The following is a 55,259-nucleotide window of genomic DNA, read 5'->3' on the forward strand; positions in this document are numbered from 1 at the left end:
GCGACGAGATCGGCATGGGCGACAACATCTGGCTCGGCGACCGCGACGCGGTGCGCACCCCGATGCAGTGGACCCCGGACCGCAACGCCGGCTTCTCCTCCTCCGACCCGGGCCGCCTCTACCTGCCCACCATCATGGACCCGGTCTACGGCTACCAGGTGACGAACGTCGAGGCGTCCATGGCCTCCCCGTCCTCCCTGCTGCACTGGACCCGCCGGATGATCGAGATCCGCAAGCAGAACCCGGCCTTCGGCCTCGGCTCCTACACCGAGCTCCCCTCCTCCAACCCGGCGGTCCTCGCCTTCCTCCGCGAGTACGAGGACGACCTGGTCCTCTGCGTCAACAACTTCTCACGCTTCTCCCAGCCGACCGAACTCGACCTGCGCGAGTTCGCCGGACGCCACCCCGTCGAACTCTTCGGCGGGGTGCGCTTCCCGGCCGTCGGCGAACTGCCCTATCTGCTGACCCTCGGGGGCCACGGCTTCTACTGGTTCCGGCTCACGCGAGTCGCATCCCGCATCGGCCGCCGACTGTGAGCGTGTGCCGGCGTAAGGAGGCGTCACCATGACGAAGACCGCATTCCTGCGCCCGCGGAGCGCGCCCCCGGAGCCCATGGAGTCGCTCACCGGGCTGCTGCGCGAGTGGCTGCCGCTGCAACGCTGGTTCGCCGGCAAGGACCGGCCCGTCACCGACCTCGGTGTGCTGTCGATGACGGAGCTGTTCCCGGGATGTCTGCACGTCCTGGTGCACGCCGCGCACGGCGGCGTACCCGCTCCCGGGGGCACCACCCCGGCCGGTGACTGCTACCAGCTGCTCCTCGGCGTACGGGAGCACCCCTCGCCCCGGCTCGGCAGGGCGATCATCGGCAGGGTGACGGACGGCAGGCTCGCCGGCGCGACCGTCCACGACGCCCTCCACGACCCGCGCGCCGCACAGCTGCTCCTGGAGCGGCTGCGCCGGCCCGGCGCGGCCGGCCCGCTGCGGTTCGAGTGCGACGCCTCCCAGCAGGTGCCCGCCGGACTGGTGCCCCGGCTGATGACCGCCGAACAGTCCAACTCCTCGCTGGTGTACGGCGACGAGTACATCCTCAAGGTGTTCCGCCGTATCCAGCCCGGCGTCAACCCCGACCTGGAGGTACCGGGGGCACTGGCCCGCCAGGGCTGCCACCGGGTCCCCGCACCGGTGGCCTGGCTGCACACCACGTACCCCTTCACGGCGACGCTCGGAGTGCTCCAGCCATACCTGCGCGACGCCTCCGACGGCTGGACGCTGGCCCTGGACGCGCTCGCCGCCGGTGACGACTTCACCGCGCAGGCGCACGCGCTGGGCCGGGCCACGGCGGACGTCCACCTGGCGCTGTCGTCGGCGTTCCCGGTCGGCGCTCCCGGGGAGAACCGGCGGACGGCGGCGGCGATGACGGAGCGGCTGACCGACGCGGCGCACGCCGTGCCCGCGCTCCAGCCCTTCGTCCCCGGGCTGCGGGCCGCCTTCGCCGCGCTGGCCACCTGCGACGCCGGGCCGCCCGCCCAGCGCATCCACGGGGACCTGCACCTGGGGCAGGTGCTGCGGGCCGGACGCGAGTGGTTCGTCATCGACTTCGAGGGCGAGCCGTCCCGGCCGCTCTCCGAACGGCGCAGCGCCCACTCCCCCGTGCGGGACATCGCCGGGATGCTGCGCTCCTTCGACTACGCCGCCCGCCAGCGCCGCCCGTGGCGCCCGGAGTGGGCGCGCCGCTGCCGCGAGGCCTACTGCGCGGGCTACGCGGCCCGCGCCGGCTGGGACCCGCGCAAGAAGCACGGTCTGCTCCGCGCCTACGAGACCGACCGTGCCGTGTACGAGGTGCTGTACGAGGCCCGGCACCGACCCGACTGGCTGCCCGTACCCATGGCGGCGATCGAGCGCCTCGCCGTGAGAGGAGACTGAAGCCGTGGCCCTGCACGACACCCCGCTTCCCGAATCGGCCGGGCCCGCCCCGTCCGCGCCCGCGGCCCCGGGGGCCGCACCGGCCCTCGATCCCACCGACCGGGGGCGCCTGCTGGCGGGCGCCCACCACGACCCGCACGCGCTCCTCGGCGCGCACCCGGTGCCCGGAGGCATCGCCATCCGGGCCCTGCGCCCCTTCGCCCGCGAGGTGGCGGTGATCGTCGACGGCGGGCGCACCCCGCTGGTCTCGGAGGGCGACGGCCTGTTCTCCGTCGTCCTGCCGCTGGACGAGATCCCCGCGTACACCCTGGCGGTGGCCTACGAGGACGACGAGCCGGCCGGGACGCACGACCCGTACCGGTTCCTGCCGTCGCTCGGCGAGCTCGACCTGCACCTGATCGGCGAGGGCCGCCACGAGGAGCTGTGGACGGCGCTCGGCGCGCACCCGATGACCCACCAGGGCGTCACCGGCACCCGCTTCACGGTGTGGGCGCCCAACGCGCAGGGGGTGCGGGTCGCCGCGGACTTCACCCACTGGGACGGCACGGCGTTCCCGATGCGCTCCCTGGGCTCGTCCGGGGTGTGGGAGCTGTTCCTGCCGGGCGTCGGCGAGGGCACCCGCTACAAGTTCGAGATCCACTCGCGCCACGGACACCGGTTCCTCAAGGCCGACCCGATGGCGCGCCGTACCGAGGAGCCGCCGAACACGGCGTCCGTCGTGACGGCCTCGCACTACGAGTGGGGCGACGCCGAGTGGTTCGCGCGGCGCGCCGGGAAGCCCGTGCACGAGGCGCCGTTCTCGGTGTACGAGGTGCACCTGCCGTCGTGGCGGCCGGGCCTGACCTACCGCGAACTCGCCGAGGTGCTGCCCGCATACGTCACGGACCTGGGCTTCACCCACGTGGAGCTGATGCCGGTCGCCGAGCACCCCTTCGGCCCGTCCTGGGGCTACCAGGTCACCGGGTTCTACGCGCCCACCGCCCGCCTCGGCACCCCGGACGACTTCAGGTACCTGGTCGACGCCCTGCACCGGGCCGGCATCGGCGTGATCATGGACTGGGTGCCGGCGCACTTCCCGAAGGACGACTGGGCGCTGGCCCGGTTCGACGGGGAACCGCTGTACGAGCCCGGTGACTCCCGGCGCGCGGAACACCCCGACTGGGGGACCTACACCTTCGACTTCGCCCGCACCGAAGTGCGCAACTTCCTGGTCGCGAACGCCGTGTACTGGTGCCAGGAGTTCCACATCGACGGGCTGCGCGTCGACGCGGTCGCCTCCATGCTGTACCTCGACTACTCGCGCGAGGACGGCGGCTGGGAGCCGAACGCGTACGGCGGCCGGGAGGACCTGGCGGCCATGGCGTTCCTCCAGGAGATGAACGCCACCGTCTACCGCCGCTGCCCGGGTGTCGTGACCATCGCGGAGGAGTCCACGGCGTGGGGCGGGGTGACCCGGCCCACCGACACCGGCGGCCTGGGATTCGGGCTGAAGTGGAACATGGGCTGGATGCACGACTCGCTGGAGTACGTCTCCCACGAGCCGGTGCACCGCAAGTACCACCACCACGAGATGACGTTCGCGATGGTGTACGCCTACAGCGAGAACTACTGCCTGCCCATCTCGCACGACGAGGTGGTGCACGGCAAGCAGGCCCTGGTGTCGAAGATGCCGGGCGACTGGTGGCAGCGCCGTGCGACCGTGCGCGCCTACCTGGCCTTCATGTGGGCCCACCCCGGCAAGCAACTGCTCTTCATGGGGCAGGAGTTCGCCCAGGGCGCCGAGTGGTCGGAGAAGGAGGGGCCGGAGTGGTGGCTGCTCGACGAGGGCTACCACTCGGCCGGCGACCACCGCGGGGTGCAGGACCTGGTGCGCGATCTCAACACCCGCTACCGCGCGACCCCGGCGCTGTGGCAGCGCGACACCGACCCGTCCGGCTTCCGGTGGGTGGCGGTCGACGCCGCCGACGACAACGTCTTCGCGTTCCTCCGGTACGACGCCCAGGGCTCTCCGCTGCTCGCGGTGTCCAACTTCTCACCCGTGGTCCGGCACGACTACCCCCTCGACACCGGCGACGCCGTGATCGCCTGGCAGGAGGTGCTCAACACCGACGCGGCACGCTACGGCGGCGGGGGCGTCACCGACCCCGGCCCGGTCAAACCCGAGGACGGCCGCCTCCGGCTCACCCTGCCGCCGCTCGCGACGGTGTGGCTGGCACCCGTCCCCCTGTGAGCGCCGGCGACGACGCCAGGTGTCCCGCGGCTCCGGCGGGGCATTCGGCATCGTACGGCCGAGGGCATCTCGGCGTCGTCGCGGCAGGTCACAGAAGGGCGGAGACACGTGCGGACCGTGGGAGTGGAGGAGGAACTCCTCCTGGTCGATCCTGATACCGGCGAACCCCGGGCGATGTCCGCGGCGGTCCTCGCCCGGGCCGAGCGGGAGGGCTCGGGCAAGGACGTCTTCGAGAAGGAACTCCACGAGCAGATGCTGGAGTTCGCCACGCATCCGCAGTCCTCGATGGAGAGCCTGCACGCGGAGATCGTCCGCTGCCGCAAGGAGGCCGCCGGTCACGCCGGGGAGATCGGCTGCGCCGTCGCCGCGCTCGCCACGTCCCCGCTGCCGGTCAGCCCGTCCATCGGCATGAACCGGCGCTACCGGTGGATGGAGGAGCAGTACGGCATCGCCACCCGGGAACAGCTCGTCATGGGCTGCCACGTCCACGTCTCCGTCGACTCCGACGAGGAGGGCACCGGGGTGGTCGACCGGCTGCGGCCGTGGCTGCCGGTGCTGGCCGCGCTGAGCGCGAACTCGCCGTTCTGGCAGGGCAGTGACACCGGGTACCACAGCTACCGCAGCCGGGTGTGGCAGCGCTGGCCCTCCGCGGGTCCCACGGAGTTGTTCGGCTCGCCCGACCGCTACCACCGGCGGGTCGCCGACATGGTGGCGACCGGCGTGATCCTCGACGAGGGGATGGTGTACTTCGACGCCCGGCTCTCCCAGCGGTACCCGACCGTGGAGATACGGGTCTCCGACGTCTGTCTGCACGCGGAGACCGCCGGACTGATCGCCACCCTCGCCCGGGGTCTGGTGGAGACCGCGGCCCGGGAGTGGCGGGCCGGTACGGAACCGCTCGACCCCGGTGTCAGCCTGCTGCGGCTGTCCGCCTGGCAGGCGGCCCGCTCGGGGCTGGCGGGCGAGCTGCTCGACCCCCGCACCATGCGGCGCACGCCCGCCGAGACGGTCGTGCACACCCTCCTCGACCACGTCGCCGACGCCCTGGAGGCGCACGGCGACCTGGAGCGCGCCCGTGAGGGGTGCGCCCGGCTGCTGCGTGACGGCAACGGGGCCCAGGTGCAACGGGACCTGATGCGGCGCACGGACAGCCTGCGGGACGTCGTCACGGAGTGCGTGCGGCACACCCAGGCGTAGGGCGGGGCGGGTTCAGAGCATCAGGATCAGGGCGTAGACCAGGAAGAAGGCGGCGACCAGGACCACCACGGTCATGATCGCGGTGAGCGGTCCCTTGGCCCAGCCCTTGGTCGGATTGTGCGTCTCCCGGGGGCCCGCCTCCGGCATGCTGCTCTCCGCGGGCGGGGTCTCGCCGGGGGGCACGCCTCCTCCCGGTTCGAGGCCGGTGGTGCGTTCCGGTTCGGGATCGGGGTTCACGTAGCTCATGGGCTCCGGGTCCCCCGAAACCGGCCGGATCATCAGTGCGGACACACTTGTCGCGATCCCGGCACGGGGCCGGGCCGGCTGGACTACATTCAGGCACCGCCGATGACTGTCCTCACCGGCCGAGTCACACCCCGTACATGTCAGGAGCAGCGCATGCGCGACCTCGCTCTCGCTCCCCCGTCCGCCGCGCCCCTGACCGGCGGTCTCGCCGACAGCCTCTTCGCGAGGGCGGACGAGAGCCCGGACCTGCCCGTGCTCGCGCACCGCGCCGGACCGGACTCCGCCACGTGGCAGGAGATCACCGCGGCGGAGTTCCGGGACGAGGTCGTCCGTCTGGCCAAGGGCCTGATCGCGTCCGGCATCTCCCCCGGCGCGCGGGTGGCGATCATGGCCCGCACCCGCCACGAGTGGACCCTGCTGTGCCACGCGCTGTGGACGGTCGGCGCGGAGGTCGTGCCGATCTATCCGACCTCCTCGCGCGACCAGGTGGAGTGGATCCTCAGGGACACCGGCTGTGTCGCCGTCCTGGTGGAGGACGAGCAGAGCGTGATGACCGTCGGGTCGGTGTGCGCGGCCCTGCCCCGGCTGCGGCACGTGTGGCAGTTGGACGGGGGTGCGCTGGAGCAGCTGGCGGCGCGCGGCGAGTTCATCCCGCCGGCCACGGTGGACTCGATGCGGCGCATCGTGCTGCCGGACGCCACCGCCGTGATCGCCTACACCTCCGGCACCTCCGGCCGGGCCATGGGCTGCGCGCTGAGCCACCGCGGTCTGGCGTTCATCTGCGACACCCTGCTGGCGGGATGGGGCCACACCGCGGCGCCGGCCGGGGAGCAGGGGGCCGTCCTCGCCTTCCTGCCGTTCTCCCACGTGTACGGCCTGATGATCCAGAGCCTGTGCATCCGGGGCGGTCTGCTGATGGGGCACGAGCCCGACCTGGGCGGGGAGTCGCTCTCCTCGGCCCTGCGCACCTTCCGGCCCACCTACCTGTACGCCGTGCCCTCGCTGCTGGAGAAGATCTACAAGAACTTCCTGCGCACGGCGCAGCAGCAGGGCCGCGGTGCCCTGTTCGAGCGGGCCGCCGGCACGGCCCGGGACTTCGCCGCCGCGGTGGAGCGGCAGCGGCTGGGCCGGGGCGGCGGGCCGGGCTTCGACCTGCGGCTCCAGCACGCCCTGTACGAGCGCACCGTCTACCGGCGGCTGCGGGCGGCCCTGGGTGGCCGGGTGCTGCGGGCCACCTCCGGCGGCTCACCGCTCAACCGCGGTCTCTCCCTCTTCTACGAGGGGATCGGCGTCTACGTGCACGACGGCTACGGGCTCACCGAGACCAGTGGCGGGGTGACGATGCAGCCGCTGGGGCGGGAGAAGTCGGGCACGGTCGGGCAGGCGCTGCCGGGCACCGGGATCCGGGTGGCCGACGACGGGGAGATCCTGGTGCGCGGGCCGTCGGTGTTCCAGGGCTACGTCGGGGACCGGGCCGCCACCCGGGCCGTGCTGCGGGGCGGCTGGCTCGCCACGGGAGACCTGGGCCGGCTGGACACCGAGGGCTATCTGACGATCACCGGCCGCAAGAAGGACATCATCATCACGAGCAGCGGCAAGAGCGTGGCGCCCGCGGCCCTGGAGCACCGGCTGCGGACCCATCCGCTGGTCCACCAGGCCGTCGTCGTGGGCGACGACCGTCCGTGCGTGGGCGCCCTGATCACGCTGGACCCTGAGTTCCTCGGCGACTGGCGCGCCGCGCTGTCCCTGCCGGGTGACGCGCCGGCCCGGGAGGCGCGGGAGGAGAACGCGCTGCGCGAGGAGATCGCGCGGGCGGTCGCCGCCGCCAACAGCAGTGTGTCGCGCGCGGAGTCGATCCGTGTCTTCCGGGTGCTGCCCGAGCCGTTCGACGTGACCAACGGCCTGCTCACGCCGTCGATGAAGCTGCGCCGGGACGAGATCGTGCGGCGCTACGCGCTGGAGATCGACGCGATGTACCAGTCGCGCACGCGGCCGGGGCGCACGCCCGCGGCGGAGGAGTCCGCGGGCTGGGACGACTCCGACAACGTCTTCCGCTGAACGCCCGGGGCCGTCCCGGTCCGCGAGGGGTTTGTCACCGACGAGGCACGGGCATGCGGGCGCGTAGGCTCCCCGCTCGCGGGAACCCACCAGATCGGAGGACGCACGAGTCAGCGACGACCGCCCCGCTGCGCCGGGGCCTGGAAGGCGAGATGGCACCCGAGCCGCGTAGGGACAGGACACTGGCCGGCGAGGAGATCACGAGCCGCATCGCCAGCTTCCCGGGGGAGCTGCACGATGTGACGGACGCACGCATGGTCGCGGAGGAGTTCCTCTTCGACCTGGCCCGCGTGTCGGCGCCGTCGGCTCCGGAGCACTGGGACGACATACTCCTGGTGGTCACGGAGCTGGCCGCCAACGCGGTCCAGTACGCACCCGGTCCGTTCGAGCTGCGCCTGCGCAGGACGTTCGACGGGGTGCACGTGGTGATGCGGGACAGCAGCACCACCGAGCCGGCCCCGCGGCCCTTCCATCCGAACAGCGGCGGCGGCGGGATCGGCTGGCACCTGATCCACACGCTCTGCGACCAGGTGAGTGTGGTCCGCGACGACCACGGCAAGGACATCCACGTGTTCCTGCCGTGGTGAGCCGCCGCGGAGGGGGGTGCGTGCGGCCGTGGTTCAGCCGGCGGGCTCCTCACGGGCCGGCAGCCCGTGGTAGTAGTCGCCGACCGCGGTGAGGTACTCCGGGTCCATGGTCTCGCTGTCGGTCCGGAAGCGGGGCGCCTCCTTCACCTCGGCCCTGGTGCAGGACACGGTCACTCTCTGCTCCCCCGGCTCCACCGTGCTGACGACGCCGACCGGCACCAGGACGCTGCGTCCGAAGACCCACACGCCGGTGTCGACGACGAGGTGCCGCATCCCGTGGTGGTCGGCCTGTCGGTCGACATGGCCGATGGTGCCGTCGCTCGCGACGACGGTGTAGCCCGTCAGGTCCCGCTCCGCGACGGGACTCAGGTCCGGCGTGTAGGACCAGATGCTGTGGATGGGCACTGCTCGTTTCCTCCCCGGTGGACGTCCGCTGGGCGGAGGGAGCGTCCTGCGTTCGCCCGCGCCCTCCTTCACAGGGGCCAATACCCGGCGGGGAGCCGTGCATTCGAGCGTCGGGGAGCCGGTGGAGCGATGTCGGCGGCCCGTGCGCGGCGCGTCCGGCGAAATCCGTCCGTGTACCCGCCCGGACGCGAGGTATGCACATCGCCTCCAGGTTTCCTTCACGGTTATCCGGGGCGGCCCCACACTTTGTTCCGCACCCGCAACGTGGGTTAGCCTGCGGCGTATTTCTCAACGCGCAGATCCGTGAACTGCGGAAACGTGCACTGACTCAGCCGGAACGAGGGTGCGCATGACCAGCAAGAGCGCCGAGGGGACCGACGCGGCTCCGGGGGACGAGGAGCTGAGGCGGCTCCTCGCGGGGCTGACGGCCGTCCGGGACGGGGACTTCGGCACTCGCCTGCCGGACGACGCGGACGGCCTCATGGGCGACATCGCCAGTGTCTTCAACGGCATGGTGGACCAGTTGTCGGTGTTCACCTCGGAGGTGACGCGCGTCGCCCGCGAGGTCGGCACCGAGGGGGCACTGGGCGGGCAGGCACAGGTGCCGGGGGTCTCGGGCACCTGGGCCGACCTGACGGACTCGGTGAACGCGATGGCGGGCAACCTCACCGCGCAGGTCCGCTCCATCGCCCAGGTGACGACGGCGGTCGCCGAGGGCGACCTGTCGCAGAAGATCACCGTGGACGCCCGGGGCGAGATCCTCGAGCTGAAGAACACCATCAACACGATGGTCGACCAGCTCTCCGCCTTCGCCGACGAGGTCACCCGCGTCGCCCGCGAGGTCGGCACCGAGGGCCGCCTCGGCGGCCAGGCCGACGTGCAGGGGGTGAAGGGCACCTGGCGCGACCTCACCCACTCGGTGAACTTCATGGCGGGCAACCTCACCGGCCAGGTCCGCAACATCGCGCTGGTGGCGACGGCGGTCGCCAAGGGCGACCTGTCGCAGAAGATCACCGTGGACGCCCGGGGCGAGATCCTCGAGCTGAAGAACACCATCAACACGATGGTCGACCAGCTCTCCGCCTTCGCCGACGAGGTCACCCGCGTCGCCCGCGAGGTCGGCACCGAGGGCCGCCTCGGCGGCCAGGCCCAGGTGCGGGGCGTCTCCGGCACCTGGAAGGACCTCACCGACAACGTCAACGTGATGGCGTCCAACCTGACCGGTCAGGTCCGCTCCATCGCCCAGGTCGCCTCCGCGGTCGGCCGGGGCGACCTGTCGCAGCGCATCAGGGTCGAGGCGGCCGGTGAGGTCGGGGCGCTGGCCGACGTCATCAACACGATGGTGGACACGCTGTCCGCCTTCGCCGACGAGGTCACCCGTGTCGCCCGCGAGGTCGGCACCGAGGGCCGGCTCGGCGGCCAGGCACACGTGCCCCACGTCGCGGGCACCTGGAAGGACCTCACCGACAACGTCAACTCCATGGCCAACAACCTCACCGGCCAGGTGCGCAACATCGCGCTGGTGACGACCGCCGTGGCCCGCGGTGACCTGTCGAAGAAGATCGACGTCGACGCGCGCGGTGAGATCCTGGAGCTCAAGACGACCATCAACACGATGGTCGACCAGCTCTCCGCCTTCGCCCAGGAGGTCACCCGCGTCGCCCGCGAGGTCGGCACCGAGGGCCGCCTCGGCGGCCAGGCCGAGGTCGAGGGGGTCTCCGGCACCTGGAAGCGGCTCACCGAGAACGTCAACGAGCTGGCCGGGAACCTCACCCGGCAGGTCCGCGCGATCGCGCAGGTCACCAGCGCGGTGGCCGAGGGCGACCTGACGCGCTCGATCTCCGTGGAGGCGTCCGGCGAGGTCGCCGAGCTCAAGGACAACATCAACGCGATGGTGGAGTCCCTGCGCGAGACCACCCGCGCCAACCAGGAGCAGGACTGGCTCAAGACCAACCTCGCCCGGGTCTCCGGCCTGATGCAGGGGCACCGCGACCTGCCCGTGGTCGCGGAGCTGATCATGGACGAGCTGGTGCCGCTGGTGTCCGCCCAGTACGGCGCCTTCTACCTCGTGGAGGACGGCGCGGGAGGGGCACCCGAACTGCGGCTCGTCGGCTCCTACGGCTACCCCGACGACGAGGGCCGGTCCAGCCGCATCGCCTTCGGCCGCACCCTGGTCGGCCAGGCCGCCCGCAGCCGCCGCACCATCACGGTGGACGAGCTGCCGCCGGACTACCTCGCCATCTCCTCCGGTCTCGGCCAGGTGGTGCCGACCGCGCTGGTGCTGCTGCCCATCGTGGTCGAGGGCCAGGTCCTCGGCGTGATCGAGCTGGCGTCGGTCACCCCGTTCACCCAGATCCACCGGGACTTCCTGGCCCAGCTGATGGAGACCATCGGCGTCAACGTCAACACCATCGTGGCCAACGCCCGCACCGACGAGCTGCTCGTCGAGTCGCAGCGGCTCACCGCCGAACTCCAGGAACGCTCGGCGGAGTTGCAGAACCAGCAGGAGGAACTGCAGCACTCCAACGCGGAGCTGGAGGAGAAGGCGGCGCTGCTGGCGGCGCAGAACCGGGACATCGAGGCGAAGAACCTGCAGATCGAGCACGCCCGGCAGGAGCTCGAGGCGCGCGCCCAGCAGCTGTCGCTGGCCTCGAAGTACAAGTCGGAGTTCCTGGCCAACATGAGCCACGAACTGCGCACCCCGCTGAACAGCCTGCTGATCCTGGCCCAGCTGCTCGCCCAGAACCCCTCGCGCAACCTCAGCCCCAAGCAGGTCGAGTACGCGCAGATCATCCACTCGGCGGGCTCGGACCTGCTGCAGCTGATCAACGACATCCTCGACCTGTCCAAGGTCGAGGCGGGGAAGATGGACGTCAGCCCCGAGCGGGTGGAGCTGCGCCGGCTCGTGGAGTACGTCGAGGTCACCTTCCGGCCCATGACGATGCAGAAGAGCCTGGACTTCACGGTGACGACGGCTCCCGGCGCGCCGGCGGACCTGCTCACCGACGACTCCCGGCTCCGGCAGGTGCTGCGCAACCTGCTGTCCAACGCGGTGAAGTTCACCGAGCGGGGCAGCGTGGAGCTGCGCATCGAGCCCGCCCCGGACGACGAGGTGCCGGCCGGCGTGCTGCGCGGCGGCCCGGTGGTGGCCTTCCGGGTGCGCGACACCGGTGTCGGCATCCAGGAGCAGCACCTGGAGTCGATCTTCGGTGCCTTCCAGCAGGCGGACGGCACCACGAGCCGCAAGTACGGGGGCACGGGGCTCGGACTGTCCATCACCCGGGAGATCGCGCACCTGCTCGGCGGCGCGGTCACGGTGGACAGCGTCTCGGGACAGGGCAGCACGTTCACGCTGTTCCTGCCGGTGGCCCGGCCGGACTTCGAGGACCTGCTGCGGCCGGCCCAGGTCACGGACCAGCACCCGGCCGAGGCGCTGCCGGAGGCCTCGCCCCGGCCCCTCCCCGCGGTCGAGCCGGGCAGCGGGTCCGGGCAGCGTCCGCGGCGGCTGCTCGTGGTGGAGGAGCGGCCACGCGGTCTGCTGACGCTGGTCGCGGAGAGCGTCGTGCAGGACGTCACGCAGGGCGACGGCACCTCCCGGCCGTCGGTGGACATCATCACCGCCGTCGGTGCCCAGGAGGCGGCCGGCGCGCTGGCCGCCGATCCGTGCCACTGCGTGGTGCTGGAGCTCGGCATGGAGACGGAGGTCACCCGCTTCCTGGAGGCGCTGCGCGGCGATGCCGCTCTCGCCAGCGTGCCGGTGCTGGTGCACAGCGGTCACCGGGCGGACGCGGCGGCGGAGGAGGCCCTGCGCTCGCACGCCGAGGGCACGGCGCTGGAGTTCCTCTCCAGCCTGGACGAGCTGCGCGAGCGCATCGCCCTGCACCTGTCCGCCGAGGAGCCCGGGGACGTGCTGTCGCTGGTGCGCAGCGACGAGGTGCACCACCGTCCGGCCCCCCAGACGGTCGTGGACGGCTCCTTCTCGGGCCGCACGCTCCTCGTCGTCGACGACGACGCCCGCAACCTCTTCGCGCTCAGCGGGATCCTGGAGCTGCACGGCTTCCGGGTGCTGCACGCGGAGAACGGCCGCAAGGGCATCGAGGCTCTCGTGGACAACCCGGACGTGGCGCTCGTGCTGATGGACGTGATGATGCCCGAGCTGGACGGCTACGCCGCCACCGCGGAGATCCGCTCCATGCCGCAGTACGCCGAGCTGCCCATCATCGCCGTGACGGCCAAGGCGATGCCCGGGGACCGGGAGAAGAGCATCGCCTCGGGGGCCAGCGACTACGTCACCAAACCGGTCGACACCCAGGCCCTGATCGCCTGCGTCCGCCGCTGGCTGCCGGCATGAGCAACGCGACCGGGCGTCACGGCCGACGAGGAGTGTGCGCAGCATGAGCATCGAGGACCAGGCGAACGTGCCGCTGCCCGAGCATCCGCAGGTGGCGCTGCCGGCGGGGGTGTCCGCCGACTCGCCGGTGGGCAGGCTCGCGGCCACGGTGGACCGGCTCAGCCGTGAGGTGCGCACGGCGCAGGCCGAGGCCGAGGGCCGGGCGCTGATCGAGCTCGCCAAGGGCATCCTCGTCGAACGCCTGGGGTGCGGTCCCACGCAGGCCGCCCGCCAGCTCGCCGAGCTGACCGAGCAGGCCGGGACCACGCAGCTGGAGTTCGCGGTCGAGGTGATCAACCAGGCCGCCCGGGACCGGATGTCGGAGGTGACGAACGCCTTCCTGGCCGCCACCCGGGCCGCCGAGGAGGCGGCCGCCGAGACCGCCGCCGTGCGCCTGCGCGCCGCGGAGAGCGGGGCGCTCGCGGCGGACGACACGCAGGCCGTGGCCGAGTCCCTGCTCGAGCAGGCGCTGCGCCCGCTGGGCGCGGTGGCCGTGGCGATCTGGGCGGCCGGTGCCGACGGGTCGCTCACCCTCACGGGCAGCGCCGGCTTCTCCCCGGCCGAGGCGGCCCGCTGGCACTACGTACCGCCGGACGTGGCGACGGTCGCCCGGTGCGCCCTGACGGAGCGCGACGGCCTGTGGATCATGTCGACGGACGACCGGGGCCTGCCCAGTGTGGGCCGCCACCACTACCCGGACGGCGGCAGGGCCGCCGTGCCCGCCGGGACCGGGGGCCGGGTCTACGGCGTCCTGGAGATCGCCTGGCCGACGCCGATGCCCGAGCAGCCGCCGCAGATCGTCCGCCAGGTGGAGGCCCTGGCGGAGCTCTGCGCGCACACCCTGGAGACGTACACGCCGCCGGGCAACCCCTCGCACGAGTCCCGGGCGATGCCGGACGCGTCGGAACTGATGGACCTGGCCGACGGTCTGTACGACCCGGCGCTCGTCCTGGTGCCGCACCTGGACACCTCCGGGAACCTGCTGGACTTTCGCATCCAGCACGTCAACAGCCGTTTCCTGGACCCGGCGGGCAGGCCGCGCGCGATGATCAGCGGCTCGCTGCTGCTGGAGGCCTACCCGATGGCCGCCGGGGACAGCGAGCTGTTCCAGCGGATCGAACGGGTCTACGCGACGGGTGAGCCGTTCCGGGCCCGGCGCATGAACCTGACCGCCCTCGTCGACCAGGTGCCGCTGGCGGCGCTCGCGGACATCAGTGTCAGCCGGCACGGGGACGGGATCCTCTTCATCTGGCGCATCGAGGACGAGACGGCGCGCCTGGCGAGCCTGCTCCAGCACGCCCAGCGGCTGGGCCGGATCGGCGGTTTCGAGGAGAACCTGCTGACCGGGGAGATCACCTGGAACGGCCAGCTGTTCGACCTCTACGGGCGCCCCGAGACGAGCCCTCCGGTGCCGCTGGAGGAGCTGCCCGCGCACGCCCACCCGGACGACGCCGTCACCATCGGCCGTTTCCTGCGCACGCTGCTGCACCGGCGGCGGCCGGCCTCGGCGGCCTTCCGGCTGCAGCGGCCGGACGGGGTGACCCGGCACATCCGGGTGGTCGCCGAGCCGGTCCTGGACACCGACGGCAGGCTGCTCACCACCCGCGGCGCCTACCAGGACATCTCCGCCCAGCACTGGACGGAGGTGGCGCTGGCGGCCACCCGCGACCAGTTGGCGCACACCGAGCAGCACGCAAGTGAGCGCGACCGGCTGGCGCTGCAGCTGCAGCGCGCCATCATGCCGCCCACCCAGGCGCCGCTGCAGGTGCCGGACCTGGACGTGGCCGTGCGCTACCGGCCCGCGGAGGCCGAGCAGCTGGTGGGCGGCGACTGGTACGACGCCGTGGTGCTGCCTTCCCGGCTGGTGCTGCTGTGCGTGGGCGACGTCGCCGGTCACGGCATAGAGGCGGCGACCAGCATGGTCGTCCTGCGCAACGCCCTGCGCGGTCTCGCGGTCACCGGCGCGGGCCCCGGGCAGCTGCTGTCGTGGCTGAACATCGTGGCGCACCACCTGACGGGTGCGGTCACCGCCACCGCGGTCTGCGCCCTGTACGACCCGGACTCGCGCACGCTGCGCTGGGCCCGGGCGGGCCACCTGCCGCCGGTGCTGGTGCGGGGTTCCGACGCGGCCCCGCTGCCGCTGGTACGCGGACTGCTGCTCGGTGCCGTACCGGAGGCGTCGTACGAGGAGGCGGAGGTGCAGCTGGCCCCCGAGGACAATCTGCTGATGTACACGGACGGACTGATCGAGCGCCGGGACCGTACGGTGGAGGAGTCCCTGACCCACCTGCTGTCCACCGCCGCCGACGCCCCGGGCACGCTCGACCAGCGGCTCGACCGTCTGCTCACGTACAGCAGGTCGGACACGGACGACGACACCTGCATCGTCGGCATCCGCGTGGGATGACCGCGCCGTCCCGCCGCCGGGGGCCCGTCCCCCCGGCGGGGGACCCGATGCATGAGCCGGCGATTCGGGGGTACGCGCGGCTGCGCGACATAGAGCTTGATCACCTTGTTGGAGGTACTCGTGCACATCGCCCAGGACCCACTGTCCGTCGAGGTGACCCTGCCACGTGAGGACGTGGCCCTGCTGACCGTGGAGGGGTATCTGGACGTCGACACGGCGACCGAGTTCCAGCACCACCTGGCGAACCAGCTCCATCACGGCCGCCGGCACTTCCTGCTGGACCTGACGGCGGTGCCCTTCATGGACTCCTCCGGCATGAACATCATCCTGCGCGTGTACCAGGAGGCCCGTGACCTGCCCGGAAGCGTCCACATCATCTCCCCCGCGCCGGCCGTGCGCCGCATTCTGGACCTGACGGGGGTGAGCATCACCGTCCCGGTCTCGGAGAGTGTCGAGGAGGCCCTGGAGCGGGTCGACGGGCTGGCGAAGGCGCCGGAGGCCGAGCCGGAGTCCTGAGGACCCATCCGACACCGCCGTGCCGGGGCGCGTTCCCGGCGCGGGCGACGACGACCAGGAGAAGAAGCAGGTGCCGCAGCACGAAACGGGCGGAGCACCCGGAGCGCCGGCGCACGAGGTCAGGGACTTCCTGCGCCGCCGGAGCGAGCAGATCGCCCAGCGGTGGGCGGACGAGCCCCTGTTCCGCACGGTGTTCACGGTCTCGCGCGAGGAGGCGGTGGAAGCGGGCAGGGCGGTGGTCGACGCGCTGGCCCGGGTCGCCGACTCGCGGCGGGTCGAGGACCCGGACGCGGCGGGCTTCTCCGCGGTGCGCGAGCAGCTGGCACGGATGGGCGCGGCCCGCTCCCGCGCGGGGCTGTCCGCCGCCCAGGTGTCGTCCGAGCTGGCCGCGCTGCTGCCTCCGGTGGACCGCCTCCTGGTCGCGGATCTGGAGCGGGAGCGGCCCGAGCGGCTGCGGGAGTGCTCCACGGCGCTCACCGTCCTGATGGGCACGCTGCGCCTGGTGGCCATGCAGACCGCGCTGAGCGAGATACAGGCGCTCACCGACCGGCAGCGGCTCCAGCTGCTGGAGGTGGCGACACCGGTGATCAAGCTCTGGGACGGCATCGTCGCGGTCCCGCTCATCGGCACGCTGGACAGCGCCCGCAGCCAGGTGGTGATGGAGACCCTGCTGAACGCGGTGGTGGACCAGCACGCCCGGTTCGCGATCCTCGACATCACCGGTGTGCCGACGGTGGACTCGCTGGTGGCGCAGCACCTGATGCAGACGGTCGACGCGGTCCGGCTGCTGGGCGCGGAGTGCGTGGTGTCCGGGATCCGTCCGGCGATCGCGCAGACCATCGTGCACCTCGGTCTCGACCTCGGCACGGTGAAGACCCGGGCCGGCCTCGCCGACGCACTCGGCCACTGCCTGGACGAGCTGGGGGCGAACATCGTGGCCGCGGCACCCGGCGGAGCGGACCGGCGGTGAGCGAGGCGTTCTCCCGCCCGGCCGCGGGACAGGTGCCGGTGCTCAGGCTCGGGAACGTGCTGCCGGTCACCCTGCCGGGGGATCTCCACGACGGCATGGCGCACCGGCTCCGGCAGGACCTCTCCGAGGCCGTCGTGCGCGGCGGGGTGACGGGGGTGGTCATCGACATCTCCGGCGTGGAGATCGTCGACTCCTTCCTCGGCAGGGTGCTGGCGGAGCTCGCCGCCCAGGCCGGGCTGCCGGCCGCGCGGACCGTCGTGGCCGGGATGCGGCCCGCGGTCGCCATCACCCTGGTGGAGCTGGGTCTGACGCTGCCGGGGCTGCGGACCGCGCCGACCACCGAGGCGGCGCTGGAGCTCCTCGGGCGCACCGCCGCGCCGCCGCGGGCCGGCCGCGGCCGCGAGGGGAGTCCGTGATGGACACCGCCGCGGGTGTCGAGGCCCGCCTGCCCATCCGGTCGGACATGGATCTGGTGTGGGTGCGCCAGCACGTGCGGCACGCCGCCGCCAAGCTGGGCTTCTCCCTGGTGGATCAGACGAAGCTGGTGACCGCCGCCAGTGAACTGGCGCGCAACACCCTGGTGCACGGCGGAGGCGGGCAGATGGAGACGGCTCAGGTCACCACGGGCGGGAACGGCGGGCTGCGGCTCACCTTCAGCGACAGCGGCCCCGGCATCCCCGATCTCGACCGGGCGCTCAGCGACGGCTACACCTCCGGCGGCGGGCTCGGGATGGGACTGGGCGGCGCCCGCCGCCTGGTGCACGACTTCACGGTCGAGACCGTCCCCGGGTCCGGCACCTCGGTGCGGGTGACCTCGTGGGTGTCCCGGCCGCCGCGGCTGCGGGAGGACGTCTGATGCCCCGCGTCTGGGAAGTACCGGTCCAGGACCCGACCCGGGTGCGTGACGTCCGGGTCGCGGCGGAGGAGGCCGCGGCCCTGGCCGGGCTGGACGAGCAGCGCACCGCCTCGGTGTCGCTGGTGGCCACCGAGCTCGCCACCAATCTGCTCAAGCACGCGCAGGCCGGCGAGGTGCTCGTCGACGTCGTGGACCCGCCCGTGCCGGTCGAGGGCCGGCCGCGGCGGGCCGTGCAGATCACCGCGCTCGACCACGGGCCGGGCATCGCCGATGTGGCCGAGGCCATGCGCGACGGGTTTTCCTCGGCCCACTCGCTCGGGGCGGGCCTCGGCACCTGCCGGCGCCTCGCCGACGACTTCGGCCTGCACAGCGTGCCCGGGCGGGGCACCGTGGCGGTCGCGCGCTTCCTGTCCCCCGGCAGCGGCCCGGACCACGGCGAGGACGCCCCGGGCGGCCCCGAGGTGCACGCCGGCGGTGTGAACGTCCCCTTCGGCGGCGCCGACTTCTCGGGCGACGCCTGGGCCTGGGTCAGGTCCGGCGACCGTACGACGCTGATGATGGCCGACGGGCTGGGACACGGCAGCGAGGCGGCCCGCGCGTCGACCGCCGCCGTCGAGGAGCTGCGCCACTGGGCCCGGCTGTCACCGGCCGAGGTGCTGCGCAAGCTGCACCCGGCGCTGGCCGGGACGCGCGGCGCGGCGGTGGCCGTGGCCCAGGTCGACACCCGGGCGGGGCGGCTGCGCTTCGCCGGGATCGGTAACGTCTCGGCCCGGCTGCGGGAGGGCGTCCGCTGGCGTTCCCTGCTGTCCAGGCCGGGCATCGTGGGGGTGCACCGGCCGCACACCGTGCGCGAGGACGAGGTCCCGTGGACCGCCGGGAGCCTGCTGATCCTGCACACGGACGGGCTGCCCAGCCGCTGGACGCCGCCCCCGGACACCGGGGAGCCGCCGGCCGACCCGGCGGTGACGGCCGCCGTGGCCGTCCGGGACGCCGGCAGTTCCGCGCGCCCGGTACGGGACGACACCACCGTGGCCGTGCTGGCCCCCGTCCCGGCGGGGCGCCCATGACGCGCGACTGGCGGATCAGCACGGTCACGGACGTGGCGCGCGCCCGTATCGCCGTGGCGCGGCTGGCCGAGGCGCACGGGGTCCCCACGGTGGAACGGGTCCGGCTGGCGACGGCGCTCAGCGGCCACCTGCGGCAGTGCCTGACCAAGGGCGGCACCTGGGTGGTCAGCCTGGAGGGTCCGGAGTCCTCCTCGGGGGCGCCGGCCCTGCACGCCGTGGTGACGCCCTCCCCCGACGCTCCCGTCGCCGGCCGCGCCCCGTGGACGGTGACGGTGCCGTGCACCGAGCCGGGGCACGCCGTCGGCGCCGACGCGGTGGCGGCGGACCCGGCGAGCCTGTCGGAGGCGCTGCTGGGCGCCGACGAGGATGCCGCCCTGGTGCTGGACAAGCTCGCCGAGCAGGAGGAACTCGTCGCCTTCCACCGGGAGGAGCTGCACCAGACCAACCAGGGCGTCGTGGCCCTGCACGCCGAGCTGGACGCGGCGGGACGGGCGCAGCAGGAGGCGTTCGCCGCCGAGCGGCGGGCGCGCGAGGAGGCGGAGAAGGCCCGGCGCAGACTGACGTTCCTGGCGGACGCGAGCGCCGTGCTGACCGCCTCCCTGAACCACGACGAGATCGTGCGCCGGCTGCCGGAGCTGCTGGTCCCCCGGTACGCCGGCGGGGTCGACGTGTGGCTGTTCGACGACGAGGACGACCCGCGGGTGCCGTCCGACCGTCCGAACGTGGCGGTCCGCGCGGCCCGTACCGGACGCCCCCAGTACGCCGCCGACCATCCCGGTGGCATGCCCGGAGTGGACGACCGGCCGCCGTCGGCCCTGGACTCCGGGCGGCCCCTGCTGTGCGTACCGCTGTCGGCGCGCCGTACACCGCTGGGTGTGCTGACGCTGTCGTCGCCCGGGGAACGCTGGGACCCGGACGACGCCGTGATGCTGATCGAGCTGGCCCGGCGGACCGGCATCGCCCTGGACAACGCCCGCCGCTTCGAGCACAACCGGGACATCGCCGAGACGCTGCAGCGCGCCCTGCTCACGGAGCTGCCGACGACGCCGGGCCTGAGCCTGGCGGCGCGCTACCTGCCGGCCACGTACGGGCTGAACATCGGCGGCGACTGGTACGACGCGTTCCGCCAGCGGGACGGCAGTCTGATCACCGTGATAGGGGACGTCACCGGGCACGGACTGCACGCCGCGGTGATGATGAGCCAGCTGCGCACCGCGCTGCGCGCCTACGCCGTCGACGGCGGGGGGCCCGGCCGGCTGCTGACCCGGCTGCACGGCTATCTGCGCCATCTCCAGCCGGACCTGTTCGCCACCGCGGTCATCGCGCGCTTCCACCCGGACGAGCACACGCTGACCTGGGCCGCGGCGGGTCATCCGCCGCCGGTGCTCCGGCTGCCCGACGGCCGGGTGCGGGTGCTGGACGCCAAGCCGGGCGCGATGCTCGGCATCCCCCTCCAGCAGGACATCGCCGACCACACCGAACACCTGGAGCCCGGTTCGACGCTGGCGCTCTACACCGACGGGCTGGTCGAGCGGCGGGCCGCGGGCATCGACCCGGGCATCGAGCGCCTCGCCACGGCCCTCGGCGCGTACGGCTCCGCGGATCTGGACGCGGACCTGGAGGAGTCGGCGGACCGGATCCTGCATCCGCTGCTGAGCGACTCCGAGCGGGACGACGACGTGTGTCTGCTGCTGTGCCACCTGCACCGCTGACGCCGGTGACGGGTGTGTCCGCCGTGCCCTCCCGGTGCGCCGTCGCGCGGGTGCGGGCATCGTGGTGCTGAAGAGGGGCACGCGTCAGGCATCGGCGTCCGAGGCAGGCGCCCGAAGCCGCAGGAAGGGATGGACACCGTGACACGACCCAGGATCCTCGTGGTGGGCGCGGGTTTCGCCGGCGTGGAGTGCGTGCGACGGCTGGAGCGCAGGCTCGCCCCGGACGAGGCCGAGCTCACCCTGGTGACGCCGTTCTCCTACCAGCTGTATCTGCCCCTCCTCCCCCAGGTGGCGTCGGGTGTGCTGACCCCGCAGTCGGTCGCGCTCTCCCTGCGCCGCAGCGAGCGGTACCGCACCCGGATCATCCCGGGCGGAGCCATCGGCGTGGACCTGCGGTCCAAGGTCTGTGTCGTGCGCATCGTCAACGGCGAGATCGTCAACGAGCCGTACGACTACATCGTGCTGGCCCCCGGCAGCGTCACCCGCACCTTCGACATCCCGGGGCTGACGGACCACGCCTTCGGCATGAAGTCGCTGGCGGAGGCCGCCTACCTCCGGGACCACGTCATCACCCAGCTCGACCTGGCCGACGCGTGCCACGATCCGGCGGAGCGGGCCTCGCGGCTGCAGTTCGTGGTGGTCGGCGGCGGCTACGCGGGCACCGAGACCGCGGCCTGTCTCCAGCGGCTGACGCACGCGGCCGTCAAGCGCTACCCCCGGCTGGACCCGGGCCTGATCAAGTGGCACCTGATCGACATCGCGCCGAAGCTCATGCCGGAACTCGGCGAGAAGCTCGGCCGCAGCGCGCACGAGATCCTGACCCGGCGCGGGATCGAGATCTCGCTGGGCGTCTCCATCGAGAAGGCGGGCGCCGAGGAGGTGACCTTCACCGACGGCCGGGTGGTGCCCACCCGCACCCTGATCTGGACCGCGGGGGTGGTCGCCAGCCCCCTCATCGCCACGCTCGGCGCGGAGACCGTACGGGGGCGGCTCGCCGTCAACGCGGACATGTGCCTGCCGGGCCACGACGGCGTCTTCGCGCTCGGCGACTCCGCGGCGGTGCCCGACGTGGCCAAGGGCGACGGCGCGGTGTGCCCGCCCACGGCGCAGCACGCGCTGCGGCAGGGCAGGCACGTGGCCGAGAACGTGATCGCGACGCTGCGGGGCCGGCCGACGCGGCCGTACGTCCACCGGGACCTCGGGCTCGTGGTGGACCTCGGCGGCACGGACGCGGTGTCCAAGCCGTTGGGTTTCGAGCTGCACGGTCTGCCCGCGCAGGCGGTGGCCCGCGGTTACCACTGGTCGGCGCTGCGCACCGGCGTCGCCAAGACCCGGGTGATGACCAACTGGCTGCTGAACGCCGTCGCCGGCGACGACTTCGTCCGCACCGGCTTCCAGACGCACCGGCCGGGCAATCTGCGGGACTTCGAGTACCTCGACGCCTATCTGACGCCGGAGCAGGTGCGGGCGCACGTCGAGGAAGCGGGCCGGGCGGCTCGGTGATCCGCGGGGCAGGGGGCGGCTCGCTCCGTGCGCTGCCGGGGTCCCGGCCGGTGACGACGGGGGAGGGTGCGGCGGAGTGAACGCGGCGGGACGGCCGGGGCGGACACGGTGGACACGGCTGCGTGACCACCTGGCGGCGTCCGACCCCGGTCTGCTGCGGCTGACGGCCGGACTGCGGACGGTGGGGGCCGTGGCACTGGCGCTGGCCGTGCTCGCCTCGCTGGGGTTCGGGGTCTCCCGTCTGGTGACGGGGGCCATGACGGCGATGGTCGCCACCTTCGCCATCCGGGAGCGCCGGCGCGGCGCCCAGGCGGTCACCCTGGCCTGCGGGCTGCCGGTCGCGCTGGTGTCCGTGTCCCTGGGCGCGGTGCTCAGCGAGCGGCCGGTCGTCGGGGACGCCTTCTTCGTCGTGCTGATCTTCTGCGCGGTGTACGGCCGCAGATTCGGTGATCGCGGCACCTCGCTCGGGCTGATCGGCTTCCAGGTGTACTTCGTGTCGCTGTTCGTCGGTGCCTCCACCGGCGAGCTGCCGGGACTGTGGGCCGCCATGACCGTCGCGTTCGCCTGCAGTGCGCTGGTGCGGTTCGCCTTGGTCCCGGTCACCCCGGCCGGGCTGCTGGTGCGGCTGCGCCAGGCGTTCCGGGCCCGGCTGGGCCGGCTCGTCTCCGCCCACCTGGCGCTGCTCGACGCCGCGCCGGAGGAGATGGACAAGGCTCTGGAGGAGGTGCGGGAGGGGACGGCCCGGCTGCACGAGACCGCCCTGATGATCCAGACCCGGCTGGAGGAGGGCACGCCCGACGAGTCGGCGGCACGGCTGGTGCAGCGCCGCATCGCGGACGCGGAGATCGCAGCCGAGCGGCTCGGTCTGCTGCTGCTGTCCGCCCGCAGCGCGGAACGGGCGGACACCCTCACGCTGCACCTGCCGGGCGCGCCCGCCCCGGAGGTGGGGCGGCTGCCCGGGCCGGACGAGGCCGTCGACCGGTTGCGGCGGGACCTGGAGGCGCTGCGCGCGCTGGTGCTGTGGTCGGGTACCGCGGGGACGGGCGTGGCCCACGTCCGCAACCGGCTGCTCGCCTACCGGGACGAGGAGCACCTGCCGCGGGCCTCGCCGGCCGTGCAGGACGTGTTCCGGGCGGTCGGGGAGACCGCCCGCGCCGTCATGGGGCTGCGGATCGCCCTGGAGGGTCCGCAGGACGAGTCGGACGACAGTCCGGCGACGGCCAGGTCCCGGGAGGAGCTGGAGGCCGAGGACGCCGCCATCGACGCCGGTGAGGAGGCCGGGGAGGCCGACCGGCACACAGGGCTGCGACGGCCGACCACCCGGGCGGCCGTCCAGGTGGCCGTGGGCTCGACGCTCGCCATCGTCGGCGGCGAGCTGCTCTCCACCGACCGGTGGTACTGGGCCGTGCTGACCTGCTGGATCGTCTTCATCAACACGGCCTCGACGGGCGAGATCCTGGTCAAGGGCTACCGGCGGCTGCTGGGCACGGTGTTCGGCGTGGTCGCCGGCATCGCGCTGGCGGCCGTGGTGGGGCGGCACACCCTGGCGGCGTTCCTGCTGGTCCTGCTGCTGATCTTCCTGATGTTCTACACGGCGCCGCTGTCCTACACGCTGATGTCCTTCTTCGTCACGGCGATGCTCGGGCTGCTCTACACGCTGCTGCACACCTACAGCTGGGAGGTGCTGGTGCTGCGGCTGGAGGAGACGGCACTCGGCGCGGCCTGCGGGGTGGTCGCGGCGGCGCTGGTGCTGCCGGTGCGCACCGACCGGCGCACCGACGAACTGCTGGTGACCGTGCTGGAGCGGCTCGCCGAGGTGACCGACGCCGCGGTCGGACAGCTCAGCGGCGCTCCCGGCGGGGACCTGCTGGACCGGGCACGGGAGCTGGACCAGGCGCTGGGCGACCTGCGCTCCGCCACGCAGCCGCTCACCCACCCGGTGACGCCGCTGCGGGCCCGGCGCACCAACGCGCGGTACGTGGTGGCGCTCCTGGAGACCTGCGCGTACCACGCGCGTTCGCTGGCGGCGACGGCCGAGCTGCTGCCCACCCATCCCTCGATCGCGGCCGACCCCCGGCTGCGCGGGGCGGCGGGGCGCACGGTGGGCAACATCAGGACGATCGCGACCCGGGTCGCGGGTGAGGAGGCCCCCCGGGCCGTGGAGACGGGCCCGAGTATCGCCTCTCTCCTCGGCGACGCCGGCACGAGCCGCTACGGCCGCATCACCGGCCGGGTCCTGCGCCACCTGGAACGCCTCGACGAGGCCGTGGTGGGCCTGGCCCGCCCCCTGGACGTATCCGTCTCGGCCCCCGACCGCTGACCCCGACCGCTGCGCCCGCCGGCGCGCCACGCCCGTCGCCCCGACCTCCGCCCGGTCGAGCGGGCCGCCGCGTGCCGGGCGTCACCGGCCCCGATGCCTCGGCCCCGGTCCGGAGGCGGGCGCCGTGCCCCTGCCTCCCGCCTCCACCGCCGGAGGCGCCACCCGTGCCGGGGAACGGTCCGGCGGGCCCGGTCGCGGCCGCCACCGCCCCCGGGCGGACGCGTACGGTACGGGGACCCGCTCACGGCCGGGGCCCGTCGCCCCGGGTGAGGGGGCGACGGGCCCGGAGGGGGCGCGGGCACGGGCCGTGCGCGAGCCGTATGGGTCAGAAGTCGGTCGGGAGGCCGCTGGCCTCCGCGATGCCGCGCAGCTCCTCGTTCTGACGGTGGCGGTCCCTGATGAAGTCGGCGATCTCGCCCAGACGGGACGGGTCGGCGGCGGTCGCCGCGTCGGTGACCACCCTGACCGGTCCGGTGTCGTCGACCTCCAGCTCGACCACCTCGTTGTCGAGGCGGCCGGTCACGGCGGTCGCGATGACCAGGGCGGCCTCGTCGCGGACCTCCTGCGGCAGTTCCTCGTCGCCGCTGTCCAGCGCGAGGTCCATGCCGGACAGGCGGTGTTCGTCGATCGCTTCGAGGACCGGCTCCACCACGTCAAGCAGAAGCCGGTAGTCCTCGGTGTCCATCCGGACGCGCAGGAGGTCGAGGTAGACGTCCACGGGCCGGCCTTCCGGGGGAATCTCGGATTCGCTCATCGGCTTCGGGTTCCCCTCCCCCGGCAAGTCATACGGTCGCCGGCTCGGCGGAGTTCGTCAGGTCCGGCCCGCCGGCCGCCGCCAGCCATCGGTGCGCGGTGGCCAGGGCCTGCCGCACGTCGCGCGTGCCGGTCGACACGCACAGCGTGTAGGCCAGGTCACGGATCCGCGGGTCGTGGGCCGCGGTGCCGTGGGCGACGGTTCCGGTGGCCGCCAGGGCCTCGTACTCCTCGACGAGGCGGCGCAGCACGGTGGGGTGGGGCTTCAGCATGTGTCTCGTTCTTTCGCAGTCGGGTCCGGGGCGGGCGCTGGTCACGCCGTCGCCGAGTGTCCGCCGCCGCGCGGCGTCTTGCGCTGTCCCAGCACGTCGGCGCGCACGCGCGCACAGCTGCGGCTGATCAGCCGGGAGACGTGCATCTGGGAGATGCCGAGCCGGTCGGCGATGCGGCTCTGGGTCATGTCCTCGAAGAAGCGCATGTAGAGGATGGCCCGCTCGCGTTCCGGCAGCCGGCGCAGTCCTTCCTTGGCGGACTCGCGGTCGACCACGACGTCGTACGAGGCGTCCGCGGTGCCGAGGGTGTCGGCGAGGCTGTAGCCGTCGTCGTCGGAGGACAGCTCGGCGTCGAGGGACAGGGTGCTGAAGCTCTCCAGCGCCTCCATCCCGGCGGCGACCTCCTCCTCGGTCAGCCCGGTGTGCGCGGCGAGGTCGGCCACGGACGGTTCGGGGCTGCCGGGGTTCTGGGTGAGCTCCCGCCGCGCGACGCGCACCTTGTTGCGCAGTTCCTGCACGCGGCGGGGCACCCGCAGGGCCCACATCCGGTCGCGGAAGTGCCGCTTGACCTCGCCGGTGATGGTGGGGACGGCGTAGCTCTCGAAGGCCCCGCGGCTCGGGTCGAACCGGTCGATGGCCTTGACCAGGCCCAGGGCGGCGACCTGGCGGAGGTCCTCGATGGACTCGCCGCGGTCGCGGAAACGGCCGGCGATGCGGTGGGCCATGGGCAGCCAGGCCGTGGCGAGCTCGTCGCGCACCGCGTCCCGCTCCGGGCCGTCCTCCAGCGAGGCCAGCCGGTCGAAGAGGACGGCGGTGTCGGGGGCGTCGTCGTGTCGCCGGCGGGACGGCGCGGCCTGCGTGTCGGAGGAGCCGGGACGATGGGCGGACGTGTCAATGAGCATGCGGTTCGCTCCCGAGCGGTGGTTTGAGGGGGGACCGCGGGATGGTCGGCCGCCAGGACACCCGGAGGGTCCTCAGCGGCCTGCCACTCCCGCCGGCGCGCCTCCGGTCCGAAGCACGAACCTCCGATTGCCCCGCCCCCGGTGGAACAAACTCCGCTTCCTCACGCAATCCGCCAGGAGCTCAGATCAGGGGTACGAGCGCGGTGATGCACTTGCCGCCGGAGGGCAGGTCGGACACCCGGACGTCGCGGGCGAGGCGGCACACGATGGGCCAGCCGTGACCGCCGGGACGGCGGCGCCCCCGCGGGTCGGTGCGGGGCACGACGACGGGCAGCTCGTCGCTGCGGTCGCTCACGGACAGGCGTACGCCGGGGCCGCTGACGTCGACCCGGAAGTCGGTGACTCCCCCGCCGTGCAGGATGGCGTTGGTGGTCAGCTCGGAGGCGACGAGCAGGACGTCGGCAAGGGCGTCGGAGTCGCAGGCCGTGCGGGTGGCGCGGCAGCGTTCGGAGACCGCCCGCGCGACGGCCTCGCGGACCTCGGCAGGCCGGGCGGGCACCGCCCGGGGCGCCCCGGGCGGCTGGAGAAGGGGTGCGGTCGTGCGCTCCTCACTCATGCTGTGGCTCCTCGGCTCGGGGGGTGGCGGTCGCCGGGGCAATTGCCTCGGACCTCCCTTTTCGGCTCACCTGTCCCGTTGAGGACAAACCTCTCCGCCGCTTCCCGCTCCCCTGTCATCCGGACGCCGCGTGCGGGTACGCGGTGCGTATGACCGATGTGGTGGACGCGGACGAACTGCTGCGGCGCATTCAGCGGGCGAGGGCCTGCGCGGCCCAGGAGGAGCGGGCCTGGCGGGCCCGGGGCGAGGAGCTCGGCCGGGAGGACTCCGGTGACCCGGCCGCGGCACGGGACGCCGAGGTGCGCACGGTGGCGTACGGGGTGGTGCTGCGGGTGCTGGACGAGATCCTGACGCCGGGACGGCACGCGGCGCGGGGCTGAACGCCCCGGTGCGTGGATTGGCGCCGTCGGGAGCCGGGCACCCGGGGTCCATGACGGTCGATCACAGCCGGGCGCCGGTTCTGGAAGCACTGGAGGACTACCACCGCGAGGGGCGGATCGGTTTCACGCCGCCGGGTCACAAGCAGGCCCGCGGCGCGGACCCCGCCGTCCGTGAGGTGCTCGGGGACGCGGTGTTCCTGGGGGACGTCCTGGCCACGGGTGGTCTGGACGACCGGCTTACGCGGGGGCGTGTGCTCCAGGAGGCCCAGGAGCTGATGGCCGACGCGGTGCACGCCGATCACACGTTCTTCAGCACCTGCGGGAGTTCCCTGTCGGTCAAGGCCGCCATGCTGTCGGCCGCCGGTCCGCACGAGAAGCTGCTGATCGGGCGGGACGCCCACAAGTCGGTGGTGGCGGGGCTCATCCTGTCCGGGATCGAGCCGGTGTGGGTGGAGCCCCGCTGGGACGCCGGCCGGAAGCTCGCGCACCCGCCGTCGGCGGTCGACTTCGACCGGGCCTTCGAGGCCCATCCGGACGCCCGTGGTGCGCTGGTGACCAGCCCGACCCCGTACGGCGCGGCCGCGCCGCTGCAGGCGATCGCCGAGGTGTGCCACCGGCGTTCGCGTCCGTTGATCGTGGACGAGGCGTGGGGCGCGCACCTGCCGTTCCATCCCGATCTGCCCTCCTGGGCGATGGACGCGGGCGCGGACATCTGTGTGACGAGCATCCACAAGATGGGCAGCGGTCTGGAGCAGGGCTCCGTGTTCCATCTGAAGGGCGGTCTGGTGCCGCCGGCGCTGCTGGGCATGCGGGCCGACCTGCTGGGGACGACCAGCCCCTCCGCCCTGATCTACGCCGGGCTGGACGGCTGGCGGCGGCAGATGGCCCTGGGCGGCAAGGAGCTGATGGGGGCCGCCCTGGAGCTCGCCGGCGAGGTCCGGGCCGCCATCGGGCGGATCGGCGGGATGCACGTGAACGACCGGGACGACTTCTGCGGCCCGGAGCTCGCGGACGACTTCGACCCGCTGCCCTGCGTGATCGACCTCGACGGTCTGGGCATCTCCGGCTATCAGGCGGCGGACTGGCTGCGCGAGCACCGGAGCATCGACGCGCACCTGGCCGACCACCGCCGGATCGGGGCGCAGATCACCCACGGTGACGACCGGGAGACGACCGGAGAGCTGCTGTCGGCGCTGCGGGACCTGGGCCGGGCGGCGAAGAGCCTGCCGACGGCACCGAGGGTGGAGGTGCCGGAGCCGGGCGAGCTGCGGATGGAGCAGGCGCTGCTCCCGCGGGACGCGTTCTTCGGTCCGGCCGAGGACGTCCCGCTGTCGCGGGCCGCCGGCCGGGTCGCGGCGGAGATGATCACTCCGTATCCGCCGGGGATCCCGGCCGTCCTGCCGGGTGAGCGGCTCACCGAGCCCGTGCTGCGGTACCTGCGCACCGGCCTCGACGCGGGGATGTACCTGCCCGACCCCTCGGACCCGGCCCTGGAGACGGTGCGGGTGGTGGACGAGCGTGCCGGCTGAGCGCGCGCCCGGCGTGAAAGAGGTCACGCGACCGGATTACCGGAACGCCGACTAGATGGTTTATCGTTCACCCATACGTGGTGCCGGAGTCGACGCTCTGTCCTCCGGACGCCACCGCTTACGGCCCTGGCTGGCTTCCCCCGTCCAGCCAGGGCTTTTTCATGCCCGGACGCGCCCCCGGCCCGCCGAGGTGCCCCGAACGGCGGCAGCGGCTGAAATGAACGTAGGGAAAGCACCGGTACCGATTGCCCGGCGAGGAGCCCCGCGCCATGACCAAAGCGATCAAACTCCTGACGGCCCTCCCCCCTCCGCAGCGCGCACGGCTGATGGCCCTGGCGCGGGAGGTGTCCTTCCCGGAGGACACCCGGATCTTCGAGTCGGGAGGCACCGCCGACCGCTTCTGGGTGATCCGCTCCGGCGCCGTCTCGCTGGACCAGCCGGTGAACGAGCTGCACCGGGTGACGGTCGCCGCGCTCGGCGCGGGTGACCTGCTGGGCTGGTCCTGGCTGTTCCCGCCGCACGAGTGGGACTTCGGCGCCGTGGCCTTCAGCCCGGTGCGCGCCTACGAGTTCGACGCGGCGGCCGTGCTCCGGCTGTGCGAGGAGGACCCCGAACTCGGTCTGCTGCTGGTGCGCAAGGTCGCCGAGGTGCTCGCCCACCGGCTGGAGGCGACCCGCGGCAAGCTGATGGAGCAGTACGCGATGCACCGGCGCGGCGGGCTCGTGTAAGTCCTCGCACCCGGTCGGCGCGGCGCCGGCACCGCGGTGGCGGGCGCCCGCTCACGACCCGGTTCCGGACAACGGGCCCCGGCCGGGCCGGCTCGGGCTCCGGGTCCGCCGCCCGCGGTGCCGCGCCGCTCTCGCCGGTGCGGAGGACCGTCCTGCCCGGCGGTCGCCTCCGCCGGCCGCGGTCCGGTGCCGCGGGGGCGGCGCGCTGTCCTCAGGCTCCCGCGATGAGCGTCAGACCGAGGACGACCATGGTGGCGGCGACCAGCGCGTCCAGGACCCGCCAGGCGGTGGGGCGGGCCAGGAAGCGGCTCAGCAGACGTGCGCCGAAGCCGAGCGCGGCGAACCAGCAGAGGCTGGCCAGTACGGCGCCCAGCCCGAAGGTCCAGCGCAGCGGGCCGTGGTCGGCGGCGACCGAGCCCAGCAGGAACACGGTGTCGAGGTAGACGTGCGGGTTGAGCCAGGTCATGGCGAGGCAGGTGAGCACGGCCCGGCGGCGCGACCCCGCCGCCTCGCCCTCCGTCCGCAGTCCCTCGCCGGCCGGCCGCAGCACCCGGCGGGCGGCCAGCACGCCGTAGCCGAGCAGGAAGGCGCCGCCGATCCAGCCGACCGCCGTCAGCGCGCCCGGCCAGGCCACGACCACCGCGCCGACACCGGCGACGCCCAGGGCGATGAGGGCCGCGTCGGACAGGGCGCAGATCGCGACGACGGGGAGCACGGCGTCGCGGCGGACACCCTGGCGCAGCACGAAGGCGTTCTGGGCACCGATGGCGACGATCAGGGAGAGGCCGGTGCCGAATCCGGCGGCGGCGGTGGTCAGGGCGCTGGTCATGGCGACGACGCTACGGCCGGAGGGCCTGTGCAGTACAGCTAAGGATTCTTACGTACCCTTAGCCACTGTGATGACCGATCTTCCGTTGGACCAGGTACGCACGCTGCTCGCGGTGGTGGACGAGGGGACGTTCGACGCGGCGGCCGCCGCGCTGCACGTGACGCCCTCGGCGGTGAGCCAGCGGGTGAAGGCGCTGGAGCAGCGCACGGGCCGGGTGCTGCTGCTGCGCACCAAGCCGGTGCGGCCGACGGAGTCGGGCGAGGTGCTGGTGCGGCTGGCCCGTCAGGTGGGCCGGCTCGAACGGGACGCGTACGCCGAACTGGGGCTGAGCGGGGCCGGGGGGCCGACCCGGGTGTCGGTGGCCGTGAACGCCGACTCGCTGGCGACCTGGTTCCTCGGGGCCCTGACCCGGCTGCCGGCCGCGGCGGGGCTCTGCTTCGAACTGCGCCGGGAGGACGAGGGCCACACCGCTGCCCTGCTGCGGGAGGGGACGGTGATGGCCGCGGTGACCTCCTCGCCGGACCCGGTGCCGGGCTGCTCCGTGCGGCACCTGGGCCGGATGCGCTATCTGCCGGTGGCCGGCCCCCGGTTCGCGGCGGAGCACCTGGCGGGGCCGCTGCGCGAGGTGCTGCCGGAGGCGCCGGTGGTGGTGTTCGACCGGCGGGACGAGTTCCAGGACGGCTTCGTGCGCCGCCTCACCCGCGGGCGCGCCGGGGCGAGTGAGCGGCGGCACCACGTACCGACATCGGAGGGTTTCGTCGAGGCGGTCGCCGCCGGTCTGGGCTGGGGCATGGTCCCCGAGCCGCAGGCGGACCCCCTGCTGCGTGCCGGCCGGCTGACCGTGTTCGCCCCGGACCGCGCGGTCGACGCACCGCTGTACTGGCAGCAGTGGAAGCTGGACTCCCCCGCGCTGGCGGCGGTGACCGACGCGGTCACCGCTGCGGCGGCGGAGGCGCTGTACCGCTAGACGCAGGGCACCGGGGAGCGTGCCCGGTGTCACCCGGCGGCGAAGCCCTCACGACACGTCCCGGCGGCCGTCGAGATCGATCCCGGCGCTGGTCAGAAGCATGTCGAGGGCCGTCGGGTAGGCGCTGGTGACCATGCGGGTGGCCAGGAGCGGGGCCGCCTCGGCGAGGCGCGGGTGGGTGGCGGCCGGCAGGCGGGCGTAGGTCGAGCGCCACATCTCCTCGTCGGCACGCCGGGCGGCGTCGGGCAGCGCCAGGGAGGCGGCGTCCAGGGCGGCGAAGGCCAGGGTGGTGTCGATGAAGGCGTGATAGACGCGCACGGCCTCCGGCAGCGGGAAGCCCGCGGTGCGCAGCACGTCCAGCACCGCCTCGTCGGCGGCGAGTTCGGCCGCGCGGCCGGAGACCCGGCTCGCCGTGAGGACCGCCGCCTGCGGGTGCGCCAGGTAGGCGGCGTGGATGCGCAGCCCGATGGCCCGCAGGTCCTCGCGCCAGGACCCGGCCGGGCGCCAGCCGCGCAGCGCCCGGCCGATCAGCGCGTCGCCGAGGGCGAGGGTCAGTTCGTCCATGCCGCGGAAGTAGCGGTAGAGGGTGCTCGGGTCGCAGTCCAGGGCGAGGCCCAGCCGGCGGGCGGTCAGTCCCGCGCTGCCGTGCTCGTGCAGCAGCCGCAGCGCGGTCTCGACGATCAGCGCCTCGGACAGCACCCGGCCGCTCTTCGTCGGCCTGCGGCGCCTGCGCCGCTCCTCGGGCACCACGCGCTTCGGCATCCCCGTCCCCCTCCGCCGTCCTTATGCCAACGCCATTGACCTTACGCCGCGGCAGGGCGTTGTATCCCCACCGGGGCCCCGGTACGCATCCCGGATCCGAGGGGATCCACGAGGAAGGAAGGGAGTGCTCCGTCATGCGTGTACTGCTGGTGGGAGCGGGCGGCGTGGGTACCGCCATCACCCGGATCGCCGCCCGGCGGCCGTTCTTCGACCTGATGGTGGTGGCCGACTTCGACCCGGCCCGGGCGGAAACGGCGGTCGCGGCGCTCGGAGCGGACGGTGCCCGGTTCCGGGCCGGGCGCGTGGACGCCTCCGACGAGGGCGCGGTGACGGCGCTGCTGGAGCGGCACGGCTGCGACGTGCTGCTCAACGCCACCGATCCGCGGTTCGTGATGCCGCTGTTCCGGGCCGCGCGCGACGCCGGTGCCACGTATGTCGACATGGCGATGTCCCTGTCCCGGCCGCACTCCGAGAAGCCGTACGAGGAGTGCGGCGTCAAGCTCGGCGACGAGCAGTTCGCACAGGCCGGCGCGTGGGAGGAGGCCGGTGCGCTGGCCCTGGTCGGCATGGGGGTGGAGCCCGGCCTTTCGGACGTGTTCGCCCGCTACGCCGCCGACGAACTCTTCGACGTCATCGAGGAGATCGGAGTCCGGGACGGGGCGGACCTCACGGTGGACGGCCACGGCTTCGCCCCCTCCTTCAACATCTGGACCACCATCGAGGAATGCCTCAATCCGCCGGTCGTCTACGAGCGGGACCGCGGCTGGTTCACCACCGAACCCTTCAGCGAGCCCGAGGTGTTCGACTTCCCCGAGGGCATCGGCCCGGTGGAGTGCGTGAACGTCGAGCACGAGGAGGTACTGCTCGTACCGCGGTGGGTGGACGCGCGCCGGGTCACCTTCAAGTACGGCCTGGGCCGCGAGTTCGTGGACACCCTCAGGACGCTGCACCTGCTGGGCCTGGACCGTACCGAGCCGGTGACCGTGCCGGGTCCCGACGGGCCGGTGCGGGTCTCGCCCCGGGACGTCGTCGCCGCCTGTCTGCCCGACCCCGCGACGCTGGGCGGGCGGATGCGCGGCAAGACCTGCGCCGGCACCTGGGTGCGGGGCGTGAAGGACGGGGCGCCGCGCGAGGTGTACCTGTACCACGTGGTCGACAACGAGTGGTCCATGACCGAGTACGGCTGCCAGGCCGTGGTGTGGCAGACCGCCGTCAACCCGGTCGTCGCGCTGGAACTCCTCGCCCGCGGCGCCTGGACGGGCACGGGCGTCCTCGGGCCGGAGGCGTTCCCCGCGGGTCCCTTCCTGGAGCTGCTGACGGCGTACGGTTCACCGTGGGGGTTGCGCGAGCAGTGACCCCGCGCACACGGTCCGGCAGTTTCACCTCGACTCGACAGGTCACCCGAATCGGTGTAAGGCATCCGCAAGGGTGTGCATCGACTCCGATCGCAGGTGACTTTCGATGGACAACTGGCGAAGCAGCGCGGCCTGCAGGACCGAGGACCCCGACCTCTTCTTCCCGATCGGCACCTCCGGCCCCGCCCTGATGCAGACGGAACAGGCCAAGGCGGTGTGCCGGCGCTGCCGCGTTCAGGAACAGTGCCTGGAGTGGGCACTGGAGACGGGCCAGTCCATCGGCGTGTGGGGCGGCACGAGCGAGACGGAACGGCGGGCGCTCAAGCGGCGCATCGCCGCTCGGCGGGCCACCGGCTCGTGAGAGCGCGCCGCGCCCGGCCCGCGCGTCCGCGGCGGGCTCGCGGGACACCACCGGAAGGGGCTGAACGATGAGCGTACGGGTGCGCCGGGTGTACGAGTCGCCCGAGCCGGACGACGGGGTGCGCGTCCTGGTCGACCGGCTCTGGCCGCGCGGTCTGGCGAAGGACGCGGCCCGGGTGGACGCCTGGCCCAGGGAGCTGACGCCGTCGGCGGAGCTGCGCCGCTGGTACCACGGGGACGGCGGCTCGTACGAGGAGTTCCGCGCGCGCTACGAGGCGGAACTGGCCGCTCCGGAGGCCGCCGAACTCGTCGACCGGGTCAGGGACCTGGCGGAGAGGGGCACGGTGACCCTGCTGACCGCGTCCAAGGACACCGGTCACAGTCACGCCGGGGTGCTGGCCCGCCTCCTCGAGGACTGAGGGGCGGGCCGGCACCCCGGTGGCCTACGCCGTCTGCGCGGCCGCCGCCCGTCCGGCCGCGCGGCCGGAGAAGAGGCAGCCGCCGAGGAAGGTGCCCTCCAGCGCGTTGTAGCCGTGGACGCCTCCGCCGCCGAAGCCCGCCACCTCTCCCGCCGCGTACAGCCCCTCGACCGGCCGGCCGTCGGCGCCGAGCGCGCGCGAGTCGAGGTCGGTCTGGACACCGCCGAGGGTCTTGCGGGTGAGGATGTTGAGCTTGACACCGATCAGCGGACCGGCGGCCGGGTCGAGGATGCGGTGCGGGGTGGCGACCCGGCCGAGGCGGTCGCCGATGTAACGGCGGGCGTTGCGGATGCCCTGCACCTGGGCGTCCTTGCTGTAGGCGTTGTCCATCTGCCGGTCGCGCGCCTCGATCTGGCGCCGCATGAGTGCCGCGTCGAGCAGGGGCTCGTCGGTGAGGGCGTTCATCTTCTCGACGAGCTGTTCGAGGGTCGGCGCCGTGACGAAGTCGGCGCCCTTGTGCAGGAAGGCGTCCACCGGACCGGGGGCTCCCTTGCCCAGCACGCGCTCCTTCAGGAAGCCGGCCCGGTCCTTGGCGGTGATGTCGGGGTTCTGCTCGGAGCCCGACAACGCGAACTCCTTCTCGATGATCTTCTGGGTCAGGACGAACCAGGAGTGGTCGTGTCCGGCGATGTCCTCGGTGGTGCGCAGGTGCTTCAGCGTGCCGAGGGTGTCGTAACCGGGCAGGCAGGGCTCGGGGAGCCGGCGGCCGAGGGCGTCGAACCAGAGGGAGGACGGTCCGGGCAGGATGCGGATGCCGTGCCCGGGCCAGACCGGGTCCCAGTTCCGCAGCCCCTCGGTGTAGTGCCACATGCGGTCCCGGTTGACCAGCCGCACTCCCGCGCGGGCGCTGATGTCGAGCATCCGCCCGTCGACGTACGCCGGGACGCCGGTGACCATCTCGCGGGGCGGGGTGCCGAGCCGCTCGGGCCAGTGGCGGCGGACGGTGTCGTGGTCGGCGCCGATGCCGCCGCTGGTGACGATCACGGCCTGGGCGGTCAGTTCGAACTCGCCGACGCCCTCGCGGCTGGACGCCACCCCGCGCGGTGCGTCGTCCTCCGCCAGCACGGTGCCGCGCACCCCGCGCGCGGTGCCGCCCTCGACGACGAGTTCGTCGACCCGGTGGCGGTGGTGGAAGGTGAGCAGCCCGTCCCGGCCGGCCTGCCGGGCGTACCGGACGAAGGGCTCGACGACGCCGGTCCCGGTGCCCCAGGCGATGTGGAAGCGGGGCACGGTGTTGCCGTGGCCGTCCGCGCGGAGGTCACCGCGCTCGGCCCAGCCGACGGTGGGCAGGAAGGTGATGCCGTGGCCGTTCAGCCAGGACCGCTTCTCCCCCGCCGCCCACTCCACGTAGGCCCTCGCCCAGCGCACCGCCCAGCTGTCCTCGTCGTCGAGGCGGTCGAAGCCGGCGCTGCCCCGCCAGTCGCTCCAGGCGAGGTCGAAGGAGTCCTTGATGCCGAGGAGCCGCTGTTCCGGCGACCCCACCAGGAACAGCCCGCCGAACGACCAGAAGGCCTGCCCGCCGAGGTTGGCGGCGTTCTCCTGGTCGACCAGGGCGACCCTGCGGCCCCGGCTGGTCAGCTCGTGGGCCGCGACGAGGCCCGCGAGTCCCGCTCCGACGACGATGACGTCGGCATCCATGGCGACCGTCCCTTCCTTCATCCGGTGAGCAACGCGGTGAGCAGTTGTTTCAGCCAGGCCCGGGCGCCCGCGACGTCCCGGTCCAGCAGCAGTCGGGTGGTGACACCGTCGTAGGCGGCGACCACGGCGTGCGCGGCGCCCTCGACCCCGCCGAGGACGGCGGGCAGTTCGGTGTGGCCGCGGGCCCGGGCCAGCCGGTCGGCGATGGCCCGCCGCAGTCGCGCCCGGTGTTCCAGCAGGCCGCGCGCCACCTCGGGGTCGCGGGCGGCGTGCACCAGGAAGTCGGTCTTGACCAGCAGCCAGTCGTGGTCGAGCAGCAGGACGTCGGTGACGCGGTCGACGGCGGCGGGCACGTCGAGGTCCGGGCCGTCCAGGGCGAGGGCGCCGGAGACCTGTTCGGCGATCAGCTCGGCGCGCTGCGCGTACAGGGCGAAGAACAGCTCGTCCAGGCCGGCGAAGTTCGAGTAGAAGGCGCCCCGGGTATAGCCGGCCGCCTCGCAGATCTCCTCGATCGAGACGTGCCCGAACCCCTTGGCGGCGAACACCGAGAACGCGGCGTCCAGGAGGTTCGCGCGTGTGCGCAGCCGGCGCCGGGTGACCCGCCCCGCCGTCTTCCCCGCCGCCATGCCCGCTCCTTCCGGTCCCCGTTCGATACGGGAACGTATCCGATACACCGGTGTATCGAACAGACCCGTGCGCGTGGCCCGGATCGATCTAGAACATGTTTTCGATTAAGGGGGTACGCTGGGCACATGAGCACGCACCACGCCCCGTCACTCCAGGGGTCCCTGTTCGACCAGGCCGACGAGCTGCGGCTGGGCCCGCTCGACGGGGTGCGCCGCACCGAACTGGGCCGTGGCGCCTGGATCGACGTCCTGCCGGGATGGCTCGGCGGTTCCGACGCGCTCTTCGAGCATCTGGCCGCCGAGGTCCCCTGGCGGGCGGAGCGGCGGCAGATGTACGACCACGTCGTGGACGTTCCCCGGCTGCTGGCGTACTACCGGGCGGGCGACCCGCTGCCGCACCCGGTGCTGACCGAGGCGCGCGGGGCGCTCGGCGCGCACTACGCCGGCGAACTGGGCGAGCCGTTCGCCACCGCCGGGCTCTGCTACTACCGGGACGGCCGGGACAGCGTCGCCTGGCACGGCGACCGGATCGGCCGGGGCGCGCGCGAGGACACCATGGTCGCCATCCTCTCGGTGGGCGCGCCCCGCGACCTGCTGCTGCGTCCGGTGGGCGGCGGGGAGACCGTGCGCCGTCCGCTCGGGCACGGCGACCTCATCGTGATGGGCGGCTCCTGCCAGCGCACCTGGGAGCACGCCGTCCCCAAGTCCGGCCGCGCCGCCGGACCGCGCATCAGCGTCCAGTTCCGCCCGCGCGGGGTCAACTGACCGGCCCGCGGCCCGTACCCACCCCCGCCGGGTGTCCCGGCCCGCCGCCCGCCGCCCCTGCGTCATCTGCTTTCCTTCTCCCGTCGGACACGGACGACGAGACGACTCGGGGCGGTCATGCGGGCGACAGTGCGACACGTGGCGGACGGCACCTACCTGGTGCACGGCACGCACACCAACTGGGTGATCCTCACCGAGGGGGACGCCGTCACGCTGATCGACACCGGATACCCCGGTGATCGCCCGGGGCTGCTCGCCTCCCTCGCGGAGGTGGGGAGTTCGCCCGGGGCGGTGACGGCCGTGCTGATCACCCACGCCCACAACGACCACCTGGGCTCCGCCGAGTACCTGAGCGCCGCGTACGGCATTCCCGTGTACACCCACGAGGCCGAAGTCCCGCACGCGCGACGGGACTTCCTGCACCAGGTGAGCGTCGGGCAGGTGCTGCGCAACGGATGGCGGCCGGGTGTGCTGCCGTGGGCCGCGCACGCCCTGCGCCGCGGCGGAACGGCGGACGTCGCGGTCACCGCGCCCCAGCCGTTCCCGGGGTCCGGTCCGCTCGACCTGCCCGGCCGGCCCGTGCCCGTGCACACCCCGGGCCACACCGCCGGGCACTGCGCCTTCCATCTCCCCGGGCGGGGGGTCGTGGTGTCCGGCGACGCCCTGGTGAACGGTCACCCCACCTCGCGGACCGAGGGGCCGCAGATGCTGACCGACATGTTCCACCACGAGCGCGCCACCGCCGTGGCCTCGCTGGACGTCCTGGGCGGGCTCGACGGCGACCTGCTGCTGCCCGGACACGGCCCGCTGTACGAGGGGCCCGTCCGCGACGCCGCCCGGCTGGCCCGGGAGCGCGCGCACTAGGGTGAGGTGACGATCACCGCGAGACGAGGACACCGCAGCCATGGCACTGCAGATCAACGCCACCAACCCGGAGCATCCCGCGCTCCTGTTGGAACTGCCGTGGCACCTGCCGCTGGAGGACTGGCCGGAGGAGTACCTGGTGCCGCTGCCGCGCGGCATCTCCCGGCACGTGGTGCGCTACGCGCGCGCCGGTGACGAGGTCATCGCGGTCAAGGAACTCGCCCAGCGGCCCGCCCTGCGGGAGTACGAGCTGCTGCGCGACCTGGACCGCATCGGTATCCCGGCGGTGGACCCGCTCGCCGTGGTCACCGGCCGCACCGACCCCGGCGGGGAGCCGCTGGAGAGCGTCCTGGTCACCCGGCACCTCGGCGGTTCGATGCCGTACCGGTCGATGTTCGAGACGACGCTGCGCCCGGCGACCATGCACCGGCTGATGGACGCGCTCGCCGTGCTGCTGGTCCGGCTGCACCTGGCCGGGTTCGCCTGGGGCGACTGCTCGCTGTCCAACACACTGTTCCGGCGGGACGCGGGCGCCTACGCCGCCTACCTCGTGGACGCGGAGACCGGGGACCTGCACCCCGAACTCAGCACGGGGCAGCGCGAGTACGACCTCGACCTGGCCCGGGTCAACATCAGCGGCGAACTGCTCGACCTGGAGGCCTCCGGGGCACTGCACCCCTCCGTCGACCCGATCGAGTTCGGCACCGAGATCTGTGCCCGCTACCAGGGCCTGTGGCAGGAGCTGACCCGCACCTCCGTCTACCCGGCGGGCAAGTACCACTACATCGAGCGCCGCATCCGGCGCCTGAACGACCTCGGTTTCGACGTGGCCGAGATGCAGATCGAGCACGCCTCCAACGGCGACACGGTCACCTTCGTGCCGAAGGTCGTCGACGCCGGCCACCACCAGCGGCAACTGCTGCGACTGACCGGGCTCGACGCCGAGGAGAACCAGGCCAGGCGGCTGCTGAACGACCTGGAGAGCTGGATGGCCACCCAGGACGACTACGCCCCGGGCGACCCCCTCGGCGCCCGTCCGGAAGTCCTCGCCCACCGCTGGGTGCGCGAGGTGTTCCGGCCCACCGTGCGTTCCGTGCCCCCCGGACTGCGCGGCCCGATGGACCCCGCGGAGATCTACCACGAACTCCTGGAGCACCGCTGGTACATGTCCGAACGGGCCCAGCACGACATCGGTCTCGACACGGTCGTCGAGGACTACATCCGGAACATCCTGCCCAGGGCCCGCACCACCCTCCAGCCGACGGAGGACTGAGCCGGCCGCGGCCTCAGGCGGGCGGGACGACCGCCACCGGGCAGTCCGCGTGGTGCAGGACGCCGTAGGCCACCGAGCCGATCCGGGTGCCCACCGCGGTGCGGCGGGCGCGGCGGCCGACGACCATCAGCTGGGCGGTGCCCGACACCGACAGCAGCACCTGCCCCGCGCTGCCCATCTCCACGTGCTCGACCACGTGCACGTCCGGGTAGCGCTCCCGCCAGGGGGCGAGGGCCGCCGCCAGGGCCTTCTGCTCGAACGGTTCGAGGCCGCCGGCCTCGTCGAGGAGCTGGAGGGAGGAGGGGCTGTAGGCGAACACCGGCGGCAGCGCCCAGGCACGGACGGCCCGCACCGTCGCCCCGCGCCGGGCGGCGGTCTCGAAGGCGAAGCCGAGGGCCGCCGCGCTGTCCTCCGGGTCGCCCTGCTGCCCGACGACGATCTCGTGCCCGGCGACCTCCTGGGAGGCCCGGTCCCCGGCGCGGACGAACACGATCGGCCGGCGCGCCCCGACGATCACCTGCTGGCCGACCGAACCGACCAGGAAGCCGATGATCCGGCCGTGCCCGCGCGAGCCGAGCACCAGCATCTCCGACTCGGCCGCCAGCGCCGTCAGCGTCTCCACGGCGTCGCCCTCGTGGACGTCCGTGCTCACGGACAGCTCCGCGTGCCGGTCCCGGACGGTGCGGGCCGCCTCGTCGACCGAGTCGCGCACCCACTGCTCCTGGGTGGCCCTGTCACCCGTCTCCACCGCGCCGCCCGGCTCGAACGTCCAGGCGTGCACCACCCGGAGCGGCAGTCCCCGGCGGACCGCCTCCCTGGCCGCCCAGTGCAGCGCGGCGAGGCTCTCCTCGGTTCCGTCGATCCCTGCCGTGATCGGGCGCGTCATGCGGTTCCTCCCGGTGTCGTGTCCACTGCGCGGGCTCCAGTCTTCCCTACGCTGGCCGCATGACTCTGAGGTGGGAGCAGGTAGTGGTGGACGCGGCCGATCCGGTGGCCCTCGGACGCTGGTGGTGCGAGGCGCTGCGCTGGGTGGTGGTGAACGACGCCCCCGGCGAGTTCGAGATCCGGCCGTCGCCGGACCGGCTGCCGGGCCTGATCTTCGAACCGGTGCGGGAGGCCAAGGCCGGCAAGAACCGGCTGCACCTGGACTTCCGGCCCGAGGACCAGGACGCGGAGGTGGCCCGTCTCCTCGCGCTCGGCGCGCGCCGGGTGGACATCGGGCAGGGCGAGCAGTCCTGGGTGGTCCTCGCGGACATCGAGGGCAACGAGTTCTGCGTGCTGTCGTCCCGCCCCGGGTGAGGCCCGCCCGTTCCTGAGCGGGCCGGCGCGAACGCACATACGATGGCAGGGCCGGTGCGGTGGCCGGACCGGGGCCGCCGTGCCGGGAGCCTACCGTCACGTGGGGGACGTATGACCGAGGCCGCCGGCGCAGCGCGGACCGTCATCATGACCGTCGACGACGACCCCGGGGTCTCCCGCGCCGTGGCCCGGGACCTGAGGCGGCGCTACGGCGCGTCGTACCGGATCGTGCGCGCGGAGTCCGGCGAGTCGGCGCTCCAGGCGCTGCGCGAGCTGAAGCTGCGCGGCGACCTCGTCGCCGTGATCCTCGCCGACTACCGGATGCCGCGGATGAACGGCATCGAGTTCCTGGAGCAGGCGGTGGACGTCTTCCCGGGCGCGCGGCGGGTGCTGCTGACCGCGTACGCCGACACCGGCGCGGCGATCGACGCGATCAACGTCGTCGACCTCGACCACTACCTCCTCAAACCGTGGGACCCGCCGGAGGAGAAGCTCTACCCGGTCCTGGACGACCTGCTGCGGGCGTGGCGAAGCAGCGACCACCGGCCGGTGCCCAGCACCAAGGTGGTCGGACACCGCTGGTCGGCGCGTTCCTCGGACGTACGGGAGTTCCTGGCCCGCAACCAGGTGCCCTACCGGTGGTACTCCTCCGACGAGCCGGAGGGACGGCGGCTGCTGGCCGCCGCGGGCGAGGACGGCATACGGCTGCCGGTGGTGATCACACCGGACGGGGCGCCGCTGGTGGAGCCGGAGACGGTCGACCTCGCCGCCCGGGTGGGACTGGCGACGACCCCGGCGGCCGACTTCTACGACCTGGTGGTGATCGGCGGCGGCCCCGCCGGGCTCGGCGCGGCGGTCTACGGGGCGTCGGAGGGGTTGCGCACGGTGCTCGTGGAACGCTCGGCGACCGGCGGGCAGGCCGGCCAGAGCTCCCGGATCGAGAACTACCTGGGCTTCCCCGACGGGGTGTCGGGGGCGCAGCTCACCGACCGGGCACGGCGACAGGCCACCCGGTTCGGCGCGGAGATCCTCAGCGCCCGCGAGGTGACGGGACTGGAGGCCGCCGGCGCCGCCCGGATCGTGCGGTTCTCCGACGGTTCCTCGGTCGCCGCGCACAGTGTGATCCTGGCGACCGGGGTGTCCTACCGGCGGCTGGCGGCCCCGGGCTGCGACGAACTGGGCGGCTGCGGCGTCTACTACGGGTCCGCGCTGACGGAGGCCGCCGCCTGCCAGGGACAGGACGTGTACATCGCCGGCGGCGCCAACTCGGCCGGCCAGGCGGCGATGTACCTGTCCCGGTTCGCCAAGTCGGTGACGCTGCTGGTGCGCGGCCCGGACCTGGCGGCGTCGATGTCGTACTACCTGATCCAGCAGATCGACCGGGCGCACAACATCTCCGTGCGGTGCGGGACGGTCGTGGAGAGCGCCCACGGCGACGGCCACCTGGAAGGGCTGACCCTGCGCGACACCGGCAGCGGACGCTGCGAACGGGTCGACGCGCAGTGGCTGTTCGTGTTCATCGGCGCCGCCCCGCTGACCGGCTGGCTGGACGGCACGGTGCTGCGCGACGAGCGCGGGTTCATCCTCGCCGGACCCGATCTGACCGCCGACGGGCGGCCGCCGGCGGACTGGGAGCTGGACCGGCCGCCGTACCACCTGGAGACCAGTGTACCCGGGGTGTTCGTCGCGGGCGACGCGCGCGCGGAGTCCGCGAAGCGCGTGGCGTCCGCCGTCGGAGAGGGAGCCATGGCCGTGATGCTCGTCCACCGGCACCTGGAGCAGTCGTGAGCGGCGGGCCGGCGCCGTGCAGCCCGCAGGAGATCGGCTCCCTGTTCCTGTTCGAGAAGCTCACCCCGGAACAACTGGGGCGGCTCTGCGGCGAGGGACGGGTCGAACGGTTCGAGCCGGGACCGGTCTACGCCGAGGGCGATCCCGCGACCTGCTTCTACGTCGTGCTGGAAGGCACCGTCGTGCTGTCCCGCCGGGTCGGCGGGGACGACGTCGAGGTCAGCCGCACGTCCCAGCGCGGCGTGTACGCGGGCGCGATGCAGGCCTACCTCGGGGAGCGGGTCCCGCAGGTCTACACCAACTCCCTGCGCGTGACGGAGCCGACGCGGTTCTTCGTGCTGCCCGCGGACACGTTCGCGAGCATCATGCGGGAGTGGTTCCCGATGGCCGTGCATCTGCTGGAGGGACTGTTCTTCGGCTCGAAGAGCACCCAGCGGGCCATCGGGCAGCGGGAACGGCTGCTGGCGCTGGGCTCGTTGTCGGCCGGGCTGACGCACGAGCTGAACAACCCCGCGGCGGCGGCCGTCCGGGCCACGGCCACCCTGCGCGAACGCGTGGGGAAGATGCGGCACAAACTGCGCGTCATCTCCGCGGGCGGCTACGACCGCGAGACACTGGCGCGTCTCGTCGAGATCCAGGAGCGCACGGCCGAGCAAGTCGCCAAGGCCCCCGTGCTCAGCCCCCTGGAGGCGGCGGACCGGGAGGACGCCCTCTCCGACTGGCTGGACGACCACGGCATCGCCGAGGGCTGGCGGATCGCCCCCACCTTCGTACAGGCCGGACTGGACGCGGACTGGCTGGACCAGGTCGCGGCCGCCGTGGACGGGGAGGTCCTCCCCGGGGCGATCGGGTGGCTGAGCTACACGGTCGAGACGGAACTGCTGATGGACGAGATCGAGGACTCCACCAGCCGCATCTCGCACCTGGTCGACGCCGCCAAGGAGTACGCGCAGCTCGACCGCGCCCCCTTCCAGATCGCCGACGTGCACGAACTCCTCGACAGCACCCTGCTGATGCTGTCCGGCAAGATCGGACAGAGCATCGAGGTGGTCAAGGAGTACGACCGCGGCCTGCCGCGGATCCCGGCCTACCCGGCGGAACTCAACCAGGTGTGGACCAACCTGATCGACAACGCGGTCTCCGCCATGCGGCAGACGGGCGGCGGGGGCACCCTGACCGTGCGCACCGCACGGCAGCACGACCGGCTGCTGGTGGAGTTCCGCGACACCGGGACCGGCATCCCGGCGGACATCCGGGACCGCGTCTTCGACCCGTTCTTCACCACCAAGCCGGTGGGCGAGGGCACCGGCCTGGGACTGGACATCTCCTGGCGGATCGTGGTGAACAAGCACCACGGGAGCCTGCGCTTCGACTCCGAGCCCGGCGACACCCGTTTCCAGGTGCTGCTCCCGCTCACCGCCCCGGACCCCGACGACACCCCCGAGGAGCCGGCATGACCAGCGAACACGCCATCGACCCGAGCGCCCCGCCGACCGGGACGGGATGCGCCGAGTGCGACGCCCAGGGCGGGTGGTGGTTCCATCTGCGGCGCTGCGCGAGCTGCGGCCACATCGGCTGCTGCGACAGCTCACCCGGCCGGCACGCCACGGCGCACTTCGAGGCCACCGGCCACCCCCTGGTGCGCAGTTACGAGCCGGGCGAGGTCTGGTTCTGGAACTACGCCACCGACGAACTGTACGAGTCCGGCCCCGACCTCGCCCCGCCCGTGAACCATCCCGCCGACCAGCCGGCGCCGGGCCCGGCGGGCCGGGTACCCGCGAACTGGACGCAGACGCTGCGCCGCTGAGCCGCACCGCCGGGAACCCCCGCCCGCCGCGCGTCGTTGACCGGACACCCCCACCCGGTCCGTGGGTGCGACGACATCATCCAGGCGGCGTGATGAGCGAGTTGGTCCCCGGCGGCAATCTGCCCCTCCCCGGCGGCGCCGTGACGGTCCGGGTACCCGGTCCCTTCGACGTGGTCGCGCTGATCACGGACGGCGGCGGGAAGGTGCGCGGCGACACCGACTTCGTGTTCTTCAACCAGCCGTCCGCCCCGGGCGCCCGGTTGGACGGTGACACCCTCACCGTCGACCCGGCGGCGCTGCGCCCCGGCGCCGCCCGGGTCACGGTGGCCGTCGGCCCCGCCGGGCCGGACACCCCGTTCGCCGTCCTGCCCGTGCCGGTGCTCCGGGTCGCCGACGCCGGCGGACGCCCGCTCGCCCGGTTCTCGCCGCCGCCGGCCCGGCAGGAGACCGTGCTGCTCCTCGCGGAGATCTACCGGCGCGGCGAGGGGTGGCGGCTGAGGGCGCTGGGCCAGGGGTACGCGGACGGACTGGCGGGACTGGCCCGGGACTTCGGGGTCGACGTGGCGGACGACGGTGCCGTGGCCACCCGCGCGGGGGCCACCCCGACGCACACCGCGGACGGCTTCCTCGGCCGGGTGAACGCCGCGCGGGCCGCCGCCGGTGCACCACCGGTCAGCCATGACGCGCGGCTGGCCGCCGCCGCGCGGGAGCACGCCGGGACGATGGCGCGGGGCGGGCGCCCGGCCGTCGAGGGCGTGGACGGCGTCTCGGTCCACCAGCGTCTGGTCAGCGCCGGGTACCCGTACCTGACGGTCGGCGAGCACCTGGTCTCCGGACCGCTGACCGTCGACGGGTTCGTCGAGCACTGCCTGCGCCACGAGGCGGCCCGCCGCACGGTGTGCGACCCGGCCTTCGTCCACGCGGCCGTGGCGTCCGCCGGGGGCACGGGGCCCGGCGGCACCTACTGGACGGCACTGTGGGCGGCTCCGCTCACCCCGGACGGTCTGGACCGCACGACGGAGGAGGTCGTCGACCTCACCAACCGGGCTCGCGCCCGGGCCGGACTGCCGCCGCTGACCGGCGACCCCCGGCTGACCGAGGCCGCGCAGGCGCACAGTGCCGACATGGTGGCCCGGGACTTCTACTCCCACACGGCGCCCGACGGCAGCGGGCCGCTGGACCGGGCCGCCGCCGCGGGCGCGGCACGGCGGACCGTCGGCGAGAACATCGCCTGCGGGCAGCGCTCGCCCGCCGAGGTGGTGGAGGGCTGGCTGCACAGCCCCGGCCACCGCGCCAACATCCTCGCCCCCGGGTTCACCCACATCGGGGTCGGCTTCGCGGGCGGCGGCCGGGCGGGCACGTACTGGACACAGCTCTTCGGCGCGTGACGGCCCGTCCCGAGGGTCCGGCCGGCCTTGGCGGAGGGAAGAGGTCCGGGGGAGGATGCCCTCCATGAAGGGTGACCTGTTTTCCAGTCAGCACATGGTGCAGCCGGCCACGGCCGCGGGGATGACGATCGAGAACGCCAAGTGCATCCGTTACACGGTCGACGGCGAGATGCACGCCCGTCAGGGAGCGATGGTCGCCTACCGCGGCAACCTCCAGTTCGAGCGCAAGGGCCAGGGCGTGGGCGGCATGCTCAAGCGCGCGGTGACCGGCGAGGGGCTGCCGCTGATGGCGGTGCGCGGACAGGGCGAGGCCTGGTTCGCGCACGAGGCGCAGAACTGCTTCGTCGTCGACGTCGACCCCGGCGACGAGTTCACCGTCAACGGCCGCAACGTGCTGTGCTTCGACTCCTCCCTGTCCTATCGCATCGCCACCGTGAAGGGCGCCGGGATCACCGGCGGCGGGCTGTTCAACAGCGTCTTCACCGGACACGGCCGGCTGGGGCTGGTGTGCGAGGGCAATCCGCTGGTCATCCCGGTGTCGCCGCAGTACCCGGTGTTCGTGGACACCGACGCGATCGTCGGCTGGACCGCGGGCCTGGACACCTCGCTGCACCGTTCGCAGTCGCTGGGCTCGATGCTGCGCGGCGGGTCGGGCGAGGCCGTGCAGCTGAAGCTCCACGGCGAGGGGTACGTGGTGGTGCGGCCCAGCGAGGCGACACCGCACAAGGCCCAGCAGCACTGACGTCGTTGACCGCGGCCGCCGCGCGGGTCAGGGTGGTCACGGCACGGATCACCAGCCCCGTGCCGGAGAGGTGACAGTCGTGATCGGGATCGCCGACATCGAGACCGCGGCCGCGCGGATCGCCGGGCACGTGGTGCGGACCCCGACGGTGCCGAGCCCCGGGCTGTCGGAGCTGCTGGGGGTGCCGGTCACGGCGAAGCTGGAGCTGCTGCAGCGCACCGGTTCGTTCAAGGTGCGCGGCGCGGCGGCGAAGCTGCTGTCGCTGGGCGAGGCCGAACGGGCGGCCGGCGTGGTGGCGGTGAGCGGCGGCAATCACGGCATCGCGCTCGCGGTCATGGCCGCGGCCCTCGATGTGAAGGCCACGGTGGTGATGCCGCGTTCGGCTCCCGTGCGGGCGGTGGAGATCGCGGAGTCCGCCGGTGCCTCGGTGCGGGTCACCGACGACATGGACGGCGCGTTCGGGCTGATGCGGCGGCTCCAGGAGGAGGGTCTGACCCTGGTCCACCCCTTTGACGACCCGGTGGTGATCGCCGGTCAGGGCACGGTGGGGCTGGAGCTGGCCGAGGACGCCGGTGACCTCACCGACGTGCTGGTGAGCATCGGGGGCGGAGGGCTGATCGCCGGGGTCGCCGCGGCGCTCGCTGCGAGGCGGCCCGGGGTGCGGGTGTGGGGCGTGGAGACGGAGGGTGCCCGGGCGATGTCCGCGGCGCTCGCGGCGGGCGGGCCGGTGGCGGTGGAGCTGACGTCGATCGTCTCCACGCTCAGCGCCCCGGCCGTCTCCCGGCTGACGTACGCGCACGTGTCGGAACTCGTCACCGAGGTTCTGGTGGTGGAGGACCGGGAGGCGGTGCGGGGCTCCCTGGAACTCGCGGACCACGCCAAGGTCTGGGCCGAGCCGGCCGCGGGCTGTCTGCTGCCGGCCGCGCGGCGGGTGCTGGAGCGGGTCGGCGAGGGGGCGCGGCTCGGGCTCGTGGTGTGCGGCGGCAACGCCACGACCGCCGACATGATCGCCTGGGCTCGGCACTTCGAGCTTCGCTGAGCCTTTCTTTGAACGGACCCCGCCCGCTTCCCCGTACCAGTGGGGGATGCGGGATCCAGCGGTTCGACGAGGGATGGCCATGGGCAGGGCGCACGTCTCCACAGACCGGCCGGTCGCCGGCCGGTACCGGCTGGTCGAGATCACGCACCGGGAGACCAACCGGGTGAGCTGGTACGCCGACGACCTGCGGACGGGCCGCCCGTGCCTGGCCACCCGCACCGAGCTGCCGCGGGACGCCGGCGAGGCGGCCCGCCGCGTCCCCTCCCGTGTCCTGCGGGCTTCCGGGAGCGTGGGCGGGCTGTGCCCCGGCCGGGTCGGCACCGTCGTCGACGCCGTCGGCGAGGGCGACGCGCTGTGGACCGTCACCGCGTGGATCGACGGCACCCCCCTCGACGAGGTCCTCCGCGAGCAGGGGCCGTTCACCTGGGTGCGGGCCGCGCGCGTCGGGCTGGAGCTGCTGGACGTGCTGGACGCCGCGCACGCCGGGGCCGTCACGCACGGGGAGCTCAGTCCCGGCCAGGTGTTCCTGCGCGAGGGCGGCCCGGTCGTCGTGACGGGATTCGGACTGGCCGGCACGACGCCGGCGCCCCGGCTGACGGCGCCGTCGTTCGCCTCCCCTGAGCAGGCCCGCGACCAGCGGATCGGCCCCGCCGCCGACCTCTGGGCGCTGGGCGCGATCCTCTACACGATGCTCGAGGGACGGCCGCCGTTCCGGGACCGCGGACGGCCCGAGGCCACGCTGCGGGCGGTGGACCGGCTGCCGCTGCGCACCCCGGTGCGCTCCGGCCCGCTCACCCGGGTCGTCCAGGGTCTGCTGCGCAAGGACGCGCGGGAGCGGCTCACCCGTCAGGTGGTCCGTGAGGCACTCACCCGGGTGCTCCGCGAGGCTCCCGGGGCCGAGGCGGCGGCGCCGGAGGCCCCGCCGCACGGCGTGCCCGCCACCGGCCGGGGCCGGGAGCGGAGCAGGAGGGCCCTGGTGCCGGGCATCGCCCTCGCCGTCGTCGCCGTCGCGGCGGCCGTGCTCGTCACGGCGCACGGGCTGCCCGGCTCCGGCGGCGGCGCCGAGGCGGACGCGCCGCCGTCCTCGGCGTCCGCCGCGGGCGGCTCTCCGGCGCCCGGTGGCGGGGACGGCGGCCCCGGCGCCGGGGGCGTCACCCCGCCGTCCGTCACGCCGTCCCCGTCCCCGTCCCCGCCGGGCACGGGCGGTCTTCCGCCCGGCTTCTCGACCTACCGGGCGCCGGAGGGCTTCTCCGTCGCGCTGCCCGGCGGCTGGAAGCGGCTGGACACCTCGGACACCGCCGGTCTGGCCTACCGCGTCACGTTCGGCGCCGACGGGGACCCGCGCACCCTCGCCGTGACCTACAGCGAGCGGGTGGGGGCGGACGCCGTGGCCGTGTGGCGCGACGACGTGGAGCCGGGGCTGGAGCGGTCCGGGGGGTACGAGCGGATCGGCGGCATCACGGCGAGGACCTACCAGGGGCGCGAGGCCGCAGACATGGAGTGGTACGCCGAGGACGACGGCGCCCGGGTGCGCACCTTCGGCCGGGGCTTCCTCCTGGGCAGCGGCCGGGGCTTCTCGCTGCGCTGGACCACCCCGGCCGCCGCCTGGGAGGAACCCGCGAGCCGCGAGGCGCTGAGGACCTTCCTAGGATCCTTCCGGCCGGGCTCGCCGTGAGCGGCCCGGGGCCCGCAGCCCGCGCAGCGGCCAGTCGCCCAGCGGGCGGGTGAGCCAGCGGGCGGTGAAGGTCCGTCCGGCGAGGGAGCAGGTGACCCGGAGCCGGTGCGGTGTCTCGAGGAACGCCACGTCCGCGGTGAGGGTGCCGCCGGTCCAGCCTCCGCTCACGGCGACCGGGACGGGTTCCTCGGTGACGGTCCATCCCCGCCCGCCGGAGCGGACCTCGAACGGCTCGCCGTCCTCCGTCAGCCGCAGCGTCCAGCCACCGTCGGCCTCGGTGACGACCTCGGCCTCGGTCAGCTTCGGCCGGTCGGCGCAGATCCCGCCCTCCGGCGCGAACACCGCGCCCGCCCACTCCCCGCCGTCCTCCGGCGGTGCGGGGCTCCCGCCGGCCGGGGGCAGGGCGAGCCGGTCCAGGCGCTCGCGCAGGGCGGCGTCGGCGGCCTCCCGGCCGGTCAGCGGCCCGGTGCGGAAGGCGGGCAACAGGTGCCGCCACACCAGGTCCAGGTACTCCTGCATCCGCTCGGTCGCCGTGGTCGCGGCGATCACCGCGTCGTGCTCGGGCAGGACCAGGCAGTACTGCCCGTACGCGCCGTCGCCGCGGAAGCCGTGCCGGGAGATCCAGAACTGGTGCCCGTAGCCGCGGTCCCAGTCGGACCTGTCCCCCTCCCCCATGGCGCCCTCGGTGGACACGTGCGGGCGGGAGGCGCGGGCGACCCAGCCCTCGGGGAGCAGCCGCTCGCCCTGCCACATGCCGTCGTCCAGGTACAGCTGGCCCAGGCGTGCGACGGCGTCGGTCGCGGCGTGCAGTCCGCTGAAGCCGATCTCGCGGCCGGCCCGGTCCCGCTGCCACACCGTCTCGCCGATGCCCAGGGGGTCGAACAGGCGGGGGCGCAGGTAGTCGGTGAGGGTCTGTCCCGTGACCCGCTGCACGATCGCGGCGAGCGTGTACGTGCAGGGCTGGTTGTAGGCGAAGACGGTCCCCGGATCGTGCTCGGGCGGCTGGAGCAGGAAACCGCGCACGGGTTCGGCGCGGTCGGCGCCGTAGGCCGCGTCGATCGTCTCCCGGTCGTGGCCGCTCGCCATGGACGCCACGTGCCGCACCCGCATCGCCCGGCTGCGCGGGTCGGTGATGTCGGCCTCGAACTCCGGGAAGTAGGACAGCACCGGGGCGTCGAAGTCGATCAGCCCCTCGCCCTCGGCGAGCGCGGCGGCCGTCGCCGTGAAGCTCTTGCTCAGCGAGTACAGCAGGTGCGGGCGCCGCGCGGTGTACGGAGCCCACCAGCCGGCGGCGACGACCCGGCCGTGGCGCAGGATCATCAGGCTGTGCGGCTCGATCTCCGGGGCGGCTTCGAGGGCGTCGAGGAAGGCGTGGACACCGGACGCCTCGACGCCCTGGGCGGCGGGGTCGGAGCTGGGGAGGGAACGGGCAGTCATGGGGGCATCCTGCCCCGGCGGCCCCCGGACGATCCGCCGTTTTCAGCGGCCCGGTCCGGGGACCCGGGCGGCATGGTGCAAATCGGATACACGATGATGACCGAGCAGGCCGGGCCCCGCGAGCTGGTCGAGCACGTGGTGCGGGCCGAGGACGCGGGCTTCGACTTCTCGGTGACCTCCGACCACTACTTCCCCTGGCTGGCCTCCCAGGGTCACTCGCCGTACGCCTGGAGCGTGCTGGGCGCCGCCGCGCAGGCCACCTCGCGCATCCCGCTGATGACGTACGTGACGTGTCCGACGTTCCGCTACCACCCCGCGGTGGTCGCGCAGAAGGCGGCGACGGTGCAGCTGCTGTCGGAGGGCCGGTTCCGGCTGGGGCTCGGCTCCGGCGAGAACCTCAACGAGCACGTGGTGGGCGGCGGCTGGCCGTCGGTGGACGTGCGGCACGAGATGTTCGAGGAGGCGGTGGAGATCATCCGGGAGCTGTTCGAGGGTGGCCACGTGAACCGCCGGGGCACGCACTTCGACGTCGAGTCGGCCAAGCTGTGGGACCTGCCGGACCAGCCGCCGCCGATCGGCATCGCCGTGTCGGGGAAGCGGTCCTGTGCCCTCGCGGGCCGACTCGCCGACCTGGTCATCGCCACGGAGCCGAAGGCCGAGCTGCTCGACGCCTTCGACCGGCACGGCGGGCAGGGCAAGCCGCGGGTGGGGCAGCTGCCGGTGTGCTACGACCCCGACCGGGACGCGGCCGTCGCACGCGCCCACGACCAGTTCCGCTGGTTCGGCAACGGCTGGAAGGTCAACGCCGAACTGCCGCACCCGGACAACTTCGCGCTGGCGACCCAATTCGTGCGCCCGCAGGACGTCGCCGAGTCCGTCCCGTGCGGCAGCGACCCGGCGGACTTCGTCGAGGCGGTGCGCCCCTACGCCGAGGCGGGCTTCACCGAGATCGCCCTGGTGCAGATCGGCGGCGAGTCGCAGCCGCGGTTCCTGGACTGGTCGGAGAAGACGCTGCTGCCGGTCCTGCGGGACGCCTTCGGCTGACGGCGGCCGCCCCGTGCGGCGATTGCATCCGCCCGGCGGGGCATGCCGCGTCGATCCGGGGTACTAGGGCTTCCCTACGCCCGGCTCTGCGAAAGGCCTCCCGTGAACTCGTTCGTGCACAAGACCCTGGTGGTGGAGCTCCAGGCGGGCGTCACGGACCGCTTCCCCGTGCTCGCCCACCTGAGCTACGAGGCGTCCGACCCGTTCGCCGTGACCGTCGTGTTCAGTCACGACGGCCGGGTCCTGGCCCGCTGGCAGCTGGACCGCGAGATGGTCACCGAGGGCCTCACCCGGGCCGTCGGCATCGGCGACGTGCGGCTGAGTCCGGAGTCCCGGGGAGTGGGCCGGGAACTGCGGATGGAGTTCCTCGGTGAGGCGCACGCCGACGGGGGCCGGCACCACGCGGTGGTGTTCGCCTGGGCCGAGACCGTCGGCGACTTCCTGCACCGGACCCGTCTCGTGGTCCCTCCGGGCACCGAGGACGCGGGCCTGGACGACTTCCTCGCCGACGTCCTGGCCGGGAGCTGAGACGCCGGCTGGCCGTCACCGGGTCGTGTGGCGGTACCGCGCCCAGATCGGCAGGCCGAACCAGCACAGCAGGTACCAGAACACCACTCCGGTCACCAGGTACGGGACGTAGTCGTCGTCGGTGGCCACGCGCAGGATGAGCAGCAGGGAACAACTGGTGGTGGCGAGCAGCAGCGCGAGCCCGAGCAGGGTGAGCCGGGAGGCCCAGCGCACCGCGTGCGCCTTGATGCGCCGTCCGGAGACCAGGCGGTGCAGGGCCACCGGCCCGATGAGCGCGCCCGTGGCGCAGGCGCCCAGGACCACCGTCACGATGTAGATCGTCTGGTCGGTGCCGGACAGGTCGGCGTACTTCGGCGTGAACACGACGGTCAGCAGGAAACCGAACAGGATCTGCACGCCCATCTGGGCCACACGGACCTCCTGGATGAGTTCCGTCCACATCCGGTCGGCCCGTTCGTCCTCGGTCTCGTTGCGACCCCGGCGTCTGTTCTCGTCCCATCCCGTGTCCGGCACGATGCCTCCCTCGGCGTAGCACTCTCTTCCCGGATGCCCCGAAAGCCGCCGGCCCTCCCCGGCTGCCGCGGTTTGGGCGCACCGGGCCCGGTTACACGGACGGCGATGACACCGAGGCCAGGAGGTCGTGGGACGTATGACGGACACCCAGCTCACCGTGACGCTCAGCGGCGGGGACGTCGACGACGCCCGAGCGGTCGTCCGGGCCCTGGAGGGCACGTTCGGGACGGCGGACCAGCAACCCTCCGAGGACGGGGCGACGGTCCGCGTGGCGACGTTCAGCGGGGAGGGCGGAGAGGGCGCCGGGGACACGGAGGGGGGCACGCTCTCGGCCCCGGTGCGCGTCACCGTGCAGGGCACCCCGCAGGCGGTGCGGCGGGCTAGCGACACCCTCGCGCGGGTCTTCCCGGCCCGCGACGAGGGCGCCGCCTCCGGCGACCAGGAGCAGGAGAGGCAGCTGCTCCTCCAGCCGTGACGGCCGCGGCGCGCGCCGCTACCAGCGGGCCTCCACCTGGTCCTTGATCCGCGCGTCGTAGAGGTCGCGGATCGCCGTGAGCGTCCGGTCCGGCAGCTCCGGCAGCCGGGCCGCGGCCGCGTTGGCGCGGGCCTGCTCGGGCGAGCGGGCGCCGGGGATGACGGTGGTGACGCCCGGCTGCTGGACGATCCAGCGCAGGGCCAGCTGGGCCGGGGTGTACCCCTCGGGGGCGAGCCCGGCGAACTCGGCGGCCGCTTCCACGCCCGTCGCGTAGTCGACGCCGGAGAAGGTCTCTCCCTGGTCGAAGGCCTCACCGTGCCGGTTGAAGGACCGGTGGTCGTTCTCGGCGAAGACGGTGTCCCTCGTGTACTTCCCGGACAGCAGCCCGGAGGCGAGCGGAACCCGGGCGATGATGCCGACGCCCGCCTCCCGGGCAGCCGGGAGCACCTCGCGCAGCGGCTTCATGCGGAACGGGTTGAGGATGATCTGCACACTCGCCACGTTCGGCCGCGCGATCGCGGCCAGCGCCTCCGCGCAGGTCTCCACGCTGACGCCGTAGGCGGCGACGCGCTCCTCCGCGACCAGGGTGTCGAGGGCGTCGAAGACCTCGTCGGTGGAGTAGACGGGGGTGGGCGGGCAGTGCAGCTGCACCAGGTCGATGCGGTCGACCCCGAGGTTGCGCCGCGAACGGTCGTTCCAGGCGCGAAAGTTGTCCAGTACGTAGTTCTCGGGGATCTGGTCGACCCGGCGGCCCATCTTGGTGGCGACCAGTACGTGCAGGTCGGGCCGTCCGCTGAGGAACGAGGCGATGGTCTGCTCGCTGCGCCCGTCGCCGTAGACGTCGGCGGTGTCGAAGAAGGTGACGCCCGATTCGGCGGCGGCCTCCAGGACCGTGAGGGCCTCCTTGTCGTCGACGTCGCCCCAGTCCGCCCCGAGTTGCCATGTGCCGAGCCCGATCACCGATGCGTGCTGGCCCGACCTGTCGAAAGTGCGCTCGTCCATGGGGATCAGTCTGTCATCCGTCACGGCCGGCGGCGCGGGCGCGCCGCCCCGGGCCCCCCGGGCGCGTCCGGCGCGGGATCACGCCAATCTCACGGCGTGACGCGCGCCACAGCCCGTACGCGGCCCGCGGAAGATCATCCGGCTGGTGTCCCGCGCGGCGCGGAATATCGCCTTCCGTCATCGCGGACCCACCTCCCGCAGCAAGATCACCTTCGTTCAATCCTGTATGACATAACGGGAATTGCCCGGATCGCGGCCAACCGCGTCGACGGCATTTCACCCGTTACCGGCGCGGGCGATAGGCATGCGGGGTCCTGATCGCACATCGACCCCCAGGAGATCCGCATGCCGGAACTCAGCCGCCGCCGTGTGCTCACCACCGCGGCCGCCCTCACCACCGCCGTGGGAGCCCGGCCGGTCCTCGCCCCCTCGGCACGGGCCGCCGAGGGCGACGGGCACGGCCACCACTCCCCCGCGGCCTTCGACGAGGTCTACCGGGGCCGCCGGATACGGGGCGGCCCGACCGGTGCCGGCGGTCATCACGCTCACGGGCCCGGCTACGCCGTGTCCGTCGACGGCGTGGAACTGCACGTGATGCGCAACGCCGACGGCAGCTGGATCAGCGTCGTCAGCCACTACGACCCGGTCCCCACCCCGCGCGCCGCCGCCCGCGCCGCGGTGGACGAGCTCCAGGGCGCCCCGCTGCTGCTTTTCCCCGCCAACTGATCACCACCACGAGCACACCGGGAGCACCCCGCACCATGACCGTCCGCAAGAACCAGGCCGTCCTGACCGCCGAGGAGAAGCGCCGTTTCACCGCCGCCCTGCTGGAGCTCAAGCGCAGCGGCCGTTACGACGAGTTCGTCACCACGCACAACGCCTTCATCGTGTCCGACACCGACCACGGCGAGCGGACCGGACACCGCTCCCCCTCCTTCCTCCCCTGGCACCGCAGGTTCCTGCTGGAGTTCGAACGGGCGCTGCAGTCGGTGGACGCGTCGGTGGCCCTGCCCTACTGGGACTGGACGGAGGACGCC

The 55,259-nt window shown here is 73.5% G+C and carries 53 protein-coding genes (1 of these 53 running past the window's edge); 39 read left to right on the top strand and 14 right to left on the bottom strand.

All coding sequences use genetic code 11. The features are described from left to right. The 4 genes from IE118_RS16510 to IE118_RS16525 form a co-directional block, all read left to right on the top strand. Positions 1 to 536, top strand: a 536-nt coding sequence (locus tag IE118_RS16510; RefSeq protein ID WP_229846837.1) for an alpha-glucosidase C-terminal domain-containing protein, incomplete at its 5' end; no start/stop codon positions are given. Positions 537 to 564: 28 nt separating this feature from the next. Beyond that, positions 565 to 1,923, top strand: a complete 1,359-nt coding sequence (locus IE118_RS16515; RefSeq protein WP_189558670.1) for a maltokinase N-terminal cap-like domain-containing protein — start codon at positions 565 to 567, stop codon at positions 1,921 to 1,923. Positions 1,924 to 1,927: 4 nt separating this feature from the next. Continuing rightward, positions 1,928 to 4,153, top strand: a complete 2,226-nt coding sequence (gene glgB / locus IE118_RS16520) for a 1,4-alpha-glucan branching enzyme (RefSeq protein ID WP_189558671.1) — start codon at positions 1,928 to 1,930, stop codon at positions 4,151 to 4,153. A gap of 108 nt (positions 4,154 to 4,261) precedes the next feature. Further along, positions 4,262 to 5,350, top strand: a complete 1,089-nt coding sequence (locus tag IE118_RS16525) for a glutamate--cysteine ligase 2 (protein ID WP_189558672.1) — start codon at positions 4,262 to 4,264, stop codon at positions 5,348 to 5,350. Positions 5,351 to 5,362: 12 nt separating this feature from the next. Here IE118_RS16525 and IE118_RS16530 read toward each other — a convergent pair whose 3' ends face one another. Then, on the bottom strand, positions 5,363 to 5,596 hold the full coding sequence (locus IE118_RS16530) for a DUF6480 family protein (RefSeq protein WP_189558673.1): 234 nt from the start codon (positions 5,594 to 5,596) through the stop codon (positions 5,363 to 5,365). 153 nt (positions 5,597 to 5,749) lie between these two features. Here IE118_RS16530 and IE118_RS16535 point away from each other — a divergent pair, with 153 nt between their 5' ends. Together IE118_RS16535 and IE118_RS16540 are read left to right on the top strand one after the other, a co-directional pair. Next, positions 5,750 to 7,654 (top strand): AMP-dependent synthetase/ligase, encoded by a 1,905-nt coding sequence (locus IE118_RS16535; RefSeq protein ID WP_189558674.1) that lies wholly within the window; start codon positions 5,750 to 5,752, stop codon positions 7,652 to 7,654. A gap of 152 nt (positions 7,655 to 7,806) precedes the next feature. Further along, a complete protein-coding gene (locus tag IE118_RS16540; RefSeq protein ID WP_189558675.1) occupies positions 7,807 to 8,241 on the top strand; it encodes an ATP-binding protein in 435 nt (144 codons plus the stop codon). 33 nt (positions 8,242 to 8,274) lie between these two features. Here the strand turns inward: IE118_RS16540 and IE118_RS16545 are convergent, their stop codons facing one another. Continuing rightward, the gene (locus IE118_RS16545; RefSeq protein WP_189558676.1) at positions 8,275 to 8,646 is read right to left on the bottom strand and encodes a PRC-barrel domain-containing protein; all 372 of its coding nucleotides are present in this window, start codon (positions 8,644 to 8,646) and stop codon (positions 8,275 to 8,277) included. Between the two features lie 349 nt (positions 8,647 to 8,995). Here IE118_RS16545 and IE118_RS16550 point away from each other — a divergent pair, with 349 nt between their 5' ends. The 10 genes from IE118_RS16550 to IE118_RS16595 all read left to right on the top strand — a co-directional run bounded on the left by IE118_RS16550 (position 8,996) and on the right by IE118_RS16595 (position 24,387). Further along, positions 8,996 to 12,997: a HAMP domain-containing protein gene (locus tag IE118_RS16550; RefSeq protein WP_189558677.1), complete on the top strand. Its 4,002-nt coding sequence runs from the start codon at positions 8,996 to 8,998 to the stop codon at positions 12,995 to 12,997. Between the two features lie 43 nt (positions 12,998 to 13,040). After that, positions 13,041 to 15,443 (top strand): SpoIIE family protein phosphatase, encoded by a 2,403-nt coding sequence (locus IE118_RS16555; RefSeq protein ID WP_189558678.1) that lies wholly within the window; start codon positions 13,041 to 13,043, stop codon positions 15,441 to 15,443. A gap of 120 nt (positions 15,444 to 15,563) precedes the next feature. Continuing rightward, a complete protein-coding gene (locus IE118_RS16560; RefSeq protein ID WP_189559105.1) occupies positions 15,564 to 15,959 on the top strand; it encodes an STAS domain-containing protein in 396 nt (131 codons plus the stop codon). A 70-nt stretch (positions 15,960 to 16,029) separates the two neighbouring features. After that, positions 16,030 to 16,929 (top strand): STAS domain-containing protein, encoded by a 900-nt coding sequence (locus IE118_RS16565; RefSeq protein ID WP_189559106.1) that lies wholly within the window; start codon positions 16,030 to 16,032, stop codon positions 16,927 to 16,929. Then, the gene (locus tag IE118_RS16570; RefSeq protein WP_189558679.1) at positions 16,926 to 17,345 is read left to right on the top strand and encodes an STAS domain-containing protein; all 420 of its coding nucleotides are present in this window, start codon (positions 16,926 to 16,928) and stop codon (positions 17,343 to 17,345) included. The genes IE118_RS16565 and IE118_RS16570 overlap by 4 nt, the downstream gene beginning before the upstream one ends. Continuing rightward, positions 17,345 to 17,785: an anti-sigma regulatory factor gene (locus tag IE118_RS16575; protein ID WP_189558680.1), complete on the top strand. Its 441-nt coding sequence runs from the start codon at positions 17,345 to 17,347 to the stop codon at positions 17,783 to 17,785. Before IE118_RS16570 ends, IE118_RS16575 begins: the two co-directional genes overlap by 1 nt. Continuing rightward, positions 17,785 to 18,852, top strand: a complete 1,068-nt coding sequence (locus IE118_RS16580; protein ID WP_189558681.1) for an ATP-binding SpoIIE family protein phosphatase — start codon at positions 17,785 to 17,787, stop codon at positions 18,850 to 18,852. Before IE118_RS16575 ends, IE118_RS16580 begins: the two co-directional genes overlap by 1 nt. Then, entirely contained in the window at positions 18,849 to 20,564 is a 1,716-nt protein-coding gene (locus IE118_RS16585) for a PP2C family protein-serine/threonine phosphatase (protein ID WP_189558682.1), read from the top strand. Before IE118_RS16580 ends, IE118_RS16585 begins: the two co-directional genes overlap by 4 nt. A gap of 129 nt (positions 20,565 to 20,693) precedes the next feature. Continuing rightward, positions 20,694 to 22,067, top strand: coding sequence for an NAD(P)/FAD-dependent oxidoreductase (locus IE118_RS16590; protein ID WP_189558683.1), 1,374 nt, complete (start codon positions 20,694 to 20,696; stop codon positions 22,065 to 22,067). 76 nt (positions 22,068 to 22,143) lie between these two features. Beyond that, positions 22,144 to 24,387 carry an FUSC family protein gene (locus IE118_RS16595; RefSeq protein WP_189558684.1) on the top strand — a complete coding sequence of 748 codons (2,244 nt, stop codon included), beginning with the start codon at positions 22,144 to 22,146 and terminating at the stop codon, positions 24,385 to 24,387. Positions 24,388 to 24,712: 325 nt separating this feature from the next. On the opposite strand, the gene IE118_RS16600 is transcribed toward IE118_RS16595, so the two are convergent. The 4 genes from IE118_RS16600 to IE118_RS16615 form a co-directional block, all read right to left on the bottom strand. Then, positions 24,713 to 25,141, bottom strand: coding sequence for a hypothetical protein (locus tag IE118_RS16600; protein WP_189558685.1), 429 nt, complete (start codon positions 25,139 to 25,141; stop codon positions 24,713 to 24,715). Between the two features lie 28 nt (positions 25,142 to 25,169). Next, positions 25,170 to 25,412 (bottom strand): DUF5133 domain-containing protein, encoded by a 243-nt coding sequence (locus IE118_RS16605; protein WP_189558686.1) that lies wholly within the window; start codon positions 25,410 to 25,412, stop codon positions 25,170 to 25,172. A gap of 41 nt (positions 25,413 to 25,453) precedes the next feature. Then, positions 25,454 to 26,314: a SigB/SigF/SigG family RNA polymerase sigma factor gene (locus IE118_RS16610; RefSeq protein WP_189558687.1), complete on the bottom strand. Its 861-nt coding sequence runs from the start codon at positions 26,312 to 26,314 to the stop codon at positions 25,454 to 25,456. 181 nt (positions 26,315 to 26,495) lie between these two features. Then, complete coding sequence (locus tag IE118_RS16615; protein ID WP_189558688.1) at positions 26,496 to 26,930, bottom strand: ATP-binding protein; 435 nt, start codon at positions 26,928 to 26,930, stop codon at positions 26,496 to 26,498. Positions 26,931 to 27,079: 149 nt separating this feature from the next. On the opposite strand from IE118_RS16615, the gene IE118_RS16620 reads away from it, so the two are divergent. The 3 genes from IE118_RS16620 to IE118_RS16630 all read left to right on the top strand — a co-directional run bounded on the left by IE118_RS16620 (position 27,080) and on the right by IE118_RS16630 (position 29,567). Further along, complete coding sequence (locus tag IE118_RS16620; RefSeq protein ID WP_189558689.1) at positions 27,080 to 27,310, top strand: hypothetical protein; 231 nt, start codon at positions 27,080 to 27,082, stop codon at positions 27,308 to 27,310. Positions 27,311 to 27,360: 50 nt separating this feature from the next. Further along, positions 27,361 to 28,839, top strand: a complete 1,479-nt coding sequence (locus IE118_RS16625; protein ID WP_189558690.1) for an aminotransferase class I/II-fold pyridoxal phosphate-dependent enzyme — start codon at positions 27,361 to 27,363, stop codon at positions 28,837 to 28,839. Positions 28,840 to 29,108: 269 nt separating this feature from the next. Then, the gene (locus IE118_RS16630; RefSeq protein WP_189558691.1) at positions 29,109 to 29,567 is read left to right on the top strand and encodes a cyclic nucleotide-binding domain-containing protein; all 459 of its coding nucleotides are present in this window, start codon (positions 29,109 to 29,111) and stop codon (positions 29,565 to 29,567) included. A 211-nt stretch (positions 29,568 to 29,778) separates the two neighbouring features. Here the strand turns inward: IE118_RS16630 and IE118_RS16635 are convergent, their stop codons facing one another. Continuing rightward, a complete protein-coding gene (locus IE118_RS16635; protein ID WP_189558692.1) occupies positions 29,779 to 30,396 on the bottom strand; it encodes a LysE/ArgO family amino acid transporter in 618 nt (205 codons plus the stop codon). Positions 30,397 to 30,466: 70 nt separating this feature from the next. Here IE118_RS16635 and IE118_RS16640 point away from each other — a divergent pair, with 70 nt between their 5' ends. Continuing rightward, a complete protein-coding gene (locus IE118_RS16640) occupies positions 30,467 to 31,363 on the top strand; it encodes a LysR family transcriptional regulator ArgP (RefSeq protein ID WP_189559107.1) in 897 nt (298 codons plus the stop codon). 48 nt (positions 31,364 to 31,411) lie between these two features. Here the strand turns inward: IE118_RS16640 and IE118_RS16645 are convergent, their stop codons facing one another. Continuing rightward, positions 31,412 to 32,125, bottom strand: coding sequence for a TetR/AcrR family transcriptional regulator (locus IE118_RS16645; protein ID WP_189558693.1), 714 nt, complete (start codon positions 32,123 to 32,125; stop codon positions 31,412 to 31,414). 134 nt (positions 32,126 to 32,259) lie between these two features. Between IE118_RS16645 and IE118_RS16650 the strand changes: the two genes are divergently transcribed. The 3 genes from IE118_RS16650 (at position 32,260) to IE118_RS16660 (ending at position 34,259) form a co-directional block, all read left to right on the top strand. Further along, a complete protein-coding gene (locus IE118_RS16650) occupies positions 32,260 to 33,480 on the top strand; it encodes a saccharopine dehydrogenase family protein (protein WP_189558694.1) in 1,221 nt (406 codons plus the stop codon). A 106-nt stretch (positions 33,481 to 33,586) separates the two neighbouring features. Beyond that, positions 33,587 to 33,841 carry a WhiB family transcriptional regulator gene (locus IE118_RS16655; RefSeq protein WP_189558695.1) on the top strand — a complete coding sequence of 85 codons (255 nt, stop codon included), beginning with the start codon at positions 33,587 to 33,589 and terminating at the stop codon, positions 33,839 to 33,841. A 67-nt stretch (positions 33,842 to 33,908) separates the two neighbouring features. Beyond that, positions 33,909 to 34,259 carry a DUF488 domain-containing protein gene (locus tag IE118_RS16660; RefSeq protein ID WP_189558696.1) on the top strand — a complete coding sequence of 117 codons (351 nt, stop codon included), beginning with the start codon at positions 33,909 to 33,911 and terminating at the stop codon, positions 34,257 to 34,259. Positions 34,260 to 34,283: 24 nt separating this feature from the next. Here the strand turns inward: IE118_RS16660 and IE118_RS16665 are convergent, their stop codons facing one another. Both IE118_RS16665 and IE118_RS16670 read right to left on the bottom strand, forming a co-directional pair. After that, positions 34,284 to 35,957, bottom strand: a complete 1,674-nt coding sequence (locus IE118_RS16665) for an FAD-binding dehydrogenase (RefSeq protein WP_189558697.1) — start codon at positions 35,955 to 35,957, stop codon at positions 34,284 to 34,286. Positions 35,958 to 35,974: 17 nt separating this feature from the next. After that, positions 35,975 to 36,583 carry a TetR/AcrR family transcriptional regulator gene (locus IE118_RS16670; protein WP_189558698.1) on the bottom strand — a complete coding sequence of 203 codons (609 nt, stop codon included), beginning with the start codon at positions 36,581 to 36,583 and terminating at the stop codon, positions 35,975 to 35,977. A gap of 126 nt (positions 36,584 to 36,709) precedes the next feature. Here IE118_RS16670 and IE118_RS16675 point away from each other — a divergent pair, with 126 nt between their 5' ends. From IE118_RS16675 to IE118_RS16685, 3 genes are all read left to right on the top strand, one after another. Continuing rightward, positions 36,710 to 37,348 carry an alpha-ketoglutarate-dependent dioxygenase AlkB gene (locus IE118_RS16675; protein WP_189558699.1) on the top strand — a complete coding sequence of 213 codons (639 nt, stop codon included), beginning with the start codon at positions 36,710 to 36,712 and terminating at the stop codon, positions 37,346 to 37,348. A 117-nt stretch (positions 37,349 to 37,465) separates the two neighbouring features. After that, complete coding sequence (locus tag IE118_RS16680) at positions 37,466 to 38,212, top strand: MBL fold metallo-hydrolase (protein ID WP_189558700.1); 747 nt, start codon at positions 37,466 to 37,468, stop codon at positions 38,210 to 38,212. 40 nt (positions 38,213 to 38,252) lie between these two features. Beyond that, a complete protein-coding gene (locus IE118_RS16685; RefSeq protein ID WP_189558701.1) occupies positions 38,253 to 39,485 on the top strand; it encodes a DUF4032 domain-containing protein in 1,233 nt (410 codons plus the stop codon). Between the two features lie 13 nt (positions 39,486 to 39,498). On the opposite strand, the gene IE118_RS16690 is transcribed toward IE118_RS16685, so the two are convergent. After that, complete coding sequence (locus IE118_RS16690; RefSeq protein WP_189558702.1) at positions 39,499 to 40,371, bottom strand: universal stress protein; 873 nt, start codon at positions 40,369 to 40,371, stop codon at positions 39,499 to 39,501. Between the two features lie 59 nt (positions 40,372 to 40,430). Between IE118_RS16690 and IE118_RS16695 the strand changes: the two genes are divergently transcribed. The 8 genes from IE118_RS16695 (at position 40,431) to IE118_RS16730 (ending at position 49,223) form a co-directional block, all read left to right on the top strand. Further along, the gene (locus tag IE118_RS16695) at positions 40,431 to 40,784 is read left to right on the top strand and encodes a VOC family protein (RefSeq protein ID WP_189558703.1); all 354 of its coding nucleotides are present in this window, start codon (positions 40,431 to 40,433) and stop codon (positions 40,782 to 40,784) included. Between the two features lie 111 nt (positions 40,785 to 40,895). Beyond that, positions 40,896 to 42,572, top strand: a complete 1,677-nt coding sequence (locus IE118_RS16700) for an NAD(P)/FAD-dependent oxidoreductase (protein WP_189558704.1) — start codon at positions 40,896 to 40,898, stop codon at positions 42,570 to 42,572. Then, positions 42,569 to 44,029: an ATP-binding protein gene (locus IE118_RS16705; protein ID WP_189558705.1), complete on the top strand. Its 1,461-nt coding sequence runs from the start codon at positions 42,569 to 42,571 to the stop codon at positions 44,027 to 44,029. Before IE118_RS16700 ends, IE118_RS16705 begins: the two co-directional genes overlap by 4 nt. Beyond that, complete coding sequence (locus IE118_RS16710) at positions 44,026 to 44,379, top strand: UBP-type zinc finger domain-containing protein (protein WP_189558706.1); 354 nt, start codon at positions 44,026 to 44,028, stop codon at positions 44,377 to 44,379. Before IE118_RS16705 ends, IE118_RS16710 begins: the two co-directional genes overlap by 4 nt. 92 nt (positions 44,380 to 44,471) lie before the next feature. Continuing rightward, a complete protein-coding gene (locus tag IE118_RS16715; protein ID WP_189558707.1) occupies positions 44,472 to 45,767 on the top strand; it encodes a CAP domain-containing protein in 1,296 nt (431 codons plus the stop codon). 64 nt (positions 45,768 to 45,831) lie between these two features. After that, positions 45,832 to 46,509 (top strand): AIM24 family protein, encoded by a 678-nt coding sequence (locus IE118_RS16720; protein ID WP_189558708.1) that lies wholly within the window; start codon positions 45,832 to 45,834, stop codon positions 46,507 to 46,509. A gap of 79 nt (positions 46,510 to 46,588) precedes the next feature. After that, on the top strand, positions 46,589 to 47,548 hold the full coding sequence (locus tag IE118_RS16725) for a threonine/serine dehydratase family protein (RefSeq protein ID WP_189558709.1): 960 nt from the start codon (positions 46,589 to 46,591) through the stop codon (positions 47,546 to 47,548). Between the two features lie 79 nt (positions 47,549 to 47,627). Next, positions 47,628 to 49,223 (top strand): serine/threonine-protein kinase, encoded by a 1,596-nt coding sequence (locus IE118_RS16730; RefSeq protein WP_189558710.1) that lies wholly within the window; start codon positions 47,628 to 47,630, stop codon positions 49,221 to 49,223. On the opposite strand, the gene IE118_RS16735 is transcribed toward IE118_RS16730, so the two are convergent. Further along, positions 49,194 to 50,660, bottom strand: a complete 1,467-nt coding sequence (locus tag IE118_RS16735) for a serine hydrolase domain-containing protein (protein ID WP_189558711.1) — start codon at positions 50,658 to 50,660, stop codon at positions 49,194 to 49,196. The two genes, IE118_RS16730 and IE118_RS16735, sit on opposite strands and share 30 nt — an antisense overlap. A gap of 72 nt (positions 50,661 to 50,732) precedes the next feature. Here IE118_RS16735 and IE118_RS16740 point away from each other — a divergent pair, with 72 nt between their 5' ends. Continuing rightward, positions 50,733 to 51,704, top strand: coding sequence for an LLM class F420-dependent oxidoreductase (locus IE118_RS16740; RefSeq protein WP_189558712.1), 972 nt, complete (start codon positions 50,733 to 50,735; stop codon positions 51,702 to 51,704). A gap of 102 nt (positions 51,705 to 51,806) precedes the next feature. Beyond that, positions 51,807 to 52,232, top strand: coding sequence for an SsgA family sporulation/cell division regulator (locus IE118_RS16745; protein ID WP_189558713.1), 426 nt, complete (start codon positions 51,807 to 51,809; stop codon positions 52,230 to 52,232). Positions 52,233 to 52,247: 15 nt separating this feature from the next. Here the strand turns inward: IE118_RS16745 and IE118_RS16750 are convergent, their stop codons facing one another. Further along, positions 52,248 to 52,673: a DUF6328 family protein gene (locus tag IE118_RS16750; protein WP_229846851.1), complete on the bottom strand. Its 426-nt coding sequence runs from the start codon at positions 52,671 to 52,673 to the stop codon at positions 52,248 to 52,250. Between the two features lie 208 nt (positions 52,674 to 52,881). Here IE118_RS16750 and IE118_RS16755 point away from each other — a divergent pair, with 208 nt between their 5' ends. Beyond that, positions 52,882 to 53,220 (top strand): hypothetical protein, encoded by a 339-nt coding sequence (locus tag IE118_RS16755; protein WP_189558715.1) that lies wholly within the window; start codon positions 52,882 to 52,884, stop codon positions 53,218 to 53,220. A gap of 18 nt (positions 53,221 to 53,238) precedes the next feature. Here the strand turns inward: IE118_RS16755 and IE118_RS16760 are convergent, their stop codons facing one another. Continuing rightward, a complete protein-coding gene (locus IE118_RS16760) occupies positions 53,239 to 54,222 on the bottom strand; it encodes an aldo/keto reductase (RefSeq protein WP_189558716.1) in 984 nt (327 codons plus the stop codon). A 345-nt stretch (positions 54,223 to 54,567) separates the two neighbouring features. On the opposite strand from IE118_RS16760, the gene melC1 reads away from it, so the two are divergent. Next, positions 54,568 to 54,948, top strand: coding sequence for an apotyrosinase chaperone MelC1 (melC1, locus tag IE118_RS16765; RefSeq protein WP_189558717.1), 381 nt, complete (start codon positions 54,568 to 54,570; stop codon positions 54,946 to 54,948). Between the two features lie 35 nt (positions 54,949 to 54,983). After that, a protein-coding gene (gene melC2 / locus IE118_RS16770; protein WP_189558718.1) for a tyrosinase MelC2 crosses the window boundary here: on the top strand, positions 54,984 to 55,259 show its 5' portion. Its footprint extends 552 nt past the window's final position; only the first 276 of its 828 coding nucleotides appear in the window; its start codon is at positions 54,984 to 54,986; its stop codon lies off the right edge, out of view.

Source organism: Streptomyces pilosus (assembly GCF_014649835.1).
Classification (GTDB): domain Bacteria; phylum Actinomycetota; class Actinomycetes; order Streptomycetales; family Streptomycetaceae; genus Streptomyces; species Streptomyces pilosus.

Coding starts and splice junctions, on each gene's coding strand:
- IE118_RS16755 (WP_189558715.1), top strand. CDS start 52,882: ATGACGGACACCCAGCTCACCGTGACGCTCAGCGGCGGGGACGTCGAC.
- IE118_RS16700 (WP_189558704.1), top strand. CDS start 40,896: ATGACCGAGGCCGCCGGCGCAGCGCGGACCGTCATCATGACCGTCGAC.
- IE118_RS16535 (WP_189558674.1), top strand. CDS start 5,750: ATGCGCGACCTCGCTCTCGCTCCCCCGTCCGCCGCGCCCCTGACCGGC.
- IE118_RS16585 (WP_189558682.1), top strand. CDS start 18,849: ATGACGCGCGACTGGCGGATCAGCACGGTCACGGACGTGGCGCGCGCC.
- IE118_RS16685 (WP_189558701.1), top strand. CDS start 38,253: ATGGCACTGCAGATCAACGCCACCAACCCGGAGCATCCCGCGCTCCTG.
- melC1 (WP_189558717.1), top strand. CDS start 54,568: ATGCCGGAACTCAGCCGCCGCCGTGTGCTCACCACCGCGGCCGCCCTC.
- IE118_RS16720 (WP_189558708.1), top strand. CDS start 45,832: ATGAAGGGTGACCTGTTTTCCAGTCAGCACATGGTGCAGCCGGCCACG.
- IE118_RS16530 (WP_189558673.1), bottom strand. CDS start 5,596: ATGAGCTACGTGAACCCCGATCCCGAACCGGAACGCACCACCGGCCTC.
- IE118_RS16580 (WP_189558681.1), top strand. CDS start 17,785: ATGCCCCGCGTCTGGGAAGTACCGGTCCAGGACCCGACCCGGGTGCGT.
- IE118_RS16670 (WP_189558698.1), bottom strand. CDS start 36,583: ATGGCGGCGGGGAAGACGGCGGGGCGGGTCACCCGGCGCCGGCTGCGC.
- IE118_RS16730 (WP_189558710.1), top strand. CDS start 47,628: ATGGGCAGGGCGCACGTCTCCACAGACCGGCCGGTCGCCGGCCGGTAC.
- IE118_RS16695 (WP_189558703.1), top strand. CDS start 40,431: ATGACTCTGAGGTGGGAGCAGGTAGTGGTGGACGCGGCCGATCCGGTG.
- IE118_RS16550 (WP_189558677.1), top strand. CDS start 8,996: ATGACCAGCAAGAGCGCCGAGGGGACCGACGCGGCTCCGGGGGACGAG.
- IE118_RS16555 (WP_189558678.1), top strand. CDS start 13,041: ATGAGCATCGAGGACCAGGCGAACGTGCCGCTGCCCGAGCATCCGCAG.
- IE118_RS16600 (WP_189558685.1), bottom strand. CDS start 25,141: ATGAGCGAATCCGAGATTCCCCCGGAAGGCCGGCCCGTGGACGTCTAC.
- IE118_RS16740 (WP_189558712.1), top strand. CDS start 50,733: ATGGTGCAAATCGGATACACGATGATGACCGAGCAGGCCGGGCCCCGC.
- IE118_RS16750 (WP_229846851.1), bottom strand. CDS start 52,673: ATGTGGACGGAACTCATCCAGGAGGTCCGTGTGGCCCAGATGGGCGTG.
- IE118_RS16665 (WP_189558697.1), bottom strand. CDS start 35,957: ATGGATGCCGACGTCATCGTCGTCGGAGCGGGACTCGCGGGCCTCGTC.
- IE118_RS16760 (WP_189558716.1), bottom strand. CDS start 54,222: ATGGACGAGCGCACTTTCGACAGGTCGGGCCAGCACGCATCGGTGATC.
- IE118_RS16630 (WP_189558691.1), top strand. CDS start 29,109: ATGACCAAAGCGATCAAACTCCTGACGGCCCTCCCCCCTCCGCAGCGC.
- IE118_RS16660 (WP_189558696.1), top strand. CDS start 33,909: ATGAGCGTACGGGTGCGCCGGGTGTACGAGTCGCCCGAGCCGGACGAC.
- IE118_RS16675 (WP_189558699.1), top strand. CDS start 36,710: ATGAGCACGCACCACGCCCCGTCACTCCAGGGGTCCCTGTTCGACCAG.
- IE118_RS16690 (WP_189558702.1), bottom strand. CDS start 40,371: ATGACGCGCCCGATCACGGCAGGGATCGACGGAACCGAGGAGAGCCTC.
- IE118_RS16610 (WP_189558687.1), bottom strand. CDS start 26,314: ATGCTCATTGACACGTCCGCCCATCGTCCCGGCTCCTCCGACACGCAG.
- IE118_RS16575 (WP_189558680.1), top strand. CDS start 17,345: ATGGACACCGCCGCGGGTGTCGAGGCCCGCCTGCCCATCCGGTCGGAC.
- IE118_RS16625 (WP_189558690.1), top strand. CDS start 27,361: ATGACGGTCGATCACAGCCGGGCGCCGGTTCTGGAAGCACTGGAGGAC.
- IE118_RS16590 (WP_189558683.1), top strand. CDS start 20,694: ATGGACACCGTGACACGACCCAGGATCCTCGTGGTGGGCGCGGGTTTC.
- IE118_RS16635 (WP_189558692.1), bottom strand. CDS start 30,396: ATGACCAGCGCCCTGACCACCGCCGCCGCCGGATTCGGCACCGGCCTC.
- IE118_RS16620 (WP_189558689.1), top strand. CDS start 27,080: ATGACCGATGTGGTGGACGCGGACGAACTGCTGCGGCGCATTCAGCGG.
- IE118_RS16615 (WP_189558688.1), bottom strand. CDS start 26,930: ATGAGTGAGGAGCGCACGACCGCACCCCTTCTCCAGCCGCCCGGGGCG.
- IE118_RS16710 (WP_189558706.1), top strand. CDS start 44,026: ATGACCAGCGAACACGCCATCGACCCGAGCGCCCCGCCGACCGGGACG.
- IE118_RS16680 (WP_189558700.1), top strand. CDS start 37,466: ATGCGGGCGACAGTGCGACACGTGGCGGACGGCACCTACCTGGTGCAC.
- IE118_RS16540 (WP_189558675.1), top strand. CDS start 7,807: ATGGCACCCGAGCCGCGTAGGGACAGGACACTGGCCGGCGAGGAGATC.
- IE118_RS16640 (WP_189559107.1), top strand. CDS start 30,467: ATGACCGATCTTCCGTTGGACCAGGTACGCACGCTGCTCGCGGTGGTG.
- IE118_RS16735 (WP_189558711.1), bottom strand. CDS start 50,660: ATGACTGCCCGTTCCCTCCCCAGCTCCGACCCCGCCGCCCAGGGCGTC.
- IE118_RS16655 (WP_189558695.1), top strand. CDS start 33,587: ATGGACAACTGGCGAAGCAGCGCGGCCTGCAGGACCGAGGACCCCGAC.
- IE118_RS16650 (WP_189558694.1), top strand. CDS start 32,260: ATGCGTGTACTGCTGGTGGGAGCGGGCGGCGTGGGTACCGCCATCACC.
- IE118_RS16645 (WP_189558693.1), bottom strand. CDS start 32,125: ATGCCGAAGCGCGTGGTGCCCGAGGAGCGGCGCAGGCGCCGCAGGCCG.
- IE118_RS16605 (WP_189558686.1), bottom strand. CDS start 25,412: ATGCTGAAGCCCCACCCCACCGTGCTGCGCCGCCTCGTCGAGGAGTAC.
- IE118_RS16715 (WP_189558707.1), top strand. CDS start 44,472: ATGAGCGAGTTGGTCCCCGGCGGCAATCTGCCCCTCCCCGGCGGCGCC.
- IE118_RS16515 (WP_189558670.1), top strand. CDS start 565: ATGACGAAGACCGCATTCCTGCGCCCGCGGAGCGCGCCCCCGGAGCCC.